Origin of the sequence: Stenotrophomonas sp. TWI1151 (assembly GCF_039673135.1) — a bacterium.
GTDB lineage: Bacteria > Pseudomonadota > Gammaproteobacteria > Xanthomonadales > Xanthomonadaceae > Stenotrophomonas.
In genome coordinates this window covers 56,991-112,768 of the sequence record NZ_JBDJLA010000010.1, presented here as the reverse complement: position 1 = coordinate 112,768, position 55,778 = coordinate 56,991, and the positions used below count along the sequence as shown (strand labels likewise).

Here is a 55,778-nt window from a genome sequence, read left to right as displayed (position 1 = left end):
GAGGTGTTCGACCAGGGTCGGATGTCGCTGGAGCAGATCGTGGCCAAGCTCGACACCGGCAGCAGCAAGCGCGATGCCGAGAAGCTCAGCGCCAAGGCGGCCTTCGATGTGCTGGTCGTCGGCGGTGGCCCGGCCGGCGCGGCCGCGGCGATCTATGCCGCACGCAAGGGCATCCGCACCGGTGTGGCGGCCGAACGCTTCGGTGGCCAGGTGCTGGACACCATGGCGATCGAGAACTTCATCTCCGTCAAGGAGACCGAAGGTCCGAAGCTGGCCGCCGCGCTGGAACAGCATGTGCGCGAGTACGAGGTGGACATCATGAACCTGCAGCGCGCCACCGCGCTGGTCCCCGCCGGCGATGACGGTCTGGTCGAGATCAAACTGGAGAACGGCGCGTCGCTGAAGTCGCGTTCGGTGATCCTGTCCACCGGTGCGCGCTGGCGCCAGATGAACGTGCCCGGCGAAGATCAGTACCGCAACAAGGGCGTGGCGTACTGCCCGCATTGCGACGGTCCGTTGTTCAAGGGCAAGCGCGTGGCGGTGATCGGCGGTGGCAACTCCGGCGTGGAAGCGGCGATCGATCTGGCGGGTCTTGTGACGCATGTGACCCTTCTGGAATTTGATGACAAACTGCGGGCCGATGAAGTACTGCAGAAGAAGCTGCGCAGCCTGGGCAACGTCACCATCATCACCAGCGCCCTGACCCAGGAAGTGCTGGGCGATGGCCAGAAAGTGACGGGCCTGGTCTACCAGGACCGCGTCGGTGGCGATTCGCACCGGGTGGAACTGGAAGGCATCTTCGTGCAGATCGGTCTTCTGCCGAATACCGAATGGTTGAAGGACACGGTGGCGCTGTCACCGCGTGGCGAGATCCTGATCGATGACCGCGGCCAGACCAGCGTGCCGGGTGTCTTCGCCGCAGGCGATTGCACAACCGTTCCGTACAAGCAGATCGTCATCGCGATGGGCGCCGGTTCCACTGCGGCACTGAGCGCCTTTGATCACCTGATCCGCACCTCCGTTCCCAAGAGCAGCGGCGCTGTCGCCGAAGCTGCCTGAAACGTTTCGGTTCCCGGTTCGCCGGGAACCTTGTCTGTCTGCTGGGTAGCCACGCCATCACCCGGTCCATTGCCGTGAGAGGTCCAAGGAAATGAACCTACGTGATTTGAAGTATCTGGTGGCGCTGGCCGACCACCGCCATTTCGGCAAGGCGGCCGCCGCCTGCTTCGTCAGCCAACCCACCCTGTCCACCCAGATCCGCAAGCTCGAGGACGAGCTGGGTCTGCCGCTGGTGGAACGCGCACCGCGCAAGGTCATGCTGACCCCGGCCGGGGTGGAAGCGGCCGCGCGTGCCCGCACCATCGTGGCCGAAGTGGAGCAGATGAAGGAAGCCGCGCGGCGCAGCCGCGATCCGGAAGCCGGCACGGTGCGGTTGGGCATTTTCCCCACGCTGGGCCCGTACCTGCTGCCGCATGTGATCCCCAACATCCGCGAACGCTTCCCGCAGCTGGAGCTGCTGCTGGTGGAGGAAAAGAGCGACGAGCTGCTGGCGCGCCTGCGCGAAGGCAAACTGGATGCGGCGTTGCTGGCGCTGCCGCTGGACGATGACCAGCTGCACGCGGAGTTCCTGTTCGAGGAGCCCTTCCTGCTGGCAGTCTCCGGGCAGCATCCGCTGGCGCGCCGCCAGCATCTGGATGTGCAGGAGCTGTCCTCGCAGAAGCTGCTGCTGCTCGAAGACGGGCATTGCCTGCGTGACCAGGCGTTGGCGGTCTGCCGGTTGTTCGGTGCCAACGAAAAGTCGGAGTTCCGCGCGACCAGCCTGGAAACGCTGCGGCAGATGGTGGCCGCCGATGTGGGCATCACCCTGCTGCCAACCCTCTCGGTCAAACCACCGGTGCCGCGTTCGGAGAACATCCGCCTGCTGGATTTCAGCGGCGATGACCGTCCCAGCCGCCGCATCGCGATGGCCTGGCGCCGCAGTTCGGCGATGACCGGCTTCCTGGAGCAGCTGGCCCAGCAGTTCAAACGACTGCCCCAGGGCCTGTTTGCGCTGGAGACCACCGATGTCCCGGACAACGGTGAGACACGCAGCGCCCGCGCAGGCTGAGCCGGACTGAACCGTCCGGCGGGGCCGATCCCCCGGACGGGTCGCATCCGTCTACGATTGTCAGCACAATAGGACGAGGCGGTGCCAGCAGGCGCCGCCTTTTTGCATGGGTCTTCCACAAACGCAAGGAGCTACACCATGTCCACTTCCAGCGGACTGCCCCCTTCGATCATCGTTTCAAGTCACGACATGGACCGCCTGGACGCCATGCTCGAGTCTCCCGCCGTCAGCCAGACCCCCGCCGGGATCGCCCTGGCTGAAGAACTCAACCGGGCGACCGTTGTGGCGCCGGACCAGGTTCCCGAGGGCACCGTCATGATGCATTCGCGCGTGGAGTGCGAAGATGAGCTGCAGAACGAGAAGCACGTTCTGACGCTGGTCTATCCGCGTGAAGCCGATGTTGAACAGGGCAAGGTATCCATCCTGGCACCGGTGGGCACCGCCCTGCTTGGCCTGTCGATCGGCCAGACCATGGATTGGGTGGCACCGGGCGGGCGCAAGCTGCGCCTGCGGGTGACCGCCGTCCATCACCAGACCCACGCCTGATCCTGCCTGCTGCGATCCGCGCAGGTTCCACCGTTTCGTCCCAGGAGTTGCAATGAGCACCGTTTCGCTGTCCAAACTCTCCCAGCTGCGTGATCTGTCCGTGGTGGTTGCCGATACCGGCGACTACGAGGCGATCAAGCGCTTGAAGCCGGTCGACTGCACGACCAACCCCACCCTGGTGAAGAAAGCGCTGGACCTGCCGGTATACGCCGATCTCATCGAGAGCGCGCTGGCCTGGGGCCGCGAGCAGGCGGGCGAGCGCGAGGCGGTTGTCCACGCGGTGGCCGATCGCCTGACTGTGGGCGTAGGCACCCTGCTCAGCACCCTGGTGCCGGGCCGGGTTTCCACCGAGGTCGATGCCGACCAGGCGCACGACACCGCGGCCACGGTGGCCAAGGCGCGCCAGTTCATCGCCATGTACGACGCGGCCGGCGTGCCGCGCAGCAAGGTGCTGATCAAGATCGCGGCAACCTGGGAAGGCGTGGAAGCGGCACGTCAGCTGCAGGCCGAAGGGATCGACTGCAATCTGACGCTGATCTTCAATCCCACCCAGGCGCTGGCCTGCAGCGAGGCCGGGGCGTTCCTGATTTCGCCGTTCGTGGGCCGCATCCTGGATTGGTACGTGGCCAACGGCCAGGCGCCAGCCAGCATCGATGAAGACCCGGGCGTGGTGTTCGTGCGCGGCGTGTATGCCGAGTTCAAGCGCCGTGGTTCGCCGACGGTGGTGATGGGTGCGTCGTTCCGTTCGACGGCGCAGATCGAGGCGCTGGCCGGCTGCGATCGCCTGACGATTTCGCCGGACCTGCTGGAGGCGCTGGACGCCGATCATGGCCAGCTGCCGCGCAAGCTGGTGGCCGGTGCGGCCGAGTCGGTGCAGGTGACGCCGATCGATGCGGCGCGCTTTGCGGCGGATCTGGCGGCCGATCCGATGGCGACGGAGAAGCTGGCCAGCGGCATCGATGCGTTCGCCAAGGATCTGGAGGCGTTGCGGCAGACGATCCGCGAGCGGCTGTAAGCGCTGGCGGTTGGCTGGCTGTACGACAAAAGGCCCCGCTCATGCGGGGCCTTTTGTTTTTGGCGCGTACGGCAACGGCAACGGCAACGGCTCACTTTCGTTGGGGTTGGCGCGGTGTGGGTGCGTTGGGAAGAGCACGGGCAAGGAGCGTCGAGCAATGGTGCGAAACGCAGGTGACGAATCTGGTAGAGCCGACCGTTGGTCGGCTTCCTCCGCTATCAGGCGTCCACGCCGATGGGGCAGCTGACGCCGGTGCCGCCGATGCCGCAGTAGCCGTTGGGGTTCTTGGCGAGGTACTGCTGGTGGTAGTCCTCGGCGTAGTAGTACGCGGGCGCGGGGAAGACGAGCTCGGTGGTGATGGCACCGTAGCCGCTGTCGTTGAGGCGCTGCTGGTAGGCGTCGCGGCTGGCCAGGGCAGCGTCGTGCTGGGCCTGGGTGGTGGCGTGGATCGCGGAGCGGTACTGGGTGCCGGTGTCGTTGCCCTGGCGCATGCCCTGGGTGGGGTCGTGACTTTCCCAGAAGACCTGGAGGAGGCGCTCAAGCGGGACGATGGCGGGGTCGTAGACGACCTCGACGATTTCGGTGTGCCCGGTGAGGCCGGAGCAGACTTCTTCGTAGGTGGGGTTCGGGGTGACGCCGCCGGCGTAACCGACCGAGGTCGAGTAGACGCCGGGGATGGTCCAGAATTTGCGCTCCGCGCCCCAGAAACAACCCATGGCGAAGCGGATGCGCGCCAGGCCGGTGAAGCTGTCTTTCAGCGGGTGGCTGTTGACGTAATGCTGGTTGTGCAGCAGCGGCAGGGGCTGGTCGCGGCCCGGCAACGCTTCTTCCGGGCGCGGCAGGCGCTGCTTGAAGGCGCCGATGCCCAACAGACCGTTTCCAATACCCAACATGGCGTTCTCCTAGGCCGGCAACAGGCCGGCGCTTTCGTCTCCGTCGAATATGGGGTCGTCCGGGGCCGCGCCCAAGTCCAGTTGGGCAACGATGTCTTCCGCTTCGGGACGGGCCAGATCGGGGACGCACACGCGCAGGACGCCGAACAGCGGGAGCTCGCCCATGCCCCCCAGCAGCGATTCACCGAAGACGAAGGCGGGGATGCCGGCGTCCTCCAGGGCGTGTTTGACCAGATGGGCGTCGAACAGGTTGTCGGCCTGGTAGATCACGTGCATGGGTGGGCTCCGGAGGGCATGGGCCCAGCATACGCCCGGGGGCTGAAGGCGTCCCGACCCGCGGCGGTCATCTTCCAGGCGCCGGCGGATCCGGTCGTGCCGGCCGCTGGCCGGCTCCGGATATCGCCGGCACTGTGCAGCGCCGGCCAGCGGCCGGCACTACCGAATCTTTGCCAGGTCATGAGGAGCCGACCAGCGGCCGGCACTACCGAATGCGTCTGGAGGGGAGCCCCCTGAGTCAGGGGGCGGCGCCGAAGGCGCGGGGGTCTGGGTGATGGTGAGATGGGGCCCGCGGTTTGCGCAGCAAAACGTGGGGCGACAGCGCGAATGCGGTGGCGCGTCCCCCGACAGGCTAAACTGTTGGTCTTTCTGCCTTTTAACTGCGACCGCGCATCATGTCCGAGTCTACCGCCGCCCCCACCGACGCCCTTCCGGAAACCCAGGAAAAACGGGATTTCATCCGTCAGATCGTCCGCGAGGACCTGGCCGCCGGCAAGCATGCCGCGATCAAGACGCGCTTCCCGCCCGAGCCCAACGGCTACCTGCATATCGGCCACGCCAAGTCGATCTGCCTGAACTTCGGCATCGCCGGTGAGTTCAACGGTGTGTGCAACCTGCGCTTCGACGACACCAACCCGGCCAAGGAAGATCCGGAGTACGTGGCCGCGATCCAGGACGATGTGCGCTGGCTGGGCTTTGAGTGGAACGAGCTGCGCCATGCCTCGGATTACTTCGATGCCTATTACCTGGCCGCGCAGAAGCTGATCACCGATGGCAAGGCCTATGTGTGCGACCTGTCGGCCGAGGAAGTGCGCGCCTACCGCGGCACCCTGACCGAGCCGGGCCGCCCGTCGCCGTTCCGCGAGCGCAGCGTCGAAGAAAACCTGGATCTGTTCCGCCGCATGCGCGCGGGCGAGTTCCCGGATGGTGCACGTACCCTGCGCGCCAAGATCGACATGGCCAGCGGCAACATCAACCTGCGCGACCCGGCGCTGTACCGGATCAAGCATGTCGAGCACCAGAACACCGGCACTGCGTGGCCGATCTACCCGATGTACGACTTCGCGCATGCGCTGGGCGATTCCATCGAAGGCATCACCCATTCGCTGTGCACGCTGGAGTTCGAAGACCACCGCCCGCTGTACGACTGGTGCGTGGACAACGTCGATTTCGCCCACCACGATGCGCTGACCCAGCCGCTGGTCGATCGCGGCCTGCCGCGTGAAGCCGCCAAGCCGCGCCAGATCGAATTCTCGCGGTTGAACATCAACTACACGGTGATGAGCAAGCGCAAGCTGATGGCGCTGGTCACCGAGCAGCTGGTGGATGGCTGGGAAGATCCGCGCATGCCGACCCTGCAGGGCCTGCGTCGTCGTGGCTATACCCCGGCCGCGATGCGCCTGTTCGCCGAGCGCGTGGGCATCAGCAAGCAGAACTCGCTGATCGATTTCAGCGTGCTCGAAGGCGCGCTGCGCGAAGACCTCGACAGTGCCGCCGCGCGCCGCATGGCCGTGGTGGATCCGGTCAAGCTGGTGCTGACCAACCTGCCCGACGGTCACGAAGAAACCCTGACTTTCTCCAATCACCCCAAGGACGAGGCGTTCGGGACCCGCGAGGTGCCGTTCGCACGCGAACTGTGGATCGAACGCGAGGACTTCGCCGAGATCCCGCCCAAGGGCTGGAAGCGCCTGGTGCCGGGCGGCGAAGTGCGCCTGCGCGGGGCCGGCATCATCCGCTGCGATGAGGTCATCAAGGACGCCGAGGGCACCATCACCGAGCTGCGTGGCTGGCTGGACCCGGAATCGCGCCCGGGCATGGAAGGCGCCAACCGCAAGGTCAAGGGCACCATCCATTGGGTCAGCGCCGTGCACGCGGTACCGGCCGAGATCCGCCTGTACGACCGCCTGTTCTCGGTGGCCAACCCGGACGATGAGTCCGAGGGCAAGACCTACCGCGATTACCTCAACCCGGACTCGCGCCGCACCGTAACCGGCTATGTCGAACCGGCCGCGGCCACCGCTGCGCCGGAACAGTCGTTCCAGTTCGAGCGGACCGGCTATTTCGTCGCCGATCGCCGCGATCACACCGCAGCCACGCCGGTGTTCAACCGCAGCGTGACCCTGCGCGATACCTGGTCGGCGTAAGCTGGCTGTGGCCGGTGCCGGGCACCGGCCGCCTGATGTCACCTGCGCGACCCTGCCATGGCAGGGCCTGCGCTCCAGCTCCCCTGCGACCGGCGCAGCCCTGCGCCGGCGTGCGCGTGGCCGCGTTCAGCGCGGGCACGGCGTCCCTACGCGCGGCCCGATACACTGCCGCTGCTCCATCTTTGAAGAGGTTCATGTCCCGATGCTGTACGCGCAAGTCCATCTCACCCTGCCCGCCTGGATCCACGACCAGATCGATCTGGGCCGTGTCTATCCCGAGGATGCCGACAAGGTCGCGCTGGCGATCGAACTGTCGCGCCTGAATGTCGAGGCGCAGACCGGTGGCCCCTTCGGCGCCGTGGTGTTTGGGCCGGACCATCGTGTGATCGCCGCCGGCGTGAACCGCGTGGTCCCGCATACGACCTCGCTGGCGCATGCCGAGAACATGGCCTACATGCTGGCCCAGCAGCGCCTGCAGACCCCGCGCCTGAACGATGTGCTGTCGCCGATCACCCTGGCGACCTCCTCCCAGCCGTGCTGCCAGTGCTACGGCGCCACCATCTGGGCCGGTATCGATCGGCTGCTGATCGGTGCCAGCGCACAGGACGTGGAAGAACTCACCCCGTTCGACGAGGGTCCGCTGCCGGCGGACTGGATCGGCGAACTCAACAAACGTGGCATCGAGGTCGTGCGCGACATCGAGCGCGACGCCGCGCGCGCGGTCCTGCGCCAGTACGGAGAGATCAACGGTGCCCATTACTGATATCCGCGCTTCAGGCGCGATGCGATGAGCGGCCTGCTGTGTCTGTGCCGCCAGGGCTTTGAACCGGAACTGGCCGCCGAGCTCTCCGAGCGGGCGGCGTATGCCAACGTGGCCGGCTATGCGCGCACCCAGCGCAATGACGGCTACGTGGTGTTCGTCACCGAGGAGGGCGCGGCGCTGTCCAAGGCCTTGTCCTGGCGTTCGCTGATCTTCGCCCGGCAGAAACTGCAGGTGCTGGCCGAGCTGCCGCAGCTCGATGCCGCCGACCGCATCACCCCGATCATTGCCGCGCTTCAGGGGCAGCAACGCTTCGGCGACATGTGGGTCGAGCATCCGGACTCGGACGAAGGCAAGCCGCTGGCTGGGCTGGCCCGCGCGTTCGGCAACGCACTGCGCCCGGCGCTGCGCAAGGCCGGCCTGCTGACCGACAAGCCGAACACCGGCCTGCCGCGCCTGCACATCGTGTTCGTCGATGGTCGTCATGCGTTTGTGTGCGTGGCCGATACCCGCGACAGCGCGCCGTGGCCGCTGGGCATCCCGCGCCTGAAGCTGCTGCCCGATGCGCCTTCGCGCTCGGCGCTGAAGCTGGATGAAGCCCTGCTCACCCTGATGACGCCGGACGAGCGCGAGCTGCTGGTCAAGCCGGGCATGCGCGCGGCCGATCTGGGCGCTGCACCGGGTGGCTGGACGTGGGTGTTGACCCGCCAGCACGTGAAGGTGATCAGCGTGGACAACGGCCCGTTGCGCGAGCACGTGCTGGAGACCGGCCTGGTGGAGCACCTGCGCGCCGACGGCTTCCACTGGCAGCCGGAGACCCCGCTGGACTGGATGGTCTGCGACATGGTCGAACAGCCGCGCCGCGTGGCCGAGCGCATGGCCACCTGGTTCCGCGAGGGCTGGTGCAAGCACGCGATCTTCAACCTCAAGCTGCCGATGAAAAAGCGCTGGGATGAAACCCGCCTGTGTCTGGAGCTGTTCCAGGAACAGGCCGGCAAACCGCTGCACCTGCGCGCCAAGCAGCTGTATCACGACCGCGAAGAAATCACGGTGCTGGCTTCGCCGCTGCGCTGACCCAGGCGCAGCACCGGTAGCGCCGGGCCATGCCCGGCTGGCCGCGCAACGCGCGACAATGATCGAAGCACGCGCCGGGTACCCGGCGCCCCACGTCATGTACGGAGTTTCCATGCGACGCCGATCCCGCCTCACCCTGCTGCTGTCCCTGGTGTCCCTGCTGCCCACGCTCGCGCTGGCCCAGGTCCACACCCCATCGCCAGCCGTCAGCGAACCGCTGCGCGAGGTGCCGGCCAGCGTGCGCGCGCAGCCGCTCTCGCAGGGTGAGGTGACCCATCAGGTGACGCTGGCCGCACCGGCCGGCGAAGCCGCGGTGACGGTGCGTTCGGTGCAGCCGGTGAGCGTGGTGGGTCAGTACCGCATCGCGTTCGCGGCGCTGGATGTCGACGGCGACGGCTTCATCAGCCGCGCCGAGGCGCAGGCCAACCCGACGCTGGCCGATGAATTCAACGCGCTGGACGTGAAGCGGCGCGGCACGCTGGACCGCGCCGATCTGGCCGGCTGGCTGATCGACTGAGCGTGCCGCTCACCCCCCCGCCGCGCGCTTCCAGAACATCGATACCAGCGGCGGCAGCTTGCCGGCGCAGCCCAGCGCGCGACCGCGCGCCAGGGTCAGGTGCATCTCATCATTGGAGAACACCGTGTTGATCGCATCGAAGCTGTACGCAGCGACGGTGTTCTCACTGCGGCGTTCGCGTGCCCAGCGCTGCAGGCGGTGCGGTGACATCCACTCCTGGCGGCGCTGCTGTGCCGCCAGCACCATCGTCCGCAGCGCGGCGACATCGCGCAGGCCGAGATTGACACCCTGCCCGGCCAACGGATGCACCACATGCGCCGCATCACCGAGCGCGAGCACGCGGCCGGCGACGTAGCCGGTCGCCAACTGGCGGCGCAGCGGGAAGGCCGCGCGCTTGGAGGCCAGGGTCATCGCCCCCAGCCGCCCGGCAAAGGCATGGGTGAGCTCACGGCCGAAGGCGGCCTCGTCGAGTGCCAGCACGCGCTCGGCCTCGGCCTCGGCCTCGGGCAGCGTCCACACGATCGAACTGCGCTGCGCGCTGATCGGCAGGACCGCCAGCGGGCCGGTCACCAGGAAGCGCTGCCACGCGGTGGCTTCATTGTTCTTTTCGGTATCCACGTAGGCAACCACGCCACGCTGGCCGTAATCCTGGCGGGTCACCTCCAGCCCGGCCAGACGGCGCAGGGTGGATTCGGCCCCGTCGGCGGCGACCGCGAGCGAGGCGTCGAGCCGACGGCCGTCGTCCAGGCGCAGGCGCACCCCGTTGGCGTCCTGCTCGAGTGCTTCCACCCGCGCCGGGCAGCACAGCTGCACGCCGGCCCCCGGCAGCGCCGCCCACAGGCGGTCCACCAGCAGATCGTTCTCGACGATCCAGCCCAGTTGTTCGCGGCCGAGCGTATCGGCGTCGAAGCGCAGTTCGCCGCCGCCGGCCGCATCCCAGACCCGCATGCGGCGGTAGGCACAGGCACGCGCGGCGGTCACCGCCGGCCACACGCCGAGCGCGGCCAGCAGCTGGGCGTTGTCCGGCGCGAACGCATACACGCGCAGATCCGGTTGCTGCGGTTGCCAGGCGGCGGGCTCGCGGCCTTCCACCAACGTCACCGACAACCCGGCATCGGCCAAGGCCAAGGCACAGGCCGCGCCGACCACACCGCCACCGACCACCACCACGTCCTGCGGACGCCGGCTCACAGGCCCGCTCCGCGGCACAGCGCCGGCACCTGGCCGCGGAAGCCCATCGCGCCACCGACCAGCATCGACTGCATCGGCGTGGCCTGTGCCGCCAGCAACCCGAGCGAACGCAGCGGCCGCATCAGCGGTGCCGGGTTGCTGGTCAGGCGTGCCAGCCCGCCGGAGAAGGCGATGGTCTGCTCGCGGTCTTCCTGACGTCGTGCCACGTGTTCGCGCAGCAGTGCATCGCTGCCGGCATCGTCGGCCTCGGCGACCAGTTCGGCCAGGGTCAGCGCATCGCGCAGGCCCAGGTTGAAGCCCTGTGCGCCCAGCGGATGGATGGTCTGCGCGGCATTGCCAAGCAGGACGGCACGCTCGCCGACCAACGCGCGCGACAGCACCTGGATCAACGGATATGCGCTGCGCGGCCCGCTCTCCAGCAACCGGCCGGCACGCCAGCCGATCGCACCCTGCAGGCGGCTCACCCACGCCGCATCGTCCAGCGCCATCACCGCCTCGGCCTGCTCGCGGGCAACGCCGTGCACCGCACCGAAGTGACGGTCGCCACGCGGCAGCAACGCGGTCGGGCCGCTGTCGGTGAAGCGCTCGTACGCGGTGCCATCCGGCGCACGTGCGGCACGCACCCGCGACACGAACAGGGTCTGTTGGAAATCGTGTTCGTCCACGCCGATGCCCAGCGCGTCGCGCACGCCACTGCGGGTCCCATCGGCACCCACGACCAGGCGGGCCAACAGGCAGCGCTCACCTCGGTCATCGGCAATGAACACCTCGCGGTACCCGTCCACCGTGGCGCCCAGGCGCACGAACCGGGCCGGACGATAGCGGGTCAGGCGGGTCAGCGTCTCCAGCCGCGCCTCCAGCGCCTGGCCAAAATCGCGGGCCACGACCACCTGGCCGAACCACGGGCGCTGGTACTGCGCGGCCTCCATCTGCACCCGGCCGAAATCGCCGGCACGGCTGACATGGATACGGGTGATCGCGCCCGGCGCAGCGGCCAGCTTCTGCATCACGCCCAGCGCGGTCAGCGCGTTGACGGTGGCCGCAGCAAAGCTGAGGTTGCGCTGGTCGAAGACCGCCGGCAGCGTGCCCGGCGGCGACGCCTCGACCAGGCCGACATCGCGGCCGGCACGGTCCAGGGCGATGGCCAGGCTGGCACCGACCAGCCCGCCACCTACGATCACTACATCATGTCGTTCACTCATGCCCGCCATGATAAGGGTTCGTCCGTTCCGGCGGCGTGCGGCGGCCTGCCGCAGCAGGCGCTAGAATGAATGCCTGCCCTCACCCGTCACCGCCATGACCTCCACTGCCCAACGCGCCTTTGTCCTGTCCGTGCTCGTGCTGTTGATGGCGGCCACGCGGGTCAACCATTTCGCGGCGATTCCGGATGCCTCCTGGGCGGTGTTCTTCATCGGCGGCTTCTACCTGCGCCAGTGGACCCGCTGGGCGTTCCCGCTGCTGATGGCGCTGGCGGTAGTGGTCGACTGGATCGTGATCCGCCGCAGCGGCCTGGATTTCTGGCAGCACTACTGCGTCTCGCCGGGCTACTGGATGCTGCTGCCGGCGTACTTCGCGATGTGGGGCGGTGGCATGCTGCTGCGCGGCGGCTATCACGGCGCCCACTGGGCCGCGCTGGGCAAGGGCGCGCTGTTGCTGGTCGCGGCGGTGGCGGTCTGTCATCTGTTCGCCCAGGGCGGCTTCTACTGGACCAGTGACAGCGTGGCCGCCCCCACCCTCGGTGGCTGGGCGAAGAACTACAGCGACTGGTTCCTGCCCTACCTGCGCACCGCCGCGGTCTACGTCGGCCTGGCCGCCGCCCTGCAGCTGGCGACCGAACAGGTCGGCAAGCTGCTGCAGGCGCGCCGCGACGTGCTGCACTGAGCGCGGCCGGGCTCGCCGATGGGTAACCGCCTTTCCCGTATCTATACGCGCACCGGTGACGATGGCAGTACCGGGCTGGGCGATGGCAGCCGCGTGGCCAAGGACGACGCCCGCGTCGCCGCCTACGGCACCGTCGATGAGGCCAACTCGGCGCTCGGGGTGCTGCTCGCGGCACCGCTGCCCGACGACATCCGCGCGCTGCTGACGGTGATCCAGCACCAGCTGTTCGATCTGGGCGGCGAGCTGTGCATCCCCGGCCATGCCGCCATCCACGCCGCCGACATCGAGGCGCTGGAGCTGCAGTTGGACCACTACAACGCCGATCTGCCGGTGTTGAAGGAGTTCATCCTGCCGGCCGGTGGCGAAGCGGCGGCGCGCTGCCATCTGGCCCGCACCATCGTGCGCCGCGCCGAGCGCGAGACGGTCACGCTGGCGCGCCGCGAGACGGTCCGCCCGGAAGCACTGCACTACCTCAACCGCCTGTCGGACCTGCTGTTCGTGCTCGCGCGCGTGCTGGCCCGCGCCGACGGCCACGGCGAGGTGCTCTGGCGCCACGAGCGCCGCCACGCCTGAGCGGCCCTGCCGCCCCACCCGGATATCCTGCCCGCATGCTGGTTTTCACCCACCCCGCCTGTCTGCAACACGATCCCGGCCGCGGCCACCCCGAATGCCCGGCGCGCCTGCAGGGAGTGCTCGATGCGCTCAAGACGGCCTATCCGGACCAGCTGGACTGGCGGGAGGCGCCGCCGGCCAAGCTCGGCGAGCTGGCCCGGGTCCATGACAGCGAACTGATCGATCTGGTCCTCAAGCCGCAGACCGAGCCGCTGCGCCTGATCGACATGGACACCATGACCTCGCCCGGCTCGGCCAGTGCGGCCCTGCATGCGGCCGGTGCCGGCGTGGCGGCGGTCGATGCGGTGATGCTCGGCCAGGACCCGGTCGCGTTCTGCGCGGTGCGCCCGCCGGGCCACCATGCCAGCGCCAACACGGCGATGGGCTTCTGCCTGTTCAACAACATCGCCATCGCCGCGGCCTACGCCCGCGACCGCTATGGACTGGAGCGGATCGCCATCGTCGATTTCGACGTGCACCACGGCAACGGCACCCAGGACATCTTCATCGCCGATCCCGGGGTGGCCTACTACAGCACCCACCAGGCCGGTCTGTTCCCCAATTCCGGCCTCCGCCGCGACCGCGGGGCCGGCAATCTGATGAACATCCTGCTGCCCCCGGGCAGTGGCGGCTTCCGCTTCCGCAACACCTGGGCCGACGAAATGCTGCCGGCCATTGATGATTTCCGCCCGCAGCTGCTGCTGATCTCGGCCGGCTTCGATGCGCACATGCGCGACCCGCAGGCCGACCTGATGCTGGAAACGGAGGATTTCGCCTGGATCACCGCCGAGCTGCGCGGGCTCGCCCGCCGCCACGGCGCCGGGCGGATCGTGTCGATGCTCGAGGGCGGATACGACCTGCAGGCCTTGGCCGAGTGCAGCGTGGCCCACGTCGGCCAGCTGCGCTGAACCGCGCGGACCGGGCCTTGGAATGAACCCGGCCCCCTGCGTGGGCGGGACCTTCATTGCCCCTATGCAAGGGATGGGGCAAGCTACGATCCGTTTTCGCCCGAATCCGATACCGCGTGCGCCGAGCCCTCCGCCTGCTGCCCCTCCCCCTCAGTATCGCCATCTGCCTGCCGGCCCTGGCCGACGACAAGCCGGTGAACTGGGGCCTGTGCCCGGTGACCGACGTGCTGCCCGTGTTCGACGATGCGCCCAAGGCTGACAAAGCCGCGGCCGCGACGCGTGACCAGCAGCCGACGGACATCGAAGGCGACCAACTGACCGGTACCTCCGTGGTACCCAACTACCAGGGCAATGTCGCGCTCAAGCGCGGCGACCAGTTCCTGGGCACCGACAACCTGAGCTTCGACACCGAAAGCGGCAACTACATCGCCGAGGGCAACGTCCGCTATCAGGACTCCTCGATCCGGATGAAGGCCAAGCGCGCCGAAGGCAATCAGGAAAGCGACACCCACAAAATCTCCGACATCCAGTACCAACTGGTGTCCCGCCGGGGCAACGGTGGCGCCGAGTCGATCGATCTGCAGGGCGCGGTGGGCCAGATGCACCGCTCCACCTACACCACCTGCGATCCCTCGCAGCCGGTGTGGAAGCTCTCGGCACCGCAGATCGAGGTCGATAACGACGCCGGCTTCGGTACCGCGCGCAATGCCGTGCTGCGCATCGGCAAGGTTCCGGTGCTGTGGGCGCCGTACTTCAAGTTCCCGATCGATGACCGCCGCCAGACCGGCCTGCTTTACCCGCAGGTGGGGCTGTCCGGCCGCAACGGCTTCGACTACACCCAGCCGATCTATCTGAACCTGGCGCCGAACTTCGACGACACCCTGATGCCGCGCTACATGAGCAAGCGCGGTTTCATGCTCGACAACGAATTCCGCTATCTCTACGACGGCGGCCGCGGCGAGCTGCTGACCGCCTACCTGCCCAACGACAAGCTGCGCGACAAGGATCGCGGCCGCGTGGAGTTCAGCGGGTACCACAACATCAACGCCAACTGGCAGGCCCGTGCGAGCCTGGCCTGGGTCAGCGACGAGCGCTATCTGGAGGATTTCTCCAACCGGCTGCTCGGCGTGACCACCTCCAACCTGCAGAGCCAGATCGGCATCTACGGCACCGGTGAGAACTGGACCGGCGGCCTGATGGCCGACTATTGGCAGCTCACCGATTACACCCTGACCGAAGCGTCCCTGCCGTACGCGCGCCAGCCGCGCCTGTTCGTCAACTGGGACAAGCCGCTGCTGCCGTGGCTGGAAACCGGCGTGTATGCCGAAGCGGTGAACTTCACGCACCTGGACGTGCACGAGAAGTTCGGCGCGGACCAGGAATACGAGCGCACCGGTGTGTCACGCAGCATGGACGGCGGCTCGCGACTGGATGTGAAACCGTATGTCTCGATGCCGTTCAGCGGCGCGGCCTGGTACGTCACCCCGACCCTGGCCTACCGCTACACCGGGTACGATTTGGAACGCGGGTTGGCCGATGACATCCGTCGGCAGAATCTGATCGCCGCCGGCATCGACCCGGCTACCGCGACCCCCGACCAATTGCGCGGCAACACCTCGCCGAGCCGCAGCCTGCCGATCGGCACCATCGACGCGGGCCTGTTCTTCGATCGGGAAACCACCATCGGCGACACGCGCTTCCTGCACACGCTGGAACCGCGCCTGTTCTATCTGCGTACGCCCTACCGCGACCAGAGCGACCTGCCGGTGTTCGATACGCGTGACTTCACCTTCAGCTGGGGCCAGCTGTTCCGCGACTCGCGCTACTCCGGCGCCGATCGCCAGAACGACGCCAACCAGCTGACCATGGCGGTGAGCACCCGCTTCATCGACCAGGACACCGGCAAGGAGCGCTTCTCGGGCAGCATCGGCCAGATCCTGTACTTCGATGATTCCCGGGTCACGCTCAACAGCAGTGAAACGCCGGTCGAGCAGGGCAAGTCGGCCTGGATCGCCGATACGAACTACATGATCAACGACCGCTGGACCTTGGGTGCCACCTATCAGTGGGATCCCAAGTACAAGCGTGAGGATCTGGCCAGCGTACGCGCGCGCTACCTCATGTCCAACGACGGCATCGTCAACCTGACCTACCGCAGCCGCTTGAATCCACAGGCCTCGACCACGGCGACCCGCCGCGACCGGACGCTGCTGGAGCAGGCCGACCTGTCCTTCCTCTACCCGCTGAACGAGCGCTGGAGCCTGGTCGGACGCTATTACTACTCCATCCAGGACCGCGCCCCGCTGGAAATCATCGGTGGCGTGCAGTGGGACAGCTGCTGTCTGGCCGTTCGCGCCATCGCCCGCCGCTACGTGCGCAATCGCGAGGGTGAACTGAACAACTCCTTCCAGATCGAGTTCGTGCTCAAGGGCCTGAGCTCCATCGGCCAGAACACGGACCGCACCTTGCGCCGTGCTATTCTCGGGTACTACCGAGACGACCTCTATCTGGTGCCGCCCAGCAACACCGGTGCAGCCCGCGACGACTACGATCCGAATCAGATCCCATGACCAAGACCCTTCCCGTACTCCTCGCCTCCCTGCTGGCGGTCTCCTCCGCGACGGCCCCGTTGCAGGTGCTGGCCCAGCAGAGTCAGCCGCTGGACCGCATCGCGGCGATCGTCGATGAGGACGTCGTGCTGCAGAGCGAACTGGACCGCGCCGTCCAGAACATCAAGGCCCAGTACGCCGGTCGTGAAAACCAGCTGCCGCCTGATGACGTGCTCAGCCGCCAGGTGCTCGAGCGTCTGGTGCTGGTGAAGCTGCAGGTGGCGCGTGCCGAGAGCAGCGGCATCAAGGTCAGCGATCAGGAACTGAACCAGGCCATCAACGCCATCGCCCAGCAGAACGGTTCCACCCTGGATGCCCTGCGCCAGCGTCTGGCCAGCGATGGCTTGGATTTCAACGATTTCCGCAATTCGGTGCGTGACGAGATCACCGTCCAGCGCCTGCGCCAGAGCTTCGCGCAGAGCCGCATCACCGTCAGCGAAGGCGAAGTGGATGGCGCGCTCAAGCAGCAGGCCACCGTGGGCACCCAGTACCACCTGGCCCACATCCTGATCGGCCTGCCGGAAGGCGCCACCGCCGAGCAGATCACCACCGGCCAGAAGAAGGCCGATGGCGTCAAGGCGCTGCTGGACAAGGGCGAGCTCGACTTCAACGCGGCCGCCGTCCGTTATTCGGACAGTCCCAACGCGCTGGAAGGCGGCGACCTGGGCTGGCGTTCGCTGGATGAAATCCCGAATGCCTTCGCGCAGATGATGAAAGAGATGAAGTCCGGCGACGTGGTCGGCCCGCTGCGTGGCCCCAGTGGTTTCCAGCTGCTGAAGCTGGTCGAGGTGCGTGATGCCAGCGCGGCCGCTGACGGCGGTCACACCATCACCGAGTACCACGCCCGTCATATCCTGGTCCGCATCACCGACCAGCAGGACAATGCCGCGGCCAAGGCCAAGATCGACACCCTGCGCGCCCGCATCGCCGGCGGCGCCGAGTTCGATGCAGTGGCCAAGGAATCCTCGGAAGACAACAACAGCAAGGGCCAGGGCGGCGATCTGGGCTGGTTCCCGGCCGATGCCTTCGGCCCGGACTTCGGCAAGCAGGTTGAAGGCATCACCGACGGCGGCGTGAGCCAGCCGTTCCGTACCGATGCCGGCTGGCACATCGTCCAGCGCGTCGCCACGCGCCAGACCGATGCCACCACCGACAACCAGCGCGCCCAGATCCGTGAAACGATCGGCCGCCGCAAGCTGGAGGAAGAGTACAACCGCTTCCTGCAGGAACTGCGTGGCGAAGCCTACGTGGATATGCGCGGTTATGCCCCGGGTGCCGCGGCGACCACGCCGCCGCAGTCCTGATCCATGCTCCCGCAGCTCGCGCTGGTACCGGGCGAGCCGGCGGGGATCGGCCCGGAGCTCTGCCTCCGTCTGATCCAGCAGCCGCGCACCGATTGCCGGCTGCTGGCCTTCGCCGACCCGGACACGCTGCAGGCTGCCGCCGCTGCGCTGTCGCTGCCGCTGCAGCTCCTGCCTGAAGACACCATCGCCCGCCAGCCGGGCGATCTGCCGTTGCGCGTGGTGCCCAATGCGGTGCCCTCCCGTTTCGGCACGCCGGATCCAGCCAACGCCGGGGCGGTGATCGGCGCGCTGCGACAGGCCGGGCAGGCCTGCCTGACCGGTGAACTGGCCGGCGTGGTCACCGGCCCGGTGCACAAGGCGGTCATCAACGAGGGCGGCATCGCCTACAGCGGCACGACCGAACTGCTGGCCGACCAGGCCCGCACCCCGGTGGTGATGATGCTCGCCAATGACATTGTCCGGGTCGCCCTGGCCACCACCCACCTGCCCTTGCGCGCCGTGGCCGATGCGATCACCCCTGACGGGCTGGCGCTGACCCTGCAGATCGTCCACGACGCCCTGCAGCGCGATTTCGGCCTGGCCTCGCCGCGCATCGCCGTGCTCGGGCTGAACCCGCACGCTGGCGAAGACGGCCACCTGGGCCGCGAAGAGCTCGACCTGATCATCCCCCTGCTGGAGCGCCTGCGCACCCGGGGCATGGACCTGGTCGGCCCGCTGCCGGCCGACACCGCCTTCCTGCCGGCCAAGCTGGCCGGGTTCGACACGGTGCTGGCCATGTACCACGACCAGGGCCTGCCGGTGCTCAAGTACAGCGGCTTCGAGCAGGCCGTCAACATCACCCTGGGCCTGCCCTACCCGCGCGTCGCGGTCGACCATGGCACCGCCCTGGATCTGGCCGGCCGCGGCGTGGCCGACCCTTCCAGCCTCCTCGCTGCCACCGCGCTGTGTGCCCGGCTGGCGCGCCAACGTACACTGGTGTCATGACTTCTTCGTATTCCTCCTCCGGCGCGCCCGGTTTCTCCGGCCCCGCCAAGAAGCAGCTCGGCCAGCACTTCCTCGCCGACCGCAGCTACATCGACAAGATCGTGCTGGCGGTCAGCCCGAAAGACGGCGACCGCCTGGTCGAGATCGGCCCGGGCCAGGGCGCGATCACCCTGCCGCTGCTGCGTCGCCACCCGAAGCTGACCGTGATCGAGTTCGATCGGGATCTGGTCGGCCCGCTGGCCGCCGCCGCCGAACCGCTGGGCGAGATGACCATCATCCACCGCGACGTGCTGCAGGTGGACTTCACCGAGCTGGCCGCAGGCAGCCCGATCCGCCTGGTCGGCAACCTCCCCTACAACATCTCCTCGCCGATCCTGTTCCATGCGCTGGACCACGCGGCGGTGATCACCGACATGCACTTCATGCTGCAGAAGGAAGTGGTCGACCGCATGGCCGCCGATCCGGGCAGCAAGGTGTATGGCCGGCTGAGCGTGATGCTGCAGGCGTTCTGCAAGGTCACCTCGCTGTTCGTGGTGCCACCGGGTGCGTTCCGTCCGCCGCCGAAGGTCGATTCGGCGGTGGTGCGGCTGGTCCCGCGGGATCCGGCCACGGTCGGCATCCTGGACCGCAAGCGCTTCGCCCACGTGGTCAAGGCCGCCTTCGGGCAGCGTCGCAAGACCCTGCGCAATGCCCTGCAGAACGTGTGCACGCCCGAGCAGTTCGAAGCGGCTGGCGTGCGCAGCGACGCCCGCGCCGAGCAGCTGGACGTGGCGCAGTTCATCGCGCTGGCCAACGTCCCGTACGAGGCTGACGCGCCGCAGGGTTGAGCGCGCCACCTCGTGGCCAGCACCGGCCGCGCGCACGTAGAACCGCCTGACATCCATGACGGGGGCGCTGCCAGCTTGGGCAGCACTCATCTCATCGTGCACAACATTCACTAAACTGCCTGCATGAACGACGCTGCAAACTACGCGATCTCCGTCGAGGTCGCCCCCCGCTTCCTCGATGACCAGTCCACCCCGGAGGACGGCCGCTACGCGTTCGCCTATACGATCCGCATCCTCAACCGGGGCCGCGTCGCGGCACGGCTGGTGGCCCGCCACTGGCGGATCACCGATGCCAATGGCCGCATCGAGCATGTCGACGGCGATGGGGTGATCGGCGAGCAGCCACGGCTGCGCCCCGGTGAAGACTTCCGTTACACCTCCGGTGTCATGCTGGAGACCGAGCACGGCACGATGCAGGGGCACTACGACATGGTGGCCGATGACGGCACCGAGTTCGCCGCCCCCATCGCGCCGTTCGTCCTGACCGTTCCGCGCACACTGCACTGATGGAGGCGCACGCATGAGTGTCTGGGCCATCGGCGACCTGCAGGGCTGCTACGACGTCACCCAGCGGTTGCTGGAAAAAATCAAGTTCGACCCTGCGGTCGACAAACTGTGGTTCTGCGGCGACCTGGTCAACCGCGGCGGGCAATCGCTGGAAACCCTGCGCCTGGTCCATTCGCTGCGCGAGAGCAGCGTGATCGTGCTGGGCAACCATGACCTGTCCCTGCTTGCCGTCGGTGCCCGCACCGAGGAAGAGCAGCGCAAGGTCAACCCGGACCTGCTGCGGATCGTGCAGGCCGAGGACCGCGACGAACTGCTGGAGTGGCTGCGCCTGCAGAAGCTGGCCCACGTGGACCGTGAGCTGGGCTGGATGATGATCCACGCCGGGCTGGCCCCGAAGTGGACCACCCAGCTGGCCGAGAAACACGCCCGCGAGGTCGAGCAGCAGCTGCACGGCAGCGGCTACCGCAAGCTGTTCCGCAACATGTACGGCGACAAGCCGAGCTGGTCACCCGGCCTGGCCGGCTACGACCGCTCGCGCGCGATCATCAACCTGTTCACGCGCATGCGTTACTGCACGCCGCGGGGTCGGATCGGGATCGAGGACAAGGGCACGCCGGGCACCCAGGAACAGGGGCTGTATCCCTGGTTCGAAGTGCCGGGCCGCGCCGAGCGCGATCTGAAGATCGTCTGCGGGCACTGGTCCGCCCTCGGCCTGACCATCACCCAGGGCGTGCACGCGATCGATACCGGCGCGGTCTGGGGAGGCAAGCTCACCGCACTGCAGTTGGATACTGAAGAACTGCGCGTGGTGCAGGTGCCGGGCCGCGATGTGCCCAAGCCGGTCTCCGCGCCGCGTCCGCCGGCACGCCGGCCGGCCGCCGAGGGGGCGCCGCCGAACGGGCGTCCACCGCGTCAGGGTCAAGGCCAGGGGCGCGACCGTGGCCGGGGCGGCCAGGGCCGACAGGGCGGTGGTGCGAAGCCCGCGCAGAACGCCGAGCAGCAGCCGCGGCAACAGCAGCAGCCGCAGCCGCAGAACAACGACATCACCAGCGACGCCGAATGAGCCGCAGGCCGGTCAGTGCGACCGGCCTGCCTGCAGCGCGTGCTCAGGCCCGGCGGTAATCCACGAAATCGAACGCGTACGCGTGCCGCTCGTCGGCCGCGTGGTGTTCGCGCGCCACTTCCACCCACAGCGCCGGATCGACCGGCGGGAAGTGGGTATCGGCCGGTACCGTTGTCTGTACCCAGGTCAGGTGCAGATCGGTGGCCTGGGCCATGGCCAGGCGATAGATCTCACCGCCGCCGATCACGCACAGTTCTTCCGCGTCGGTGTCCGCCGCGGCCTGCAGCGCCTGCTCGATCGAGGCCACCGCCTGCATGCCGTCGAACGGCACCTGCCCGCTGCGGGTCAGCACCAGGTTCAACCGGCCCGGCAAGGCACGGCCGAGCGACTGCGCGGTCCTGCGCCCCATCAGGATCGGCTTGCCGACGGTCAGCGCCTTGAAGCGCTTGAGATCATCGGGCAGCTTCCACGGCAGGTCGTTGTCACGGCCGATGCCGTGGTCGCGGTCAAGCGCGGCGATCAGCGAGAGCTTCATGCGCGTGCCGCTCACACCGCCACCGGGGCCTTGATCGCCGGATGCGGGTCGTAACCATCGATGCGGATGTCATCGAACTGGAAACCGAACAGATCGGTCACCTCGGGGTTCAACCACAGTGTCGGCAGCGCGCGCGGCTCACGCGCGAGCTGTTGCCGGGCCTGCTCGAAGTGGTTCGAGTACAGGTGCGCATCACCCAGGGTGTGCACGAAATCGCCGACACCCAGCCCCGTTGCCTGCGCCACCATGTGGGTCAGCAGCGCATAGCTGGCGATGTTGAACGGCACGCCGAGGAAGATGTCGCCGCTGCGCTGGTAGAGCTGGCAGCTGAGTTTGCCGTCCACCACGTAGAACTGGAACAGGTTGTGGCACGGCATCAAGGCCATCTGCGACAGCTCGCCCACGTTCCAGGCGCTGACCACCAGCCGCCGCGAATCGGGGTTGCGCTTGATCTCGTCCACCAGCCACTGCATCTGGTCGATCGCGCCGCCATCGGCAGTGGCCCAGCTGCGCCATTGCTTGCCGTAGATCGGGCCGAGGTCGCCGTTGGCATCGGCCCACTCGTCCCAGATCCGCACCTGGTTGTCCTTGAGGTACCCGATGTTGGTATCGCCCTTCAGGAACCACAGCAGCTCGTGGATGATCGAGCGCAGGTGCAGCTTCTTGGTGGTGACCAGCGGGAAGCCGTCATTGAGGTTGAAGCGCATCTGCCAGCCGAACACGCTGCGCGTGCCGGTACCGGTGCGGTCGGATTTCTCCGTGCCGTGCTCCAGTACATGCTCAAGCAGTTCCAGATAGGCCTTCATGCCTTGGCTCCTTGGGCGGCGACCGGCAGCACCGGCTGCAGCACCGGCGCGCGGCGCGACAGCACCAGCAGCACCAGGCCGAACACCACCAGCGGCAAGCTCAGCAACTGGCCCCGGGTGAACCAGTCGAAGGCGAGGTAGACGCCGTTGTCGGGCATGCGCACGAACTCGACCGCGAAGCGGAAGATGCCATACATCAGCGCGAACAGGCCGGCGATGACGTAGCGGTGGCGCGGCTTGGCCGACACGGCCCACAGCACCACGAACATCACCAGGCCTTCCAGCAGCGCTTCATACAGCTGCGAGGGATGGCGGGCGTACGGGTTGAGCGCGCCGGTGGCGAACTCGGCCTTCAGCGTGGCCAGATCCAGCGCGTTCAACGGTGCCGGCAGGCCGCTCGGGAACACGACGCCCCAGCTGCCATCGGTGTACTTGCCCCACAGCTCGGCGCCGATGAAGTTGCCGATGCGGCCGAAGCCCAGGCCCAACGGGACCAGCGGTGCCATGAAATCGATCGTGTCGAACAGGTGCAGGCGATGCTTGCGCGACCACCACCACGCGGCGAACAGCACGCCGAGCAGGCCACCGTGGAAGCTCATGCCGCCGTCCCACACCTTGAACAGCAGCAGCGGGTTGTGCAGGAATTCGGAGGTGGCGTAGAACAGCATGTAGCCCACGCGGCCACCGACGACCACGCCGAGCATCGCGTAGAACAGCAGGTCGGAGAAGCCGTTGGCATCGACCCCGGGCAGGCGCCCGGCCGCGATCCGCTTGCGCCCCAGCCACCAGGCCGCAGTGAAGCCGAGCAGGTACATGATGCCGTACCAATGCACCTTGATCGGCCCGAGCGAGATGGCGATGGGGTCGATGTCGTGGAAATAGATCATGAAGGGCGCCTTGCAGGGATGCCGATATTCTAGCGCCGCCCGGGAGCGGCCTCGCGGCGGCCCCCGACCGCGCGATTGCCGGGCTTCAGCCCAGGATCTGCGGCGTGTCCGGCAGGCCGTCATCCTGTGACCCCGGAACGGGCGGATAGTGCCCGGCCAGCAGGTCCGAAACCTCTTCGATCGCCAGCAGCACGGCCTCCTGCAGCGCACCCTCGCGCAGCCGCTGCTGCATGTGCGCGCAGATGGCCCGCCACTGCGCCTCACCGATCCGGCCGCGCAGGCCGCGATCGGCGACCAGCTCGATCGCATGGTCGGCCAGCAGCAGGTAGATCAGCACGCCATTGTTGTGTTCGGTATCCCAGGTGCGCAGCTGGGCGAAGGCCTGCCCGGCGCGTTGCTGTGCGGTGATGCCCTGCCACAACGCGGCCAGCGGCAGATCCGCTTCCACCGCGAACATGACCTGGCCACCGTGGCGGCGCTCGCCGGCGGTGATCGCCTCGGTGATCGCCTGCAGCTGTGCGGGTGGGAAGGCGCGCCGCACCGACGGGGAGAACACATGCCGGAGCCAGCGCATCACCAGCCTCCCGAGGCGCCACCGCCTCCCGAACGTCCACCCCCGCCGCCCCAGCCGCCTCCACCGCCGCCGAAGCCACCACCGCCGCCACCGAACCCGCCACCGCCCCAGCCACCCCCACCCCAGCCGCCACTGCGCGCGAACACGCCGCCGCGGCCGGCCGACGTCAGGCCGACCAGCAGGCCCACCACGGCGGCGGCGCCACTGGCGACCACCAGCGAGGTGAACAGGAACGCCGCCACCCCGGCCCCGGCACCGCTCGCCAGCGCGCGCAGCGGTCGCGGCAGCCAGCCCAGCATCCCGCGCAGGAACAGACCGGCAAACAGGCCGATGCCCAGCGCCATCGTCCAGTTACCACCCGCCGGGGTGTCCTGGGCGCGATGCGTGCTGACCGGCGCGGGCAGCGCCTCGCCGTCGATCAGCTTGACCAGCGCGGCGCTGGCGTCGGTGAGGCCACCGGCGTAGTCGTTGCTGCGGAACCGCGGGGCCAGGTACTCCTGGATCACCCGGTTGGCGATCGCATCCGGGATCGCGCCTTCCAGGCCGTAGCCCGGCTCGATGCGGACCCGGCGATCGTCCTTGGCCACCACCAGCAGCACGCCGTCATCCACGCCCTTGCGGCCGATGGACCACTGCTCGAACACCCGCTGGGTGTACTGCTCGATGGTTTCCGGCGCGGTGGTCGGCACCATCAGGATCTGCAGCTGGCTGCCCTTGCGCTGCTGCAACGCCAACGCCTGCGCTTGCAGGGCCTGGATCTGCGCTGCGTCCAATGTGCCGGTGGTGTCCACCACCGGCGAGGACATCGGCGGGATGGCCGCCTGGGTCTGCGCCCAGGCCGGCAGCGCCAGCGCCAGGCAGAGCAGCAGCAGGCAACGCAGCAGGCGCGTGGTCACGGGCTCAGTTCGCCGGCTGTGGCTGCTGCTGCGGGGCGGGCGGCTGCGGCGCGGGCGCCGGCGCCGGTTCCTGCGAACCGAACTTGACCGCCGGCGGCTGCGAGATCTGCGCCTCGTTCTCCACCGTGAAGTTCGGCTTGGTCGCATAGCCGAACAGCTTGGCGGTGATCACCTGCGGGAACTGGCGGATGTAGGTGTTGTAGTCCTGCACCATCTGGATATAGCGGCCGCGCGCCACGGTGATGCGGTTCTCGGTGCCTTCCAGCTGCGCCTGCAGATCGCGGAAACCCTGGTCGGATTTCAGGTTCGGGTAGTTCTCGGTGACCACCAGCAGGCGTGACAGCGCACCGCTCAGTTCGCCCTGGGCCTGCTGGAACTGCTTCAGGGAGTCGGCGTCGTCGGCATTGACGTTGACCTGCCCCACGCGCGCACGGGCGTTGGTGACATCGGTCAGCACCTGGCGTTCCTGGTTGGCATAGCCTTCCACGGTCTGCACCAGGTTGGGGATCAGATCGGCGCGGCGCTTGTACTGGTTGAGCACCTCGGCCCAACCGGCCTTGACCTGCTCATCCTTCTGCTGGATGGCGTTGTAGCCACAGCCGGACAACAGGGAGGCCAGCACGGCCAGGCACAACAAACGGGAGAACGATCGCATGGCCGGCTCCGGATCTCGATGAACGGGATCCGGAGCATGCCACGTCTTGGGTAAAGCGGATGTGGGTACCGACCAACGGTCGGTATTTACCAGTTGCCGGCACCCGGCACGTTGTGTGCCACGGCGCGACGGCGCATCAGCAGGTTCAGCCATTCCACCAGCACCGAGAAGCCCATCGCGGCGTAGATGTAGGGCTTGGGCACGTGCACGCTCAGGCCATCCAGGATGAGCACCACGCCGATCAGCAGGATGAAGGCCAGGGCCAGCATCTTCACGGTCGGGTTGGCATCGATGAAGCGGCCCAGCGGGTTGGCGGCCAGCAGCATCACGGCGACCGACAGCAGGATCGCGGCGACCATCACCGGGATGTGGTCGGCGATGCCCACGGCGGTGATCACCGAGTCCAGCGAGAACACGATGTCGATCACGGCGATCTGCGCGATCACCATGCCGAACACGGCCGAGGCCTTGGTGGTGGTCGGGTCTTCGTCTTCGCCGCCGGTGATCAGCTCGCGGATCTCCATGGTGCCCTTGATGATCAGGAACAGGCCACCGAGGATCAGCACCAGGTCGCGGATGGAGATGCCCATGCCGGCGATGGTGAACAGGTTGGCTTCCATGTGGGCCAGATAGGCCAGCGAGACCAGCAGCAGGATGCGGGTGATGCAGGCCACCGCGATGCCGAGCTTGCGCGCGAACGGACGGCGCGCCTCGGGCAGCTTGCTCACCGCGATCGAGATGAAGACCAGGTTGTCGATGCCCAGCACGATTTCCAGCGCGCTCAGCGTAAACAGGGTCAACCAGACATTGGGGTCGGACAACAACTCAAGGAACATGGACTTCCATCCTTACAGGGGGGATGACGCGCGTAACGCGTCAGAAGTGTTACGTCAGAGGATCTGCGGCAGCAGGATCAGGACCCAGCACACCAGTACGTTCATCATCAGCACGAAGACCGCGGCCGAGCCCATGTCCTTGGCACGTCCGGCGAGCTCGTGGAACTCCGCGCCGTAGCGCTCGATCACCGCCTCGATCGCCGAGTTGGCCAGTTCCATGGCCAGCACCAGCAGCACCGAGCCGATCATCAGCGCACGCTCCACCGGGGTCTGGCCGAGCCAGAGCGCCGACGGGGCGAGCACGATCAGCAGGTAGACCTCCAGCCGGAACGAGGACTCGTGCAGCCAGGCCGCACGCAGCCCCTGCCAGGACCAGACCGCGGCCTTGAAGATGCGCTTGGGGCCGCGCGGCAGGTGGCCGATTTCATCCGCCATGGGCAGGTGCCCCGGTCGGCAACGCAGGCCGGAACGGCAGGAACAGCACACGGCAGACAGTCATGGGCATCGCTGAATGGGGCAGGCAATCCCTCATTTTGCCATAAGCCGGCCAAGCCATTGTCGAAGGCGGCCAACGCCCGTCCGTGGTAAAGCGCGGCGTGGCGGCAGCTTTTATGATGGACGCCTGCCCGTCCGGGCACCCGAGCGGGTGCCCCACCCCAGGAGTTGCCCATGCTGCATCGCCGTGCCCGCCCCCTTCTGCTCGCCCTTGCCCTGGGCGCCGCCCTGCCCGCGTTGGCCCGTACCCCGGCCCCCGCTGCGCCGCAGGTGCCCACCCAGGTCTCCAACGTGGCCTGGGCCGGCGACATGGCGCAGTTCGCGGCCCAGGACGCGACCAACCCGCCCCCGCGCGGGGGCATCGAGTTCATCGGCAGCTCCTCGATCCGCATGTGGGAGAGCCTGGCCACCGATTTTCCGGGCCAGCCGGTGTTCAACCGCGGCTTCGGCGGCTCGGAAGTGCGTGACAGCACCTGGTACGCCGACCGCATCGTGATCCCGTATGCGCCGTGCAAGGTGTTCTTCTACGCTGGCGACAACGACCTCAACAGCGGCCGCAGCCCGGCCCAGGTCCGCGACGACGTGGTGGCCTTCGTCAAGCGCGTGCACCGCGACCTGCCCAAGACCACGGTGGAAATCATCTCGATCAAGCCCAGCCCCTCGCGCGCGAACCTGCTGCCCGCGGTGGTGGAAGCCAACGGCTTGATCCAGACGGCGCTGGCCTCGCTGCCCAACACCGGCTACACCGATGTCTACACGCCGATGCTCGGTGCCGACGGCCAGCCGCGCGCCGCGCTGTTCCGCGAGGACATGCTGCACATGACGCCGGACGGCTATGCGATCTGGCGCAAGGCGCTGGCGCCCAAGGTGCAGTGCCACTGAGCCACGCGGGGAGGCGCAGCGCCTCCCCGACTCAGCGGTAGTGGATCGTGGCCTGGGTACCCTGCCCGGGCTCGCTGGTCAGGGCGATCTTCCAGCCGAAGCGGTCGCACAGCCGGCGCACGATCGACAGCCCCAGCCCGGTGCCCTGTGGACGGCTGGGCTCGGCACGATAGAACGGCTCGAACGCACGCCCGAGTGCTTCGGCGGACATCCCGATGCCGGTATCGCGCACGACCACGCGATCGTCTTCGACATCGACGTCGATCCGGCCTTCGTCGGTATAGCTGCAGGCATTGCGCAGCAGGTTGCTGACCACCACCTGCAGCACCCGCGGCGGCGCGTGCAGCATCACCGGGCCATGGCTGTGCAGGTGGATCTCCACGGGCCGCCCGGCAATCAGCTCGCGGGCGTTGTCGACCTCGTAGCGGACGATCTCGTTGACGTCGAACAGCTCGACCTGCGGCTCGACATCGGCCTCGCGGGCGAGGATCAGGAAGGCATCGATCACCGCTTCCATGTCACGCCCGGCGCGCTGGATGCGCTGCAGGCCGCGGCGCAGGCGCGGGGTCATGTCCTGGTCGCCCAGCGCCATGTCGCTGGCCACCCGGATCACGGTCAGCGGGGTGCGCAGCTCATGGCTGGCATCGCGGGTGAAGTTGCGCTCGCGCGCGACGTGCGCGGTGACCTTGGTGGCCAGCGAGTGCAGCGCCGCGGCCAGCTGGCGGGTCTCGCCCTGCATGTCGGCCGGCAGCTTGGCCGGGGCCAGATCGGCCGCTTCCGGATGCCCGGGGTCCCATCGCGAGACGCGCCGGGCCAGCCAGTTCACCGGGGATACCAGGCGTTTGGAGGCGCGATAGGTGATCCACGAGGCGCCGTAGACGGCCAGCAGGGTCAGCAGCACCGGCACGACGCCGAACCAGAACGCCAGCATCTCCGCGCGCGAACGCAGGAACACCAGATACAGGCGGCCTTCCGGACGCGCATCGACCAGCACCAGCTGGTCGTCGTCCTTGAGCTCATGGAAGCCGGGGGCGAGCGTGCGCAGGTTGGCCGGCAGGCTCAGCGGCGACTGCCCGGTCTCGAGCAGGTAACCGCGGATGTTCTGGGTATTGGGCGGCGGCTGCACCGGCGAGGCCTCGTGCAGTTGCCAGTAGTAGCCGGCCTCTTCCTGCAGCGCGCTGCTGACCAGGCTGTGCTTGATCACCAACGACACCAGCCAGGCGCCCAGCAGGATGCCCAGGCTGGCGAGCACGGCTTGGAGGATGAAGACGATGCGGATCTTGCGCGGCAGACCGTGCGGCATTACGGGGTCCAGGGCGGTTCGCGGCGATTATAGGAAAGCTTGCCGTGAGTCCATCGTGCAAACCATGACAACGGCCCGGCAGATGCCGGGCCGTCATGCTCCAGAGGGTACCGGAGGATCGGATCGCTCATGCCGCCCGCAGGCGGCCGAGCGGCGATCGACCGCCCATCAGCTCATCGGCTGGGCGATATCGGCAATACGGTAACCGGCGCTCTGCACGGTGTGCAGCAGCGGGCGGTCGAACGGCTTGTCGATGATCTTGCGCAGGTTGTACAGATGGCTGCGCAGGGTGTCCGAGTCGGGCAGACCATTGCCCCAGATCTCGCGTTCGATTTCCTGGCGGGTCACCACACGCGGCGATTCGCGCATGAGGATCGTCAGCAGGCGCAGGCCGATCGGCGAGAGCTGCAGTTCGGTGCCGGCACGCGTCGCGCGCATACTGACCGGATCGAGCACGAGGTCGGCGACCTTGAGCACTTCCGAGCCGACCTGGCGACGCTCGCGACGGATCAGCGCGCGCAGACGGGCTTCCAGTTCCTGGATCGCGAACGGCTTGGTCAGGTAGTCATCGGCGCCGAACCCCAGGCCGGTGAGCTTGTCGTCCAGCGTGTCGCGCGCGGTCAGCATCAGCACCGGCGTGGACTTGCGCGCGTCGTTGCGCAGGCGGCGACAGACTTCGATGCCGTCCAGACGCGGCAGCATCAGGTCCAGCACGACCACGTCGTAGCTGTTCTCGGCCGCCAGACGATAACCGTCCAGCCCATCCTGGGCGTAGTCGACTTCGAAGCCGCGCCCTTCCAGGTACTCGCCGATCATCTCGGAAATATTACGGTTGTCTTCGACCACCAGCACCAGGCCGGAGGTCTCCTTTGTCTGACGCATGGGATTCCCTCTTTCTTCAGCTTTGTGAAACATGCCGCATCGCCAGTGGACGCGGTGTGAAGTTCCTCACACACCGATCAAAGCAGGGGTTTGAGCAGCGGCCAGACGTTGTCCAGCACCTGCGGCTGCGCAGCTGCGGTGGGGTGCAGCCCGTCGGCCTGCATCAGGTTCGGCTTCAAGGCCACCCCTTCGAGCAGGAACGGCAGCAGCGGCACGTCGTACTGCTTGGCCAGCGCCGCGTAGGTCTGGCGCAGGCGCTGGCGGTAGGCTGGGCCGTAGTTGGGCGGCACATCGATACCCAGCAGCAGCACCTTGGCGCCCGCCTTCTGGCTGGCCACGATCATCTTTTCCAGGTTGCCCTGCAGTTGCGCCGGGGTCAGTCCGCGCAGCGCATCGTTGCCGCCCAGTTCGATCACCACCACGGACGGCCGATGCTTCTCCAGCAGCCCTGGCAGGCGGGTCAGCGCGCCGGCGGTCGTCTCGCCGCTGATGCTGGCGTTGATGATCGCCGGCGGCGCCTTGATCTGTTGTTTGACCCGCTGCTGAAGCAGGTTTACCCAGCCCGACGCGGCCGGGATATTGTGGGCGGCACTGAGGCTGTCGCCGACCACCAGCACCGCCGCACGGGTGTCCGGAGCTTTGGCACAGGCCAGCATCGGCATCAGCAGCAACCCTGCCAGCAGCCAGCCCATCGAGGCCACGCGGCCCATTCCACTTGCTTGGTTCATTGGAGAATCCTCATCGACAGCCTGTCCCCCCGCAGCGCGCCCGTCGCCATCGCCGCCCACAACGTGGGCAAGTCCGCACGTGGCCCGGAGGGTGAAGTCCACATACTGGACAACATTGACATGACCGTCCATGAAGGCGAGAGCGTGGCGATCGTCGGCGCTTCAGGTTCGGGCAAGACCACCCTGCTCGGCCTGCTCGCCGGCCTGGACCTGCCCAGCCACGGCACCATCGCGCTGGCCGGCGCCGCGCTCAACACGCTCGATGAGGAAGCCCGCGCGCAGCTGCGCGCACGCGAGGTCGGCTTCGTGTTCCAGAGCTTCCACCTGCTGCCGGCACTGACCGCCGAAGAGAACATCGCGCTGCCGCTGGAACTGGCCGGCCGCGAAGATCCCGCGCGGGTGCGCGAGGTCTTGGAACAGGTCGGCCTGGGCCATCGTGCGCGTCACTACCCGCGCCAGCTTTCCGGTGGCGAACAGCAGCGGGTGGCGCTGGCCCGTGCGTTCGTGGCGCGGCCGCGCATCCTGTTCGCCGATGAGCCGACCGGCAGCCTGGACCAGGCCACCGGGCAGCAGATCAGCGACCTGCTGTTCGCGCTCAACGCCACCAGCGATACCACCCTGGTGCTGGTCACCCATGACCTGCGCCTGGCGCAGCGCTGCGAGCGCATCTACCAGCTCGACGGTGGCCGCCTGGCCGACACCGTTGCCGGCGCAGGCGCATGAATGTCGTGCGCCATGCGGCGCGTGCGCTGCGCCGCGAATTCCTGGCCGGCGATCTGCTGACCGTGTTCGCCGCACTGGTGTTGGGCGTGGCGGTGATGACCGCCGTCGGGACATTGGTCAACCGCGTGACCCTGGCACTGACCGGCAGCGCGGCGGAGATGCTTGGCGGTGATCTGGGCCTGAGCGGCCGTGAGGACATCCCGCAGACCTTCGCCGACGCGGCGCGCGAGCGCGGCTTGGCCAACACGCGCATGGTCAGCTTCCCCAGCGTGCTGTTCCATGGCGATGACAGCCAGATGGCCAACATCAAGGCGGTCGCCGATGGCTACCCGCTGCGCGGTGAACTGCGGGTCAGCCGCACGCTGCATGACAGCGCCAGCGAAACGGCAGGAACGCCGCCACCGGGCCAAGCGTATGCCGATCCCCGCCTGATGCAGGCGCTTGGCCTGCAGGTGGGCGATGCACTGGAATTCGGCGCGGGCACGTTGACCGTGACCCGCGTGCTGCAGGCCGAGCCGGATACCTCCGGTGAGCTGATGCAACTGTCGCCGCCGCTGCTGGTGAACCGCATCGATGTGGATCGCGCCGGCCTGCTGGGGCCGGGCAGCCGCGCGTCGTACCGGATGATGTTCGCCGGTGCGCCGGGGCAGATCGAGGCCTTCCGCGAATGGCTCACGCCGCAGGCCAAGGGCTACCGCATTGTCGGCATCGCCGATGCCCAGCGCGGTGTACGCGGCGCGTTCGATCTGGCCGGGCGCTTCCTGTCGCTGGCCGCGTTGCTGGCGGTGTTGCTGGCCGGTGTCGCCACCGCACTGGCGGCCAACCGCTTCGCGATGCGACGCATCGACCAGGTCGCGATCCTGCGCTGCCTGGGGGCGCGCCAGCGCGACATCCTCACCGCGATGGCGCTGCAGCTGGTGATGCTGGCGATACCGGCCTGCCTGGTCGGTATCGGGCTGGGCATGGCTGCCCAGGCCGGGCTGGTGCAGGCACTGGGCGGGTTGATTCCGAACCGCCTGCCCCTGCCGCAGGCCACGCCGGCACTGAGTGGAGCCGGCATCGGGCTGGTGCTGCTGCTGGGCTTTGGTCTGCCGCCGCTGCTGCGCCTGCGCAGCGTGCCGCCGATGCGCGTGCTCAACCGCAGCTTCGCCGCGCTGCCGCCGAGTTCGATGCTGGTCTATGCCGCCGCATTGGCGGCCACCGTGGCGCTCACCATGCAGGCCACCGGCGATGTGAAACTGGCGACGTGGGTGCTCGGCGGGCTGGCCGCGCTGGCGGCACTGGCCGGTGCGCTCGGCGCGCTGCTGCTGTGGCTGCTGCGTGGGCTGCAGCCGCGCCTGCGCGGGCGCTGGAAGCTGGGCCTGGCTTCGTTGACGCGACGCCGCGGGCTGGCGGTGATGCAGCTGGTCGGCCTGTCGCTGTCGCTGTGTTCGCTGCTGCTGCTGTCGGTGATCGGTCCGGGGCTGTTGGCGCAGTGGCGCGATCGCCTGCCGACCGATACACCGAACTACTTCCTGATGAACATCCAGCCCGAGCAGCGCGATGCGGTGCTGGCCACGTTGGGTGGGCTCGGGGTGGTCGCGCCGGGCATCGAGCCGTTCAGTACCGGCCGCCTGCTCGCGGTCAACGACCGGCCGCCGCAGCGGCAGGCGCGCGAGGACAACAGCAACGAGGAAGACGATGCCAACCGGCCGGTCAATTTTTCGTGGCGGCATGATTTCCCGCCGGCCAATACGCTGCTCAGCGGGACGTTCTGGAAGGCGGGCAGCACCGCGGCCGAGGCCTCGATCGAGCAGGGCTGGGCCGAGCGTTACGGGATGACGCTGGGCGACACGGTGACGCTGCAGATGGGCGATCAGGAGCGCAGTTTCACGATCACCAGCATCCGCAAGGCGGACTGGGATTCGTTCCGGGTCAACTTCTTCCTGCTGCTCAACGAAGGCGCGGTTGCCGATGCGCCGTACAACCTGATTACCGCCTTCCATCTGCCACGCGCGCAGGCACCGGCGCTGGCCGGGCTGACCCGGGCGTACCCGAACATTTCACTGTTGGATATCGACGGCATCCTGGAGCGGGTGCGCGAGGTGGTGGATCGGGTGAGCCAGGCGGTGCAGCTGGTGATGGGCTTCAGTCTGCTGGCCGGGCTGCTGGTGTTGCTGGCGGCGTTGCAGGCGACGGCTGGTGAGCGGCGCTACGACAGTGCGGTGCTGCGTACGCTGGGGGCAACGCGCCGTCAGCTGCGCGGTGCGGTGCTGGTGGAGTTTGGTGCGCTGGGGCTGTTGTCGGCGTTGTTGGCGGTGGGCGCGGCGGCGCTGCTGGGCACGGTGGTGGCGCGGCAGGTGTTCGAGTTGACGCTGAGCCCGCCGTGGGGACCGTTGTTGGTGGGCGGTGGGTTGGGTGTGCTGTTGAGCATGCTGGCCGGCTGGTGGGGCACGCGGCGGATTCTGCATACGCCGCCGGCGTTGGCGCTTCGGGAGGCGTGAGTTGGGGCGCCGTTGCATTGAAAGCGAAAGCAAAAGCGACGGCGTCTTGGTGTTCATGGCCTGAAGGCTGGCGGCCAGCCCTGCCCAGGACGCGCCGTAAACCCGTCCCTGGGGGCTCGTGGGCGCCATCCTTGGCGCCCTGACGGTCCTGGGCAGGACTACCCGCCATCCTTCCCGATGGATGGCCTTGGGCGGATGGGCGAGCGGCGGGTCTACCGTTGGCGTGCAGTTACCACCACCATTGATGGGGCATAGTGCTGCTTCGACGTTCGGCGATGGACGCGAGCGCCGCCGGTTGCGGCTGTATCAGCGCGCGCGTTCTGGCGGTGCTTTTTCCACCCACTGCTGGAAGACGGCATCGATCTCGGTGTCCGCCACGGTCTTGCCGTCCTGGATGTCCTGGGCCTGGGTGAACAGCGGGATGATCATGGCCATGCCGTCGGGTTTGGTTTTCAGGTGCACGCCCGGTGCGTTGCCGAGGAAGCTGTTCCAACGCTGGCGCACCTTCGCCCAGTAGCCCGCGGTGGCGGTCCAGTAGGCGTAGGCGGGGGTGAAGTCCACCTCGGTGGTTTTGTTGTAATCGTTGAAGCCGAATTCGCGCGCGATCGGTGTCTGCGCGCCGTCGGGGCGCCGCTGGATCTTGGTGTTGAACTGCTCGTGGGTCCACCCGTTGGGCGTGCGCGTGTGCCGGTTGATCACGGCCAGGGCGTTGTAGTCGCTGCGGCGGGTGTATTCGCGGCGCGGCAGGGGGCGCCAGCTGAGGTCGCTGGTCCACGCGGCGATACCGTTGTCGTAGCGCCAGGCGCCGGTGCCGCAGTAGCGCGGTGCGTCGCTGACTTCGTAGACGCATTGGGTCCAGGCACCGGTGGTGAGCGCCGTGGGAATGGGGCGCACCTGCCAGGTCTGGTCGGCAGTGAACTCGAACCGGGTCGGTGCCTGGTAGACCCAGTCCTGGCGCCAGTGCTTGGTGACGTGGCCGCTCTTGGCGTCGACCAGCAGGTGCTGCAGCACCACCCGCGTTGGGGTGTCTTCGACCACGATCACCACTTCGTTGCCGCCGGTGCGCACGGCCGGCGCGCGTTCGTAGCCGGGCTGGAGCAGCACGGTTTCGTCGAAGGCGAAGTCGACGATGTATTCGCCCTGCATCGCCAGGATGCTGGCGCGGTCGCGTGCGGGGTCGGCCGGTGTGGCATGCGCGCTGGCGGTGAGCGCGAGCAGCAGCCCTGCCAGGGCGAGCGCGGGCGTCATTACAGCTGGATCACCGGCATGCCGCCGGCCGCCCATGGTCCGCTGCGGCGGGCCGCGCTGGCGCAGCAGCCGTCGTCGACCCAGAGCTCGCCTTCGGCGCCTTCCACGGTGCCGATCCGGCGCGCGGTGCTGGCGCCCAGCGCGGACAAGGAGGCCAGGCTGGCGGCGAGTTCGCGGCCTTCGCCGACCTGCAGGCGCAGCGCGCACATGCGCCACGCGTCGTTGCCCAGGCGCACGGCGAGGCGTCGCCACAGGCGCTCGGCGACACCGGCGTCGTTGACCGTTTCGGGCCGTGCGGGAAACGCGGACACGAGGCGATCCCACGCGAGGAAATCGCTGTCGGGCAGCAGATACAGGCGCCAGCAGCAGCGGCCGCGGGCGTCGACGAAGCAGAGGCTTTCGCGGATGCCTTCGCTGTCCATGCCCTGGCAGGCATGCGCGGAGACCGCGTGTTTCCAGCCACCGAGTTCACTGCTGTCCGGGCGGTACAGGCACAGCACGGTACCCAGCGAGGCCAGTTGCGCGGCCGATGGCAGGCCAGCGATGGGATGGCGGCCCGGTGGGCGGCCGACGGAAAGGGCACGGCTCATGGCGGTCTACCTGCAATCGACGGTTGCGAGGGGAGACCCTCGACCCACGCCGTGGACCGGAGTCGACGGCGGAGTGTCGAGGGGGAGAGAGCTGGGGGAGGAACGGCCGTTACTTGGTCAGGATCAGCTTGTCGTTGCTGGTATGACGCAGGCGATAGAAACGATCGCCGTGCTGGATCAGGATTTCGCGGCGCCCCTTGAGCAGGGCTTCGCTGTCGATCACTTCTTCCGGCGGGACCACGCGGACCGGACGGTCGCGGAGGGTCAGCGTTTCGGGGCGCAGCAGTACAGCAGCTTGAGTGTTCATCGTCTGGACTCGTTGCGAGGGGCGAGTCAAATGATAATGATTCTCAGTTGACAATCAACAACCATTCTCACTTTGATAGATGGCATTAATGATCGACTACCCAACTTCGATAGCCTTTATCAATCGCCATCTGTGCGTGGTCGCCCGTCGGGTGAACTGCAGAGCCGGCCAGCGGCCGGCACTACCCTGGAGGGACGGCGCCTGTTGCAAACACCCTGCTCCGTTCTGCGTAGCGACCCCGCTTCTGTCTGCCGCCGCCGCAGCAGCGGTAGTGTCGGCCGCTGGCCGGCTCTCCGGATCCCGACAGACGCAATCAGGCAAAGACCGCTTCCACCTGCTGCCAGACGCTCTCATCGAGCTGCTCGAACAGCGCCAGTGCGCCCAGGTTCTCTTCCAGCTGGCTGACCCGGCTGGCGCCGAGGATCACGCTGGACACATTCGGATTGCGCAGGCACCAGGCGATCGCCAGCTGCGCCGGCGAGACGCCCAGCTGCGCGGCCAGTGCGGTGTAGCGCCGCACCCGCTCCATGCGGACGCTGCCATCGTCGAGCACCTGCGCCTTCAGCCAGCCCAGCTGTTCCTGGCCCAGCCGCGACTGCGGGTCCACGCCGGCGTTGTACTTGCCGGTCAGCAGGCCCGAGGCCAGCGGCGACCAGATGGTGGTGCCCAGGCCAGCCTCGGCATACAGCGGCGCGTATTCGCGCTCCACCCGCTCGCGGTGCAGCAGGTTGTACTGCGGCTGTTCCATCGAGGGCGCATGCAGGTTGCGCGCGCGGGCGATGTCTACCGCCTCCTGGATCTGCGCGGCCGACCATTCCGACGTGCCCCAGTACAGCACCTTGCCCTGGCGGATCAGGGTATCCATGGCCTGCACGGTCTCGGCGATCGGGGTATCCGGATCCGGGCGATGGCAATAGTAAAGGTCCAGGTACTCCACCCGCAGGCGCTTGAGCGCGGCGTGGCAGGCGTCGGTGACATGCTTTCGCGACAGCCCGTGCTGGGTAGGGCGCGGGTCGTCGACGGCGCCGAAGAACACCTTGCTGGAGACGCAGAAGCCATCGCGCGGCAGGCGCAGGTCGGCGATCACATCGCCCATCACCTGCTCGGCGCGGCCGCGGGCATAGCCTTCGGCGTTGTCGAAGAAATTGACCCCGGCATCCCAGGCGGTGGCGATCAGCTTGCGGGCCTCATCGCGGCCGATCTGGTCGCCGAAGGTCACCCAGGCCCCGAAGGACAGGGCCGAGAGCTTCAGGCCGGTGGAGCCAAGACGGCGATAGAGCATGTGGTTCTCCTGCTGCGGGCCCGCGACCGGGCCGGATCGATGCCGGTAAGTGTAGAGCGGGGCGGCGCAGTTCCGCGCGCCTTGCCGCGGCGGCGGTCTCACGCCCCGTGACACGCCGCACGGAAACCGGGCCATGCCTTGCCGATACAGGCCCGATCACGACCGATCGGCTCGCGGACGCTGCTTTTCCTTGCCCCGCCCCTGCCGCTGCTCTAGGCTTCCCGTTTTTCGCGGCGCCCCAAGGGAAGTCTCATGGTCGAAGGTTTGGGCAGGATTGGCTTCGGCCTGTTCGGGTTGGCAGTGCTGATCGGCATTGCCTGGTTGTTCTCGAACAACAAGCGGGCTGTCGACTGGCGCCTGGTCGTCACCGGTATCGCACTGCAGATCGCGTTCGCGGCGGTGGTGCTGCTGGTCCCGGGTGGCCGTGATGTGTTCGACGCGCTGGGCAAGGGCTTCGTCAAGATCCTGGAGTTCGTCAACGCCGGCTCGGGCTTCATCTTCGGCAGCCTGATGGACACCAGCCAGTTCGGTTTCATCTTCGCCTTCCAGGTGCTGCCGACCATCATCTTCTTCTCGGCGCTGATGGGGGTCATGTACCACCTCAACGTGATGCAGATGATCGTGCGCGGCATGGCCTGGGCGATCACCAAGATCATGCGTGTGTCCGGTGCGGAAACCACCAGCGTCTGCGCCAGCGTGTTCATCGGCCAGACCGAAGCGCCGCTGACGGTACGCCCGTACATCGCCAAGATGACCCAGTCCGAGCTGATCACCATGATGATCGGCGGCATGGCGCACATTGCCGGCGGCGTGCTGGCCGCGTATGTGGGCATGCTCGGTGCCGGCGATCCGGTCGAACAGGCCTTCTACGCCAAGCATCTGCTGGCCGCGAGCATCATGGCGGCCCCGGCGACCCTGGTGGTGGCCAAGCTGCTGGTGCCCGAGACCGGTACCCCGCTGACCCGCGGCACGGTCAAGATGGAAGTGGAGAAGACCTCCAGCAACATCATCGACGCGGCTGCCGCCGGCGCCGGCGACGGCCTCAAGCTGGCGCTGAACATCGGTGCGATGCTGCTGGCCTTCATCGCCCTGATCGCCCTGATCAACGCGCCCCTGACCTGGCTGGGTGACATCACCGGCCTGGCCGCGCTCATCGGCCGCCCGACCGACCTGTCCACGCTGTTCGGCTTCCTGCTGGCCCCGATCGCCTGGGTGATCGGCACCCCGTGGGCCGATGCCACCACGGTGGGCTCGCTGATCGGCCAGAAGGTGGTGATCAACGAGTTCGTGGCGTATTCGGAGCTGGCCAAGATCATCCGAGGCGAGGTGCCGGGCACGGTGCTGTCGGCCGAGGGTCGCCTGGTCGCCACCTACGCGCTGTGCGGTTTTGCCAACTTCAGCTCCATCGCGATCCAGATCGGTGGTATTGGTGGGCTGGCGCCAGAGCGTCGCCACGATCTGGCCAAGTTCGGCCTGCGTGCCGTGCTCGGCGGTACCATTGCCACCTTCATGACGGCGACCATCGCCGGCGTGCTGACGCATTTCAGCTGATATCCGTTCCCTGAGAAACAGTCTTTATGAGTAGCAGTGTCGTCGTAATCGGTTCCTTCAATGTGGATCATGTCTGGCGTTGTGAGTCGCTCCCGGCCCCGGGTGCGACCATCGCCGGCCGCTACAGCACCGGTCCCGGCGGCAAGGGCTTCAACCAGGCCGTGGCCGCCCGCCGTGCCGGCGCGCCGACCACGTTCCTGTGCGCGCTGGGCGATGACGCCGGCGGTGCGATGGCGCGCGGCCTGGCCGAGCAGGATGGCTTTGCGCTGACCGCCGAAGCCAGCAGCGAGCCGACCGGCACCGGCGGTATCTATGTCGACAGCCGGGGCCGCAACACCATCGTGATCGGCCCGGGGGCCAACGCCGCGCTGAGCCTGGACTTCGTCGAACAGCAGCGCGCGCTGCTGGCCGGTGCCAAGGTGGTGCTGGCGCAGCTGGAATCGCCGGTGGAAACCATCGAGGCCGCCCTGGCGATCGCGCGTGAAGCCGGTGCCACCACCGTGCTCAACGTGGCGCCTGCCGATGCACCCTCCAGCATCGGCCTGCTCAAGCTGGCCGATGTGCTGACCCCGAACGAGACCGAGTTCGCTGCCCTGCTCGGCCGTCATGTCGGCGAGCGCGTGGATGCCAACGACGTCGCCGCGCTGGATGGCGCCAGCCTGCATGCGCTGTGCCGCAAGCTGGTCGGCAACGGCACCGTGGTGGTGACGTTGGGTTCGGTCGGTGTATTCGTGTCGCACGCAGAAGAAAACCTGCGTGGCGACACGCAGCCGTACTACCGCGTGGGCGCCGAGCAGGTGCAGGTGCTGGACACCACCGGTGCAGGCGATGCGTTCAACGGCGCCCTGGTCGCCTCGATCGCGCAGGACCCGGAGGCGGCGTTTGCCCGCCACGTGCGTTTCGCCAATCAGTTCGCCGGTCGTTCGACCGAGAAGGAAGGCGCCGCCGCGGCGATGCCGCACTTCACCCCGGCCGACGCCGAAAACAAGTAAGCGTCACCGGTGTGGATACCAAGAGGCCAGCGTTCGCGCTGGCCTTTTTTTTTGGAAGCGGCAGTCCCCACCGTTGGTGGGTACGATGCGCCAGGCCTACCGCAAGCGTCGGGGCCGCGTGATCCACAGCGCCAGCGCGCCCACCAGGAGTCCGGCAAGCACGTCCAGCAGATCGTGCTGCCAGGTGGTGAGCGTCGAGAGCAGGATCAGCCCACAGGCGCCGTGCCACAGCCAGCGCAGTGCCGTCGCATCGGCCTGCAGCCACTGCCGCCATGCCTGCCAGACCACCACCAATACCGCGGCGTGCAGCGACGGCGCCATGTTGAACGGCGCCTCGAACGCGCGCAGCTGTGCGAACAACAGCCCGCTCACGCCATCCGGCTGGGGCAAAACACGCACGTTGCCGGTCGGCCAGCACACGAAGGCGAGCATGCAGGCGGCCTGCACCAGCGCGATGGCCAGCGCATGGCGGCGCAGGGCCGATCGGGTCGGGCAGAGGAAGAACGTCAGCGGGTACAGCAGGTTCAGGGCCAGGTACGGCCAGATCGTCCACGCCCAGAACGGAATCGCCTCGTCCCAGCGACCGTGCAGGCTATAGGTCTGGGCTTGGCTGGCGGCCCAGTGGTTGGTCCAGCTGTAGCCGTGGATGAACATGGCGCCGAGCAGCAGCATCCACAGCATCGCCTCGCGCCAGGGCGGCTGGAGGACGGACGCGGTGGCAACAGGCGGCGTGGGCACGCGCGCACCCTAGCAGAACGTGGCCCGCCTGTTTGCCGCTATCCTTGCGTTTTCGCGGATACACGGACTGTACGCAGTGGCAGCAGCAGGCAGTCAGGAACACGCCGGCCCGCACGTGGGCGAACCGCGCTGGACGCGCAATCCGGCCTGGGCGCTGTTTTCGCAGACCCATGCGCAGCGCCCGCTGCTGCTGGTGTCCGGTGGCGCCGACGAACTGTATGTCGTCGATGAGGCCGACACCCCGACGGTCATCGAGCGGATCCTCGGCCACTGGGAAAACGACACCCTGGCGATCCTGCAGGACGATGCCGAGTGCGGCCCGGCGGCCCGCCAGTTGATACGTCTCGGTGTGCTGGTGCCGCGGCGCGCCGCGCGCAGAGTGAAGCGCTACGCAATCGACTGGCTCGGCGAACCGCTGCCCGGGTTGGCCGACGCCTTCGACCGGCATGCCAGCGCGGATCTGCAGCGCGTAGATGCCATCGCGGATGCCGACCTCCTCGTGCTGGTCCGGCACGGGCTGGGCTGGGAACAGGCCTTGGCCCGCTACCGCACACAGATGCCGGTACAACCGCATCTGCTGCTCGACCTCAGCTATCACCACACGCTCGCGCTGGGCCCCTATGTAGTGCCCGGCCAGAGCGCCTGCGTGTATTGCCTGGGCAACCGGGTGCTGCGCCGCTGGGGCGAAGCACCCGTGCCGGCAATGCCGGCGGTCGCAGCGCAACCGGCCCGGATCGCGGCGCTGGTCGCCCCCTTGCTGGATCAGCCGCCGCTGTTGCTGGGCTATCTCGAACGCAGCGTCTGGCTCGACCTGCAGCGCCTGCACGGCGAACGCGACCGGGTGCTGCGGCTGCCGTGGTGCCCCGCCTGCCAGGGTGGCGAAGCCTCACTGCCACCACCGCTGTCCTTGCCTTGGGACACCGGGCGCCCGTGATAATGTGCGCCACGCGCCGGGCGTTTCCGCCCCGGTCAATGGAGTGACCTCATGTATCGCCTGCCGACCCAGTTCGATGCCAGTGCCTCACGCCAGGACCTTGCCGCGGCAGGCGGCGGCTCGACGTCGACCACCTGCAGTTCCTGCATCGTCACCCTGCTCGGCACCTCGGTGCTGTCGGCGGTGGTGCTTGGCAAGCTGGACCCCGTAACAACTGCGGCCGTCAGCAGCGACGCACACGCCACGGTCGCCAGCGTCGACACCGGTACGGACCTCCCCCCCCAGCCACCTGCGTTGCCGCAGACACCGATCAGCGCTGCGACGCCGGACCGTCCGGACACCCCCGTCGCTGTCGTGCCGGTGGCCGGATTGAGCCGCACCAGTCGGGTGTTGCTCGGGCTGTTCGCCTTGCCGCTGGCCGCGATCGGCGGTGGCATTTTCATGAGCACCGCCAACCCGATATTCGGGCTGTTCGTCGCCGTGGGGCTGTATCTGGGCATCTATGCCCTCGTCTACGAACGCACGGGGCGTTCGCTCGGGCGCGGCATCGGTATCGCCATCGGGCTGCTGCTGGGCCTGTTCGCCGTCGGCGCGCTCGAGATGATGCTCTGGCTGAGCGTGTTGAAATGAGCCGCGCCGCCGTGCAGGCGGCGCTGGAAACGCCCACGCTGTCGTCGCACCTGCTGCATGGCGCGGCGCGTCCGCGCTGCGGTCTGGTGCGCCCGGCACAGCCGATCGAGGCCAACCCCTGCGATGCCACCGGGCCCTTGTTCGAGGGACGGCGCGTACACAATGCCGCCACCCCGGCCGATCCGGCCAATCCCTGGCAGGGCGTCTCTGGCGCGGTCGCGCTGGAGGCCGATGCGGCCGCCGATGGCGCGGTTGCCGAAGCCCTGGAGCGACTGGCGGCGGCGCAGGCGGGCCTGGAGGTGCGTCGCCGCGATGCGCTGACGCCCGCACAACGCCTGGACGAATCGGCCTTCGCGCTGTTCTCGGCCCGACAACGCGCAACGCCGGGTTTTCCATGGCCGATGCCCGAACGCGACGACGATCTGTTCGCCGCGGTGCATGCACTGGATGACAACCGGGTGGCCTGGGTGCCGCAGGAACTGGTCGGACTGGGGCCGCGCAGCGGCCAGGCGCGATTGCCGTCGACGTCCAGTGGTCTGGCGGCCTGGCGGGATGGCCGCGATGGGGCCTGGCTGGCGCTGCTGCGCGCGGCCCAGGAGCTGCTGGAGCGCGATGCGCTGGCGGTGACCTGGCTCAATGGCGTGGCCGGCCGGCGGATCGCCCTGCCGACCCAATGGCAGGCATTCGCGGACGCGCGCGGGGGCGAACTGCAGGCCTTCGACCTGACCCAGCACTGGAACCCGCACCCGGTGATCGCGGTCGCCGGCGGCATTCCGTTCGAAGGCCGCCCCCGTTACGTCCTCGGCATCGCCTGCCGCGCCGATCCGGGCGAGGCGCTGCACAAGGCGCTGCTGGAATGGCAGCAGGCGCTGACCTTCGCCGCGCATCTGTGTAGCCGCGAAAACGCGCGGCTTCCGCGTGAACCGGCCGCGCTGCGCAGCTTCGACGAACATGCCGCGTTCTACACCCTGCGCCCGGCGCTGTGGCCGCAGCTGCCGCTGCTGCGGGCGGCGGAGGACAGCACCTTGACGCTGCCCCCGCCGGGCGCCGCGGTCCTCCCCGCCGCGCCGCGCGCGATTGCCGAGCTGGACATGCTGCGGCGTCGGCTCGGCCGTGCCGGCATCGCGCTGTACTTCCGCGAGTTGACCACCACCGATGTGGCCGCGGCCGGCCTGCGGGTGATGCGCGTGCTGTCGCCGCAGCTCAGTGGCCTGCATGCCGACGAGCGTGCACCGTTCCTTGGTGGCCGCTGCCAGGATGTGGCGTGGCGGTATCCCGGCGTGCCGCACAGCGGCGCGTTTCCCAATTCCTTCCCGCATCCATTGGGCTGATGCACGAGGACCGCATGCCGTCACCGCCCTCCCCCTGGCACGATGCCCCGCTGTTCCATCTGTTCTGGCACAACGGCGAGCTCAATCCCGCGCGCGCCGAGGTGATGCGCACGCGTATCGCCGAAGATGCCGCACGCCCCGGGTCGCCACCCCGCCCGTTGCATGCGGCCGCCGGCATCGCCCTGCCGGACCCGGTACAGCCGGGTGACGCCCTGGCGCAGCGCCACAGTGGCCGCCGCTTCGGCAACGCACGCTGGGGCGCGCAGGAACTGGGGCGCGTGCTGGCCCCGCTGCGGGCCCGGCCCGGCGACAGTGACACGCGGCGCCTGCCGTCCGGCGGTGCCAAATACCCGATCCAGGCGTATGCCGCGCTGTACGGCACCGATGACGCGATCGCCGCAGAGCCGGGCATCCATTGGTACGACCCGATCGGGCATGCACTGGTGCCGGTGGGGCCCTGCCCCGCATGGCCGGCGCTGTCCAGGCTGCTCGGCGTGGATTGGCCCGAGCGCCCGGCGGCCGTGCTGTTCCTGATCGCCGAACCGGCCGGCACGCTGGCCAAGTACGGCGAGCGCGGTGGCCGCTTCGTATTGATCGAGGCCGGGGTCTGGCTGGGCGCACTGGGGGAGCAAGTGGCGGCGATGAACGCCGCCGGCTGCGCGATCGGCGCGTTCGAGGACGCCGCCGTGCTGGCCCTGCTCGGGCTCGACCCGCAGCGGCATCTGGCGGTGCTGGCCTATGCGTGTGGTCCGGCGCCCTGAGCGCAACCGTTGGTCGGCACCTATTCGCGCGTAACCGGTAACCGGTAACCCGCCAGCATCAGCCGCCGCTGGGGGCGGCGGAAGCAATCGTCAAGCATATGCTCATGACCGGAGCGCATCAGGCCCTTCCGGATCGGCCTGAACAGGTACCGGTGCCTGCGTGGTTGCCGGCCAGCGGCCGGCACTACAATGCGCACATGCAGATTGGCCCCTACAACATCCAGCCCAACGTGGTGCTGGCGCCGATGGCCGGTGTCACCGACAAGCCCTTCCGCCTGCTGTGCAAACAGCTGGGTGCGGGCTTGGCTGCCTCGGAGATGACCATTTCCGATCCGCGCTTCTGGAACACCCGCAAATCGCTCCACCGCATGGACCATGCCGGCGAGCCGGACCCGATCAGCGTGCAGATCGCCGGGACCGAGCCGCAGCAGCTGGCCGAGGCGGCGCGCTACAACGTGGACCACGGTGCGCAGATCATCGACATCAACATGGGCTGCCCGGCCAAGAAGGTGTGCAACGCCTGGGCCGGTTCGGCGCTGATGCGCGATGAGGATCTGGTCGCGCGCATCCTGACCGCAGTGGTCAACGCGGTGGACGTGCCGGTCACCCTGAAAATCCGCACCGGCTGGGATTGCGACCATCGCAATGGCCCGCTGATCGCGCGCATCGCCGAAGACAGCGGCATCGCCGCGCTGGCCGTGCACGGGCGTACCCGCGACCAGCACTACACCGGCACCGCCGAGTACGAGACCATCGCCGCGATCAAGGCCGCGCTGCGCATTCCGGTGATCGCCAACGGCGACATCGATTCACCGCAGAAGGCCGCGCAGGTGCTCAAGCAGACCGGCGTGGACGCGGTGATGATCGGTCGCGCCGCCCAGGGCCGCCCGTGGATCTTCCGCGAGGTGGCGCATTACCTGGCCACCGGCGCGCTGCTGGCGCCGCCGTCGGTCGCCGAGGTACGCGACCTGCTGCTGGGCCACCTGCATGCGCTGCATGATTTCTATGGCGAGCAGCAGGGCGTGCGCATCGCGCGCAAGCACCTGGGCTGGTACGCCAAGGACCGGCCGGAAAACGCCGCCTTCCGTGCGGTGGTCAACCGCGCCGAGGATGCGGCCAGCCAGGTCGCCCTGACCACCGAATATTTCGACGCCCTCGCCGCCGGCGAGTCGTTGTCGTCCGCTGCCTGAGCCTTCGCCATGACCCCGCCCATCACTGCACCGACCTATCTCCACGGCTTCTCCGATACCGAGCAGCACCGCCTGGTCACCCAGTCGCGCCTGTTCGAATCGAGCATCTTCAGCGGCATCGATTACGGCGGCGCCACGCGCCTGCTGGAAGTCGGCAGCGGCGTCGGGGCACAGACGGACATCCTGCTGCGGCGGTTCCCGGAACTGCATGTCACCGGCGTGGACCTGAGCGAGGCGCAGCTGGCCACCGCAGCCACCAATCTGGCCAGGACGCCGTGGTGCCGCGAGCGCTACACGCTGCTGCAGGCCGATGCCGGCAACCTGCCGTTCGGCGCGCGCGAGTTCGATTCGGCCTTCCTGTGCTGGGTGCTGGAGCATGTGCCGTCACCGGCGCGGGTGCTCAACGAGGTGCGCCGTGTGCTGGTGCCGGGTTCGCCGGTGTATGTCACCGAAGTGATGAACGCCTCGTTCCTGCTCGATCCGTACTCGCCGCATATCTGGCGCTACTGGATGGCCTTCAACGATTTCCAGTACGACCACGGGGGCGATCCGTTCGTCGGTGCCAAGCTCGGCAACCTGCTGCTGGCCGGTGGCTTCCGCGATGTGCACACCGAGATCAAGACCATCCACCTGGACAACCGCGAACCGGCCCGTCGCAAGACCATGATCGCGTTCTGGGAGCAGCTGCTGTTGTCGGCCGCCGATCCGCTGCTGGAGGCCGGGCTGGTCGACCAGGAAACGGTGGACGGCATGCGCCGCGAGTTCAGCCTGGTCCAGAACGACCCCAACGCGGTGTTCTTCTTCTCCTTCGTGCAGGCCCGCGCGACCGTGTACTGACCGCGTCGCGGACCTACCGCGTCGCCCAGGCGATCACGGTCACCACGACCGCGGCGGCCAGCAGCAACCAGATGCCCAGTCCGCCCCGGTCCCCCGGGGCCACCGTGCTGCCACCGGCGGTGTTGCGGGCCCCTTCGCGCGGGCGTGCGGTGGGCGTGCTGCCCACTTCCAGGGTACCGGTGGCCGGCCGCTGGCTGCGCTCGGTGAGCTTGTTCTGCATGCGTCGCGCGCGCTCGGGATCGACCTTGCGCAGCTCGTCCAGCAGCACCTGCTGCTGGCGCGCGCGGTCCGGCTGCGCCTTGGCCTTGTGCAGGATCTCGCGCAACGGCACCGCCGGCTGCTCGGCCGAGCGGCCCGGGGTCACATCCAGCAACAGCGCGCGGTATTCCGGCGGTACATCGGCCAGCCGCGTGTAGCGCGTGCCATTGATCTCCATTTCAAACCGTTCGGTCACGGTGCCTCCGTCCAACCTGCCTTCGGTGCGATCACGTCGGTGCTCGGCGGCGCATGCCAGATGCGCTGCCACAGGGCCGCGAACCGGCGCTTCAGCATCGTCCTGCCCTGCTCCCCTTCATACGCCGGGCGCAGCTGTCGCGGTGTGATCCCGGCCCAGCCATCGCCTTCCGCCCGCGCAACCGCGAAGGTGAAGGTGTAGTCCGGCTCCAGGCCCATGCGCAGATCGCTGAGCCGCAGTTCGCCATCGACCACCTGGGCACGCATGAAGCCGCGGTTGAACCAGTTCAGCCGCTGCACGGCCGGCAGCTCGGCCGCCTGGCGCAGGGCCTGCACGTTGGAGGGATGGCCCTCGAAGGTCATCGGGCCGCGGTCGGCGATCAGCGAGCGTTCGCCGATCACGTAGCCGTTGGGCGTCATCGCCACCACCTGCCAGAGCAGCGTGTTGAACGGCATCGCCACCGAGAAGCGCGGCGCATCGCCCAGCCCCATCGCCGCCAGCGCGCGATCGGCGTCGCGATCGACGATGTGCTTGGCCAGCAACGACCAGCCCAGGTAACCACTGCTTAGCACCAGCCCGGCCACCAGCGCTTTCTGCGCCAGCGGACGCGCCCGCGCGAACCATGCCACCGCGCAGGCGAGCAGCAGCCACACGGTATACAGCGGGTCGATGATGAAGACGCTGGCCCACATCGTCGGGTGCGGGGTGAACGGCCACCACAGCTGGGTGCCGTAGACGGTGAAGGCATCCAGCAGCGGATGGGTGATCAGCGCCAGCAGGATCGCCCAGAACCAGCGCCCCGGCGCCTGCGCCACGCGGCCGTGACCGAACCGTTTGAACAGCCACCAGATCAGCGCAGCCACCCACGGCAGCACCAGCAGCGAGTGACTGTAGCTGCGGTGCTCGACCATCAGCGCCACGGGATCGGCAGCAGTGAAGGCCAGTACCAGCGCATCCAGGTCCGGCAGGGTGCCGAGTGCGGCACCGGCCAACAGGGCCGCGCGGCGATGGCCAGCCGGGGCGATGGCGGCGGCGACCGCGCCGCCGAGAACGATCTGGGTAAAGGAGTCCATCGGCCGATGCTAGCAGCCGGGACTGGCCATGCGCCTCTGCCGTTCTGCTCAGGCCGCTCTGGCCAATTCGGCGCTGCCGGGCAGCGCCACCAGGGTCTGCCCGGTGTGATCCAGCAGCCGCAGGCTCCCATCCGGGTCTTCGGCCAACGCGGTCAGGCTTTCCACCCAGTCACCGTCGTTGGCATAGATCAGCCCGTCGCGCTCGACCAGCGCGGCACGGTGGATATGCCCGCAGACGATGCCATCCAGACCGCGCCGCCGCACATCCTCAAGCCCGGCCTGGACGAAGCGCTCGATGTAACGCTCGGCCGCGCCGCTGCGCTTCTTGAGGAATTCGGAGAGCGACCAGTAGCGCTGGCCGAGCCGTCGTCGCGCGGCATTGAGCAGGTGGTTGCCGGTGAGGATGCGGTAGTACAGCCAGTCCCCGAACTGTTCCTGCAGGCCGCCGAAGTGGGTGACACCGTCGTAGTCATCGCCGTGCACGACCAGCAGCCGGCGCCCGTCGGCGGTCACATGGATTGCCCGGCGCCGCACCTGCATGGCCGGCAGCATCAGCCCGCAGACCTTGCGCAGCGAGGCATCGTGGTTGCCCGGGATGTAGATGATCTCGGTGCCGGTGCGCTGCAGCGCGTGCAGCGCCTGGATCACCTCGCTGTGGGCCGGCCGCCAGGCGGCCCGGCGGTGCGCCATCCACCACAGGTCGATGATGTCGCCCACCAGATACAGCCGTTCGCAGCGCAGCTCGGCCAGGAACCGGGCCAGTTCGGCGGCATGGCAGTGGCGTGAGCCCAGGTGCACGTCAGACAGGAAGACGGCCCGCCGATGGGGCGCCAGGGTCGTCACGGGCCGTGGGGCGGCCTCCCGCGCGTCGCGCTGCTCGAATGCGTGCATGGCGTGCTCCTCAGGTCCGGCGGCCGGATGCGCCGAAGCCTGCACGGCCCCGGCGACAGCCCGATGGCGGTTTGACGACGGGCGGGTGACACGCCCCGGCCTCGGGAGCATCCGGGCGCCCGCCCATCGGCACAGGCGGCAGGCCATTTGTCACGCTCGTGGAACACTGGGCGGCGACCCTGGGCCCCAATCCCGTCACACCGGGCCCTGCGACGGGCACGCGGGCTTAACCACGGGCAACCCGTGCTGACGCACAATGCAAGTGCGCGACTTGCCGTGTATCATTCGCGGCCATCTTTCCATCCGAATCAAAGGATATTACGCCTGATGTCCAGCTACCTGTTCACCTCCGAATCGGTCTCCGAAGGCCATCCGGACAAGATTGCCGACCAGATCTCCGATGCGGTGCTGGACGCGATCCTGACCCAGGACAAGCGTGCGCGCGTGGCCTGCGAAACCATGGTCAAGACTGGCGTGGCCATCGTCGCCGGTGAAATCACCACCAGCGCCTGGATCGACCTGGAAGCCTTGACCCGCAAGGTGATCCTGGACATCGGCTACGACAGCTCCGACGTCGGCTTCGATGGCGCGACCTGCGGCGTGCTGAACCTGATCGGCAAGCAGTCGCCGCACATCGCCCAGGGCGTGGACCGTAAGAAGCCCGAAGAAATGGGCGCTGGCGACCAGGGCCTGATGTTCGGCTATGCCACCAACGAGACCGACAGCTACATGCCGGCCGCGATCCACCTGTCGCACCGCCTGGTCGAGCAGCAGGCCAAGATCCGCAAGAAGAAGAATTCGCCGCTGTCCTGGCTGCGCCCGGATGCCAAGAGCCAGGTCACCCTGCGCTATGAAAACGGTGCCGTCTCGGCCATCGACGCGGTGGTGCTGTCGACCCAGCACGCCCCGGGCGTGAAGCAGAAGGACCTCATCGAGGCCGTCCGCGAAGAGATCATCAAGCCGGTGCTGCCGGCCAAGTGGCTGCACAAGGGCACCAAGTTCCACATCAACCCGACCGGCAAGTTCGAGATCGGCGGCCCGGTGGGCGACTGCGGCCTGACCGGCCGCAAGATCATCGTCGACACCTACGGCGGCTGGGCCCGTCACGGGGGTGGTGCGTTCTCGGGCAAGGATCCGTCCAAGGTCGACCGTTCGGCGGCTTACGCGGCCCGTTACGTCGCCAAGAACGTCGTGGCTGCCGGCCTGGCCGACCGTTGCGAAGTGCAGGTCTCCTACGCCATCGGCGTGGCCGAGCCGACCTCGATCTCGGTCACCACCTTCGGCACCGGCAAGATCAGCGATGACAAGATCGAAAAGCTGATCCGCAAGCATTTCGACCTGCGCCCGTACGGCATCATCCAGATGCTGGACCTGATCCACCCGATGTACCAGCAGACTGCGGCCTACGGTCACTTCGGCCGCAAGCCGAAGGACTTCAGCTACCTCAACGCTGCTGGCGAAACCGTCAACGCGACCGCCTTCTCCTGGGAGAAGACCGATCGCGCCGCCGCCCTGCGCGCGGATGCGAAGTTGAAGTAAGAAATGGGCCGCGAAAGCGGCCCTTTTCTTACGGGTAGAGCCGACCGTTGGTCGGCTGGCCGCGCGCAGCGCGGCAATGATCGAAACAAACGACGGGTCGCGAAAGCGGCCCGTCGTCGTATGTGCGGCACTCTGCCCATCGGCGCGCGTGGCAAGCCCAGCCGACCAACGGTCGGCTCTACCGGGCGGGCAACCGGCGCTACACTCTGTCCATGCCCGAATTCAAATCCAACCAGCTGTCCATGACGGTGCTGATGTCGCCGGACATGGCCAATTTCTCCGGCAAGGTGCACGGCGGTGCCGTGCTGCGCCTGCTCGACCAGGTCGCCTATGCCTGCGCCAGCCGCTATGCCGGCAGCTACGTGGTCACCCTGTCGGTGGACCAGGTGATGTTCCGCCAGCCGATCGCGGTCGGCGAGCTGGTCACCTTCCTGGCCTCGGTGAACTACACCGGCACCTCCTCGATGGAGATCGGGGTCAAGGTGGTGGCCGAGGACATCCTCAAGCGCAGCGTGCGCCACGCCAACAGCTGCTTCTTCACCATGGTCGCGGTGGACGACGACGGCAAGCCGACCCCGGTGCCGCCGCTGGTGCTGGAGACCGCCGACGAACGCCGCCGGCATGCCGCCGCGTTGATCCGCCGCCAGCTGCGCGAAGAGATGGAGCAGCGCCACCTGGAGCTGCTGGCATCCAATCCGCCTGCACCGGGCGATCTGGTCGAGCGGGTCTGAGCCCTGGGCCATGACCAACGGTCATGGCCTACCGGCCAGGTATCGACCGTTGGTCGATACCTGCCATATGGCGCGCGCTGCCGGCCAGCGGCCGGCACTACCCGGCGTGGCCTATCCGGTGTTCTGTACGCCCTGCGAAACACCGTTCACGCACGCCACCAGCGCGCGCAGCACATCGTCGTCTTCGCCCCCGCTCTCCCGCCAGCGGCGCAGCAGGTCCACCTGCAGCACGCTGATCGGATCGATGTAGGGATTACGCAGGCGGATCGACAGCGCCAGGCGCTGGTCGTGCTGCAGCAGTGCGTCCTGCCCGGTCAATGCCAGGATCCACTGTGAGGTGAGCTCAAGCTCGCCCTGGATCTGCGGGAAGAAGCGGCCATGCAACGCACCGGACAACTGCGAGAACTGTTCGGCGATGGTCAGGTCGCCCTTGGACAGCACCATCGCGATGTCGTCCAGGAAGGTGCTGAAGAACGGCCAGTCGCGCGCCATCTCTTTCAGGAGGCCTTCGTGACCGGCATCGATCGCCGCCTGCAGGCCACTGCCGACGCCATACCAGCCCGGGATAACGGCACGCGCCTGGCTCCACGCAAACACCCATGGAATCGCGCGCAGGTTGGTCAGTGCGGCATCCTCGCCCAGCCGGCGCGAAGGGCGTGAGCCCAAGGTCATCCGCTCGATGACGTCGATCGGCGTGGCCAGGCGGAAGTACTGCATGAAGTCTTTCTGGCCGACGAAGGCGCGGTACGCCTCCGCACTCTTCTGCGCGATCAGGTCCATCACCGGGCGCCACTGTTCCTCGCGCGGTTCCGCTGCGCGCGGGCGCAGGCTGGAGCGCAGCACCGCACCGGTGGACTGCTCCAGCGAGCGCAGCGCCAGTGCACGGATGCCGTACTTGCGATGGATCACTTCGCCCTGCTCGGTCACGCGCAGACGGCCGTCGATGCTGCCGCGCGGCGAGGCATCCACGGCGTGCGTGGTCTTGCCACCCCCGCGGCTGATCGAGCCGCCACGGCCGTGGAAGAAGGTCAGCCGGATGTCGTTCTCGGCGGCGACGTCCAGCAGTTCCACCTGGGCGCGCTGCAGCCCCCAGCGCGAGGCCGCGATACCACCGTCCTTGCCACTGTCCGAATAGCCGAGCATCACCATCTGCACATCACCGCGCGAGGCCAGGTGCGTGCGGTAGACCGGGTCGGCCAGCAGATCGCGCAGGGTGTCGGTACCGCGCTTGAGGTCATCCACGGTTTCGAACAACGGCGCGATGTCCAGCGGCACCGCGCCGGCGTCATCCACCAGGCCGCCGCGGCGCGCCAGCGCGAGTACGGCGAGCACATCGCTGCGGTCGTGCGCCATCGAGATGATGTAGCTGCCCAGCGCATCGGCACCGTGTCGCCGGCGTGCATCGGCCAGTGCCGCGAACACTGCATCCAGCCGCTCACCGCCCTCCTCATCGCTCGCCGGCAGCGCCTGCTCGCCACTGGCGAACGGGGCCAGGCGCGCGGCGCGGGTGACCGCGTCGGCGGCGTCCCAGGCGTCCTGCCCATCCAGCACACTGGCGAGCGCGCGGCCGTGCACGCTGGACTCCTGGCGCACGTCCAACCGTGCCAGATGGAAGCCAAAGGTACGCACCCGCCACAGCAGGCGGCGCACCGCGAAACCGCCCGCGTGGTCGCCCTTGTTGTCGTGCAGGCTGCGCAGGATCAGCTCGATGTCGTCGGTGAGTTCCTGCGGCGACGCGTAGGCGCCTTCCGCATCGTCCATCGTCGCCTGCACGCGTGCGCGCATGCGGTCGTTGAGCAGGCGGTAGGGCATGTCGGCATGTCGCGGCCGCGAGGTGACCTTGGGCAGCAGCACCTTGTACTGCTCCACACGTGCCTGCAGCGCATCGCTGACCGCCACCCGCTCGGTGGACTGGCTGAGCAGGCTGGCCAGCTGCAGCAGGTCTTTCTGGTAGCGGCCGAGTACGGCCTGGCGCTGCGCATCGAGCGTGTTGCGGATGGTGCCGGCGTCCACGTTCGGATTGCCATCCATGTCGCCGCCCACCCACGTGCCGAAGCGCAGCAGGCGCGGCAGCGGCAGTTCCTCGCCGTAGGTATCCAGCAGCGCCTGCTGCAGCGATTCGTACAGCACCGGAATCACCCGGTACAGCACCTGCACCAGGTAGAAGCCGACATGCTCCCGCTCGTCGTCCACGGTCGGGCGCACAGGCGAGGAATCGGTGGTCTGCCACGACGCCGTCAGGGCCATGCGGAAACGTGCCGCGTCGGCGGCGGCTTCACCCGGCGTGCGCTGGCCGTCGAGGTTGTCGACCAGGCTGGCAACCATCAACTGCTCTTTTTCCAGCAGCGCACGGCGGACCGCTTCGGTCGGATGCGCGGTGAACACCGGCTCGATATCGATGCGCGGCAGCCACTCGGCAAGCTCGGCCAGGGTCACGCCCTGCGCTTTGAGATTGACCAGTGCGTCCTGCAGGCCATCCGGCTGCGGTGTGGCCGTACCGGCACGCTGGTAGTCACGGCGACGTCGGATGCGGTGCACGCGCTCGGCGATGTTCACCACCTGGAAGTAGGTGCTGAACGCACGCACCATCGCTTCGGCGCGCTCGGGCGGCAGGCCGGTCAGGGCATCGTTGAGGTCGGACAGCGGGGCGTCGCTTTCGCGGCGGGCGATGGCGCGCGTACGCACCTGTTCCACATCATCGAAAAACTGCGTGGAGACCTGCTCGGCGAGCAGGTCGCCGACCAGTGCGCCGAGTCGGCGTACATCGTCACGCAGGGGAATATCGGGAGTGGCAAAAACGATGCTGCTACGGTACTCGTTCATCTGCGACGCACTGGCCTCGGGAACGGAATCCGCTCAAGCCTAACCCACAATCGCGTCGTTGCTGCGTCGCGCAAATAGTTACATCTGGTAGTGCCGGCCGCTGGCCGGCGCTTGCCGATCATTTTTCGTACCGGCCAACGGCCGGTACCTACCCATCATTTTTCGTACCGGCAACGGCCGGTACCCACCCGTCATTTTTCGTACCGGCCAACGGCCGGTACCTACCTGTCATTTTCCGTACCGGCCAACGGCCGGTACCTACCTGTCATTTTCCGTACCGGCCAACGGCCGGCATCAACGACCAGGATCCGCATCGGATCGTGGCCGGCCCCATCACGATGGGTGCCGGCCAGGGCCGATCAGCGCTTCTTCTTGACCGGCTTGCCCTCGCCTACGGTCTGCTCCAGCCACCGCTCGCTTTCGGCCAGCATGGTCATGATCGATTCGCGCGCGCGGTAAGCATGCGATTCGTTGGGCAGCATCACCAGGCGCGAGGTACCGCCCAGCCCCTTCACCGCGGCGAACATGCGCTCGCTCTGGATCGGGAACGTGCCGGAATTGTTGTCGTCCACGCCGTGGATGAAGAGGATCGGGTCCTTGATCTTGTCGGCATAGTTGAACGGCGACATCTTCTGGTAGACGTCCTGCGCCTGCCAGTAGTTGCGCTCTTCGGCCTGGAAGCCGAACGGGGTCAGCGTGCGGTTGTACGCACCGCTGCGCGCGATGCCGGCCTTGAACAGGCGGGTATGCGCGAGCAGGTTGGCGGTCATGAACGCACCGTAGGAGTGGCCACCGATCGCGATGTGCTCACGGTCGGTCACGCCACGCCGCACCACTTCATTCACGGCCGCCTCGGCATTGGCGATCAGCTGCGGCAGGTAGGTGTCGTTCGGCTCCTTGTCGCCCTCGCCGATGATCGGCATCGAGGGGCTGACCAGCACCGCGTAGCCCTTGGCCAGGAACGCCTGCGGGCCCCAGTAGCTGATCGCGTTGAAGCGGTACGGGGAATCGGTGACCTGGCTGGCGGCCTCGGCCGTCTTGAACTCGCCCGGATAGGCCCACATCAGCAGCGGCAACGGACCGTCCTTCTTCGCGTTGTAGCCCGGCGGCAGCATCAGCGTGGCGGTCAGGTCGACGCCATCGTTGCGCTTGTAGCGGATCTGCTCCTTGCTCACCCCACGCAGCTGCGGCAGCGGGTGCTGGAAGTGGGTCAACGCCTTCGGTGCGGCGGTGGCATCGGCCAGCGACTGCACGTAGAAGTTGGCCGGCTCGTCGGGCGATTCACGGGTCAGCAGCAGCGAGGTGCCTTCCTGGTCAAGCAGCGCCACCGGCGCGGCGTAGGACGGCGCCTGCGAGTGGAACAGGCGGGTGGTCTGCTTGCTGTCCAGATCAAGGCGATCCACGAACGGACGGTCGCCTTCCGGCGAGGCGCCCAGCCCGTACAGGAAGATGCTGCGGCCATCGGCGCTGACCTGCAGGCGCGAGCGACCGTTGACGTCGCGCACCAGGCCCGGGCGGCCCGGGTCGTTGTAGCGGTCCTGGGAGGAACGCGCCGACAGCAGTTCCGCCGCCTTCTCCGGCTGGTCCGGCGCGATCCGCCACTGCTTGACCTCGCGGTTCTTCCACCACGATTCGTTGAGCAGCGCCAGATCGCCACGGCCCCACTGGATGCCCGCGTAACGGCTGCCCAGCTGCGCCAGCGTCACCGGCGGCTTATCGAAGGGGGCGGCCTGCATCAGCACCGCATCGCGCACCTTGGCCTCGCGGTTCGGGTCGCCGCCGTCCTGCGCTTCGGCCCAGACCAGGGTCGCCGGTGCATCGGCGCGCCAGTCGATCCGGCGCACGCCGGTGGCCACCGCATCGTTGCCGGTCGGCAGGCCTTCCTTCAACGGCAGGTCGGCGACGGTGTGTTCGAGCTTGCCGTCCACGGCGGACAGCACTTCGATGCGACGCGCGAACGCGCTGGCCGGCAC

The 55,778-nt window shown here is 68.0% G+C and carries 55 protein-coding genes (2 of these 55 cut by a window edge); 30 read left to right on the top strand and 25 right to left on the bottom strand.

Annotated features, from left to right (window positions below; translation table 11 throughout):
• The 4 genes from ahpF to ABE422_RS13165 all read left to right on the top strand — a co-directional run.
• Positions 1-1,059, top strand: the 3' portion of a protein-coding gene (gene ahpF, locus ABE422_RS13180; RefSeq protein WP_313212185.1) for an alkyl hydroperoxide reductase subunit F. It extends 534 nt beyond the left edge of the window; the window shows 1,059 of its 1,593 coding nt (coding positions 535-1,593); the start codon falls outside the window, past its left edge; it ends in the stop codon at positions 1,057-1,059.
• 91 nt (positions 1,060-1,150) lie between these two features.
• A complete protein-coding gene (gene oxyR, locus ABE422_RS13175) occupies positions 1,151-2,107 on the top strand; it encodes a DNA-binding transcriptional regulator OxyR (RefSeq protein WP_313212184.1) in 957 nt (318 codons plus the stop codon).
• A gap of 138 nt (positions 2,108-2,245) precedes the next feature.
• Positions 2,246-2,653: a nucleoside diphosphate kinase regulator gene (rnk, locus tag ABE422_RS13170; RefSeq protein ID WP_313212183.1), complete on the top strand. Its 408-nt coding sequence runs from the start codon at positions 2,246-2,248 to the stop codon at positions 2,651-2,653.
• Positions 2,654-2,705: 52 nt separating this feature from the next.
• Positions 2,706-3,668 carry a transaldolase gene (locus ABE422_RS13165; RefSeq protein ID WP_346483131.1) on the top strand — a complete coding sequence of 321 codons (963 nt, stop codon included), beginning with the start codon at positions 2,706-2,708 and terminating at the stop codon, positions 3,666-3,668.
• Positions 3,669-3,886: 218 nt separating this feature from the next.
• On the opposite strand, the gene msrA is transcribed toward ABE422_RS13165, so the two are convergent.
• Together msrA and ABE422_RS13155 are read right to left on the bottom strand one after the other, a co-directional pair.
• Entirely contained in the window at positions 3,887-4,540 is a 654-nt protein-coding gene (gene msrA, locus ABE422_RS13160; protein ID WP_313210261.1) for a peptide-methionine (S)-S-oxide reductase MsrA, read from the bottom strand.
• 30 nt (positions 4,541-4,570) lie between these two features.
• Positions 4,571-4,837, bottom strand: coding sequence for a DUF2007 domain-containing protein (locus ABE422_RS13155; RefSeq protein WP_102789560.1), 267 nt, complete (start codon positions 4,835-4,837; stop codon positions 4,571-4,573).
• A gap of 395 nt (positions 4,838-5,232) precedes the next feature.
• Between ABE422_RS13155 and ABE422_RS13150 the strand changes: the two genes are divergently transcribed.
• From ABE422_RS13150 to ABE422_RS13135, 4 genes are all read left to right on the top strand, one after another.
• The gene (locus tag ABE422_RS13150) at positions 5,233-6,981 is read left to right on the top strand and encodes a glutamine--tRNA ligase/YqeY domain fusion protein (protein WP_346466289.1); all 1,749 of its coding nucleotides are present in this window, start codon (positions 5,233-5,235) and stop codon (positions 6,979-6,981) included.
• A gap of 202 nt (positions 6,982-7,183) precedes the next feature.
• On the top strand, positions 7,184-7,744 hold the full coding sequence (locus ABE422_RS13145) for a nucleoside deaminase (RefSeq protein ID WP_123728403.1): 561 nt from the start codon (positions 7,184-7,186) through the stop codon (positions 7,742-7,744).
• Positions 7,745-7,768: 24 nt separating this feature from the next.
• Positions 7,769-8,815, top strand: coding sequence for a 23S rRNA (cytidine(2498)-2'-O)-methyltransferase RlmM (gene rlmM, locus ABE422_RS13140; protein ID WP_313210104.1), 1,047 nt, complete (start codon positions 7,769-7,771; stop codon positions 8,813-8,815).
• Positions 8,816-8,927: 112 nt separating this feature from the next.
• Positions 8,928-9,332, top strand: a complete 405-nt coding sequence (locus ABE422_RS13135) for an EF-hand domain-containing protein (RefSeq protein ID WP_313219951.1) — start codon at positions 8,928-8,930, stop codon at positions 9,330-9,332.
• Positions 9,333-9,341: 9 nt separating this feature from the next.
• On the opposite strand, the gene ABE422_RS13130 is transcribed toward ABE422_RS13135, so the two are convergent.
• Complete coding sequence (locus ABE422_RS13130) at positions 9,342-10,523, bottom strand: UbiH/UbiF family hydroxylase (protein ID WP_346483130.1); 1,182 nt, start codon at positions 10,521-10,523, stop codon at positions 9,342-9,344.
• A complete protein-coding gene (ubiH, locus tag ABE422_RS13125) occupies positions 10,520-11,725 on the bottom strand; it encodes a 2-octaprenyl-6-methoxyphenyl hydroxylase (RefSeq protein ID WP_313219953.1) in 1,206 nt (401 codons plus the stop codon). Before ubiH ends, ABE422_RS13130 begins: the two co-directional genes overlap by 4 nt.
• Before the next feature lie 94 nt (positions 11,726-11,819).
• Between ubiH and ABE422_RS13120 the strand changes: the two genes are divergently transcribed.
• The 9 genes from ABE422_RS13120 (at position 11,820) to ABE422_RS13080 (ending at position 21,218) form a co-directional block, all read left to right on the top strand.
• Entirely contained in the window at positions 11,820-12,404 is a 585-nt protein-coding gene (locus ABE422_RS13120) for a hypothetical protein (protein WP_313210112.1), read from the top strand.
• An 18-nt stretch (positions 12,405-12,422) separates the two neighbouring features.
• A complete protein-coding gene (locus tag ABE422_RS13115; protein WP_313210114.1) occupies positions 12,423-12,977 on the top strand; it encodes a cob(I)yrinic acid a,c-diamide adenosyltransferase in 555 nt (184 codons plus the stop codon).
• Between the two features lie 35 nt (positions 12,978-13,012).
• Positions 13,013-13,924: a histone deacetylase family protein gene (locus ABE422_RS13110; protein ID WP_313219954.1), complete on the top strand. Its 912-nt coding sequence runs from the start codon at positions 13,013-13,015 to the stop codon at positions 13,922-13,924.
• 116 nt (positions 13,925-14,040) lie between these two features.
• Positions 14,041-16,494 carry an LPS-assembly protein LptD gene (gene lptD, locus ABE422_RS13105; protein ID WP_313219955.1) on the top strand — a complete coding sequence of 818 codons (2,454 nt, stop codon included), beginning with the start codon at positions 14,041-14,043 and terminating at the stop codon, positions 16,492-16,494.
• Positions 16,491-17,837: a peptidylprolyl isomerase gene (locus ABE422_RS13100; protein WP_313210120.1), complete on the top strand. Its 1,347-nt coding sequence runs from the start codon at positions 16,491-16,493 to the stop codon at positions 17,835-17,837. Before lptD ends, ABE422_RS13100 begins: the two co-directional genes overlap by 4 nt.
• A 3-nt stretch (positions 17,838-17,840) precedes the next feature.
• A complete protein-coding gene (pdxA, locus tag ABE422_RS13095; RefSeq protein ID WP_313210122.1) occupies positions 17,841-18,821 on the top strand; it encodes a 4-hydroxythreonine-4-phosphate dehydrogenase PdxA in 981 nt (326 codons plus the stop codon).
• On the top strand, positions 18,818-19,648 hold the full coding sequence (rsmA, locus tag ABE422_RS13090) for a 16S rRNA (adenine(1518)-N(6)/adenine(1519)-N(6))-dimethyltransferase RsmA (RefSeq protein WP_152154483.1): 831 nt from the start codon (positions 18,818-18,820) through the stop codon (positions 19,646-19,648). The genes pdxA and rsmA overlap by 4 nt, the downstream gene beginning before the upstream one ends.
• A 123-nt stretch (positions 19,649-19,771) precedes the next feature.
• Positions 19,772-20,155 (top strand): Co2+/Mg2+ efflux protein ApaG, encoded by a 384-nt coding sequence (gene apaG / locus ABE422_RS13085; protein ID WP_121042792.1) that lies wholly within the window; start codon positions 19,772-19,774, stop codon positions 20,153-20,155.
• Positions 20,156-20,168: 13 nt separating this feature from the next.
• On the top strand, positions 20,169-21,218 hold the full coding sequence (locus ABE422_RS13080) for a symmetrical bis(5'-nucleosyl)-tetraphosphatase (protein ID WP_346483129.1): 1,050 nt from the start codon (positions 20,169-20,171) through the stop codon (positions 21,216-21,218).
• Positions 21,219-21,261: 43 nt separating this feature from the next.
• Here the strand turns inward: ABE422_RS13080 and ABE422_RS13075 are convergent, their stop codons facing one another.
• From ABE422_RS13075 to ABE422_RS13040, 8 genes are all read right to left on the bottom strand, one after another.
• On the bottom strand, positions 21,262-21,753 hold the full coding sequence (locus ABE422_RS13075; RefSeq protein ID WP_313210132.1) for a dihydrofolate reductase: 492 nt from the start codon (positions 21,751-21,753) through the stop codon (positions 21,262-21,264).
• An 11-nt stretch (positions 21,754-21,764) separates the two neighbouring features.
• Complete coding sequence (locus ABE422_RS13070; protein ID WP_313219958.1) at positions 21,765-22,559, bottom strand: thymidylate synthase; 795 nt, start codon at positions 22,557-22,559, stop codon at positions 21,765-21,767.
• Positions 22,556-23,446: a prolipoprotein diacylglyceryl transferase gene (gene lgt, locus ABE422_RS13065; protein WP_313210136.1), complete on the bottom strand. Its 891-nt coding sequence runs from the start codon at positions 23,444-23,446 to the stop codon at positions 22,556-22,558. The genes ABE422_RS13070 and lgt overlap by 4 nt, the downstream gene beginning before the upstream one ends.
• An 85-nt stretch (positions 23,447-23,531) precedes the next feature.
• Positions 23,532-24,020: a TPM domain-containing protein gene (locus tag ABE422_RS13060; protein ID WP_346462829.1), complete on the bottom strand. Its 489-nt coding sequence runs from the start codon at positions 24,018-24,020 to the stop codon at positions 23,532-23,534.
• Entirely contained in the window at positions 24,020-24,916 is an 897-nt protein-coding gene (locus tag ABE422_RS13055; protein ID WP_346483128.1) for a TPM domain-containing protein, read from the bottom strand. The genes ABE422_RS13060 and ABE422_RS13055 overlap by 1 nt, the downstream gene beginning before the upstream one ends.
• Before the next feature lie 4 nt (positions 24,917-24,920).
• On the bottom strand, positions 24,921-25,571 hold the full coding sequence (locus ABE422_RS13050; protein ID WP_346481809.1) for a LemA family protein: 651 nt from the start codon (positions 25,569-25,571) through the stop codon (positions 24,921-24,923).
• An 86-nt stretch (positions 25,572-25,657) separates the two neighbouring features.
• On the bottom strand, positions 25,658-26,407 hold the full coding sequence (locus ABE422_RS13045) for a TerC family protein (protein ID WP_088433998.1): 750 nt from the start codon (positions 26,405-26,407) through the stop codon (positions 25,658-25,660).
• Positions 26,408-26,461: 54 nt separating this feature from the next.
• Positions 26,462-26,842, bottom strand: a complete 381-nt coding sequence (locus ABE422_RS13040) for a diacylglycerol kinase (RefSeq protein WP_346483127.1) — start codon at positions 26,840-26,842, stop codon at positions 26,462-26,464.
• 234 nt (positions 26,843-27,076) lie between these two features.
• Between ABE422_RS13040 and ABE422_RS13035 the strand changes: the two genes are divergently transcribed.
• Positions 27,077-27,784 carry an SGNH/GDSL hydrolase family protein gene (locus ABE422_RS13035; RefSeq protein ID WP_313210146.1) on the top strand — a complete coding sequence of 236 codons (708 nt, stop codon included), beginning with the start codon at positions 27,077-27,079 and terminating at the stop codon, positions 27,782-27,784.
• Positions 27,785-27,815: 31 nt separating this feature from the next.
• On the opposite strand, the gene ABE422_RS13030 is transcribed toward ABE422_RS13035, so the two are convergent.
• The 3 genes from ABE422_RS13030 to ABE422_RS13020 form a co-directional block, all read right to left on the bottom strand.
• A complete protein-coding gene (locus ABE422_RS13030) occupies positions 27,816-29,087 on the bottom strand; it encodes a HAMP domain-containing sensor histidine kinase (RefSeq protein WP_346483126.1) in 1,272 nt (423 codons plus the stop codon).
• Between the two features lie 168 nt (positions 29,088-29,255).
• A complete protein-coding gene (locus tag ABE422_RS13025; RefSeq protein ID WP_019182442.1) occupies positions 29,256-29,969 on the bottom strand; it encodes a response regulator transcription factor in 714 nt (237 codons plus the stop codon).
• A gap of 77 nt (positions 29,970-30,046) precedes the next feature.
• Positions 30,047-30,697 (bottom strand): arylesterase, encoded by a 651-nt coding sequence (locus ABE422_RS13020; protein ID WP_313210151.1) that lies wholly within the window; start codon positions 30,695-30,697, stop codon positions 30,047-30,049.
• Positions 30,698-30,817: 120 nt separating this feature from the next.
• Between ABE422_RS13020 and ABE422_RS13015 the strand changes: the two genes are divergently transcribed.
• Positions 30,818-31,420 (top strand): ATP-binding cassette domain-containing protein, encoded by a 603-nt coding sequence (locus ABE422_RS13015; protein ID WP_313210153.1) that lies wholly within the window; start codon positions 30,818-30,820, stop codon positions 31,418-31,420.
• A complete protein-coding gene (locus ABE422_RS13010) occupies positions 31,417-33,903 on the top strand; it encodes an FtsX-like permease family protein (RefSeq protein ID WP_346462831.1) in 2,487 nt (828 codons plus the stop codon). Before ABE422_RS13015 ends, ABE422_RS13010 begins: the two co-directional genes overlap by 4 nt.
• A 306-nt stretch (positions 33,904-34,209) precedes the next feature.
• Here ABE422_RS13010 and ABE422_RS13005 read toward each other — a convergent pair whose 3' ends face one another.
• The 4 genes from ABE422_RS13005 to ABE422_RS12990 form a co-directional block, all read right to left on the bottom strand.
• Entirely contained in the window at positions 34,210-35,151 is a 942-nt protein-coding gene (locus ABE422_RS13005; protein ID WP_346483125.1) for a DUF6607 family protein, read from the bottom strand.
• Entirely contained in the window at positions 35,151-35,741 is a 591-nt protein-coding gene (locus ABE422_RS13000; RefSeq protein WP_346483124.1) for a Hemin transport protein, read from the bottom strand. The genes ABE422_RS13005 and ABE422_RS13000 overlap by 1 nt, the downstream gene beginning before the upstream one ends.
• Positions 35,742-35,850: 109 nt before the next feature.
• On the bottom strand, positions 35,851-36,048 hold the full coding sequence (locus ABE422_RS12995; RefSeq protein ID WP_019182448.1) for a hemin uptake protein HemP: 198 nt from the start codon (positions 36,046-36,048) through the stop codon (positions 35,851-35,853).
• 313 nt (positions 36,049-36,361) lie between these two features.
• The gene (locus ABE422_RS12990; protein WP_346483123.1) at positions 36,362-37,330 is read right to left on the bottom strand and encodes an aldo/keto reductase; all 969 of its coding nucleotides are present in this window, start codon (positions 37,328-37,330) and stop codon (positions 36,362-36,364) included.
• Between the two features lie 252 nt (positions 37,331-37,582).
• On the opposite strand from ABE422_RS12990, the gene ABE422_RS12985 reads away from it, so the two are divergent.
• A complete protein-coding gene (locus ABE422_RS12985) occupies positions 37,583-38,881 on the top strand; it encodes a nucleoside transporter C-terminal domain-containing protein (protein WP_121042760.1) in 1,299 nt (432 codons plus the stop codon).
• Between the two features lie 26 nt (positions 38,882-38,907).
• Positions 38,908-39,873, top strand: coding sequence for a ribokinase (locus tag ABE422_RS12980; RefSeq protein ID WP_313210164.1), 966 nt, complete (start codon positions 38,908-38,910; stop codon positions 39,871-39,873).
• Between the two features lie 96 nt (positions 39,874-39,969).
• On the opposite strand, the gene ABE422_RS12975 is transcribed toward ABE422_RS12980, so the two are convergent.
• The gene (locus ABE422_RS12975; RefSeq protein ID WP_346481803.1) at positions 39,970-40,611 is read right to left on the bottom strand and encodes a hypothetical protein; all 642 of its coding nucleotides are present in this window, start codon (positions 40,609-40,611) and stop codon (positions 39,970-39,972) included.
• A gap of 76 nt (positions 40,612-40,687) precedes the next feature.
• On the opposite strand from ABE422_RS12975, the gene ABE422_RS12970 reads away from it, so the two are divergent.
• The 6 genes from ABE422_RS12970 (at position 40,688) to ABE422_RS12945 (ending at position 46,294) form a co-directional block, all read left to right on the top strand.
• A complete protein-coding gene (locus ABE422_RS12970) occupies positions 40,688-41,545 on the top strand; it encodes a hypothetical protein (RefSeq protein WP_346481802.1) in 858 nt (285 codons plus the stop codon).
• 51 nt (positions 41,546-41,596) lie between these two features.
• On the top strand, positions 41,597-42,175 hold the full coding sequence (locus tag ABE422_RS12965; RefSeq protein ID WP_346483122.1) for a hypothetical protein: 579 nt from the start codon (positions 41,597-41,599) through the stop codon (positions 42,173-42,175).
• On the top strand, positions 42,172-43,506 hold the full coding sequence (locus ABE422_RS12960; protein ID WP_346483121.1) for a YcaO-like family protein: 1,335 nt from the start codon (positions 42,172-42,174) through the stop codon (positions 43,504-43,506). Before ABE422_RS12965 ends, ABE422_RS12960 begins: the two co-directional genes overlap by 4 nt.
• Before the next feature lie 14 nt (positions 43,507-43,520).
• Positions 43,521-44,267, top strand: coding sequence for a SagB/ThcOx family dehydrogenase (locus ABE422_RS12955; RefSeq protein ID WP_346483120.1), 747 nt, complete (start codon positions 43,521-43,523; stop codon positions 44,265-44,267).
• A gap of 197 nt (positions 44,268-44,464) precedes the next feature.
• Positions 44,465-45,457 (top strand): tRNA dihydrouridine synthase DusB, encoded by a 993-nt coding sequence (gene dusB / locus ABE422_RS12950; protein WP_313210176.1) that lies wholly within the window; start codon positions 44,465-44,467, stop codon positions 45,455-45,457.
• A 9-nt stretch (positions 45,458-45,466) separates the two neighbouring features.
• On the top strand, positions 45,467-46,294 hold the full coding sequence (locus ABE422_RS12945; RefSeq protein ID WP_121042748.1) for a methyltransferase domain-containing protein: 828 nt from the start codon (positions 45,467-45,469) through the stop codon (positions 46,292-46,294).
• A 13-nt stretch (positions 46,295-46,307) separates the two neighbouring features.
• On the opposite strand, the gene ABE422_RS12940 is transcribed toward ABE422_RS12945, so the two are convergent.
• Genes ABE422_RS12940 through ABE422_RS12930 form a run of 3 tightly spaced genes read right to left on the bottom strand, consistent with a single transcriptional unit; the run spans position 46,308 to position 48,712 of the window.
• Positions 46,308-46,748 carry a hypothetical protein gene (locus tag ABE422_RS12940; RefSeq protein WP_313210179.1) on the bottom strand — a complete coding sequence of 147 codons (441 nt, stop codon included), beginning with the start codon at positions 46,746-46,748 and terminating at the stop codon, positions 46,308-46,310.
• A complete protein-coding gene (locus ABE422_RS12935; protein WP_346483119.1) occupies positions 46,745-47,821 on the bottom strand; it encodes a metal-dependent hydrolase in 1,077 nt (358 codons plus the stop codon). Before ABE422_RS12935 ends, ABE422_RS12940 begins: the two co-directional genes overlap by 4 nt.
• Positions 47,822-47,869: 48 nt before the next feature.
• Entirely contained in the window at positions 47,870-48,712 is an 843-nt protein-coding gene (locus ABE422_RS12930; RefSeq protein ID WP_346483118.1) for a UDP-2,3-diacylglucosamine diphosphatase, read from the bottom strand.
• Positions 48,713-49,039: 327 nt separating this feature from the next.
• Here ABE422_RS12930 and metK point away from each other — a divergent pair, with 327 nt between their 5' ends.
• Complete coding sequence (gene metK, locus ABE422_RS12925) at positions 49,040-50,251, top strand: methionine adenosyltransferase (protein ID WP_313210185.1); 1,212 nt, start codon at positions 49,040-49,042, stop codon at positions 50,249-50,251.
• Positions 50,252-50,463: 212 nt separating this feature from the next.
• A complete protein-coding gene (locus tag ABE422_RS12920) occupies positions 50,464-50,982 on the top strand; it encodes an acyl-CoA thioesterase (protein ID WP_070471768.1) in 519 nt (172 codons plus the stop codon).
• Between the two features lie 111 nt (positions 50,983-51,093).
• Here the strand turns inward: ABE422_RS12920 and ppc are convergent, their stop codons facing one another.
• Together ppc and ABE422_RS12910 are read right to left on the bottom strand one after the other, a co-directional pair.
• The gene (gene ppc, locus ABE422_RS12915; protein ID WP_346483117.1) at positions 51,094-53,805 is read right to left on the bottom strand and encodes a phosphoenolpyruvate carboxylase; all 2,712 of its coding nucleotides are present in this window, start codon (positions 53,803-53,805) and stop codon (positions 51,094-51,096) included.
• A 359-nt stretch (positions 53,806-54,164) separates the two neighbouring features.
• A protein-coding gene (locus tag ABE422_RS12910) for a prolyl oligopeptidase family serine peptidase (protein WP_346483116.1) crosses the window boundary here: on the bottom strand, positions 54,165-55,778 show its 3' portion. The gene runs 921 nt beyond the window's last position; only the last 1,614 of its 2,535 coding nucleotides appear in the window; its start codon lies off the right edge, out of view; it ends in the stop codon at positions 54,165-54,167.

Coding starts and splice junctions, on each gene's coding strand:
- oxyR (WP_313212184.1), top strand. CDS start 1,151: ATGAACCTACGTGATTTGAAGTATCTGGTGGCGCTGGCCGACCACCGC.
- rnk (WP_313212183.1), top strand. CDS start 2,246: ATGTCCACTTCCAGCGGACTGCCCCCTTCGATCATCGTTTCAAGTCAC.
- ABE422_RS13165 (WP_346483131.1), top strand. CDS start 2,706: ATGAGCACCGTTTCGCTGTCCAAACTCTCCCAGCTGCGTGATCTGTCC.
- ABE422_RS13155 (WP_102789560.1), bottom strand. CDS start 4,837: ATGCACGTGATCTACCAGGCCGACAACCTGTTCGACGCCCATCTGGTC.
- ABE422_RS13150 (WP_346466289.1), top strand. CDS start 5,233: ATGTCCGAGTCTACCGCCGCCCCCACCGACGCCCTTCCGGAAACCCAG.
- ABE422_RS13145 (WP_123728403.1), top strand. CDS start 7,184: ATGCTGTACGCGCAAGTCCATCTCACCCTGCCCGCCTGGATCCACGAC.
- rlmM (WP_313210104.1), top strand. CDS start 7,769: ATGAGCGGCCTGCTGTGTCTGTGCCGCCAGGGCTTTGAACCGGAACTG.
- ABE422_RS13135 (WP_313219951.1), top strand. CDS start 8,928: ATGCGACGCCGATCCCGCCTCACCCTGCTGCTGTCCCTGGTGTCCCTG.
- ubiH (WP_313219953.1), bottom strand. CDS start 11,725: ATGAGTGAACGACATGATGTAGTGATCGTAGGTGGCGGGCTGGTCGGT.
- ABE422_RS13120 (WP_313210112.1), top strand. CDS start 11,820: ATGACCTCCACTGCCCAACGCGCCTTTGTCCTGTCCGTGCTCGTGCTG.
- ABE422_RS13115 (WP_313210114.1), top strand. CDS start 12,423: ATGGGTAACCGCCTTTCCCGTATCTATACGCGCACCGGTGACGATGGC.
- ABE422_RS13110 (WP_313219954.1), top strand. CDS start 13,013: ATGCTGGTTTTCACCCACCCCGCCTGTCTGCAACACGATCCCGGCCGC.
- ABE422_RS13100 (WP_313210120.1), top strand. CDS start 16,491: ATGACCAAGACCCTTCCCGTACTCCTCGCCTCCCTGCTGGCGGTCTCC.
- pdxA (WP_313210122.1), top strand. CDS start 17,841: ATGCTCCCGCAGCTCGCGCTGGTACCGGGCGAGCCGGCGGGGATCGGC.
- rsmA (WP_152154483.1), top strand. CDS start 18,818: ATGACTTCTTCGTATTCCTCCTCCGGCGCGCCCGGTTTCTCCGGCCCC.
- apaG (WP_121042792.1), top strand. CDS start 19,772: ATGAACGACGCTGCAAACTACGCGATCTCCGTCGAGGTCGCCCCCCGC.
- ABE422_RS13080 (WP_346483129.1), top strand. CDS start 20,169: ATGAGTGTCTGGGCCATCGGCGACCTGCAGGGCTGCTACGACGTCACC.
- ABE422_RS13075 (WP_313210132.1), bottom strand. CDS start 21,753: ATGAAGCTCTCGCTGATCGCCGCGCTTGACCGCGACCACGGCATCGGC.
- ABE422_RS13070 (WP_313219958.1), bottom strand. CDS start 22,559: ATGAAGGCCTATCTGGAACTGCTTGAGCATGTACTGGAGCACGGCACG.
- lgt (WP_313210136.1), bottom strand. CDS start 23,446: ATGATCTATTTCCACGACATCGACCCCATCGCCATCTCGCTCGGGCCG.
- ABE422_RS13060 (WP_346462829.1), bottom strand. CDS start 24,020: ATGCGCTGGCTCCGGCATGTGTTCTCCCCGTCGGTGCGGCGCGCCTTC.
- ABE422_RS13050 (WP_346481809.1), bottom strand. CDS start 25,571: ATGCGATCGTTCTCCCGTTTGTTGTGCCTGGCCGTGCTGGCCTCCCTG.
- ABE422_RS13045 (WP_088433998.1), bottom strand. CDS start 26,407: ATGTTCCTTGAGTTGTTGTCCGACCCCAATGTCTGGTTGACCCTGTTT.
- ABE422_RS13040 (WP_346483127.1), bottom strand. CDS start 26,842: ATGGCGGATGAAATCGGCCACCTGCCGCGCGGCCCCAAGCGCATCTTC.
- ABE422_RS13035 (WP_313210146.1), top strand. CDS start 27,077: ATGCTGCATCGCCGTGCCCGCCCCCTTCTGCTCGCCCTTGCCCTGGGC.
- ABE422_RS13030 (WP_346483126.1), bottom strand. CDS start 29,087: ATGCCGCACGGTCTGCCGCGCAAGATCCGCATCGTCTTCATCCTCCAA.
- ABE422_RS13025 (WP_019182442.1), bottom strand. CDS start 29,969: ATGCGTCAGACAAAGGAGACCTCCGGCCTGGTGCTGGTGGTCGAAGAC.
- ABE422_RS13020 (WP_313210151.1), bottom strand. CDS start 30,697: ATGAACCAAGCAAGTGGAATGGGCCGCGTGGCCTCGATGGGCTGGCTG.
- ABE422_RS13015 (WP_313210153.1), top strand. CDS start 30,818: ATGACCGTCCATGAAGGCGAGAGCGTGGCGATCGTCGGCGCTTCAGGT.
- ABE422_RS13010 (WP_346462831.1), top strand. CDS start 31,417: ATGAATGTCGTGCGCCATGCGGCGCGTGCGCTGCGCCGCGAATTCCTG.
- ABE422_RS13005 (WP_346483125.1), bottom strand. CDS start 35,151: ATGACGCCCGCGCTCGCCCTGGCAGGGCTGCTGCTCGCGCTCACCGCC.
- ABE422_RS13000 (WP_346483124.1), bottom strand. CDS start 35,741: ATGAGCCGTGCCCTTTCCGTCGGCCGCCCACCGGGCCGCCATCCCATC.
- ABE422_RS12995 (WP_019182448.1), bottom strand. CDS start 36,048: ATGAACACTCAAGCTGCTGTACTGCTGCGCCCCGAAACGCTGACCCTC.
- ABE422_RS12990 (WP_346483123.1), bottom strand. CDS start 37,330: ATGCTCTATCGCCGTCTTGGCTCCACCGGCCTGAAGCTCTCGGCCCTG.
- ABE422_RS12985 (WP_121042760.1), top strand. CDS start 37,583: ATGGTCGAAGGTTTGGGCAGGATTGGCTTCGGCCTGTTCGGGTTGGCA.
- ABE422_RS12980 (WP_313210164.1), top strand. CDS start 38,908: ATGAGTAGCAGTGTCGTCGTAATCGGTTCCTTCAATGTGGATCATGTC.
- ABE422_RS12965 (WP_346483122.1), top strand. CDS start 41,597: ATGTATCGCCTGCCGACCCAGTTCGATGCCAGTGCCTCACGCCAGGAC.
- ABE422_RS12960 (WP_346483121.1), top strand. CDS start 42,172: ATGAGCCGCGCCGCCGTGCAGGCGGCGCTGGAAACGCCCACGCTGTCG.
- ABE422_RS12955 (WP_346483120.1), top strand. CDS start 43,521: ATGCCGTCACCGCCCTCCCCCTGGCACGATGCCCCGCTGTTCCATCTG.
- dusB (WP_313210176.1), top strand. CDS start 44,465: ATGCAGATTGGCCCCTACAACATCCAGCCCAACGTGGTGCTGGCGCCG.
- ABE422_RS12945 (WP_121042748.1), top strand. CDS start 45,467: ATGACCCCGCCCATCACTGCACCGACCTATCTCCACGGCTTCTCCGAT.
- ABE422_RS12935 (WP_346483119.1), bottom strand. CDS start 47,821: ATGGACTCCTTTACCCAGATCGTTCTCGGCGGCGCGGTCGCCGCCGCC.
- ABE422_RS12930 (WP_346483118.1), bottom strand. CDS start 48,712: ATGCACGCATTCGAGCAGCGCGACGCGCGGGAGGCCGCCCCACGGCCC.
- metK (WP_313210185.1), top strand. CDS start 49,040: ATGTCCAGCTACCTGTTCACCTCCGAATCGGTCTCCGAAGGCCATCCG.
- ABE422_RS12920 (WP_070471768.1), top strand. CDS start 50,464: ATGCCCGAATTCAAATCCAACCAGCTGTCCATGACGGTGCTGATGTCG.
- ppc (WP_346483117.1), bottom strand. CDS start 53,805: ATGAACGAGTACCGTAGCAGCATCGTTTTTGCCACTCCCGATATTCCC.